Source organism: Sulfurospirillum sp. hDNRA2, from assembly GCF_024206095.2.
Lineage (GTDB): Bacteria > Campylobacterota > Campylobacteria > Campylobacterales > Sulfurospirillaceae > Sulfurospirillum.
In genome coordinates this window covers 1-57671 of the sequence record NZ_CP159800.1, presented here as the reverse complement: position 1 = coordinate 57671, position 57671 = coordinate 1, and the positions used below count along the sequence as shown (strand labels likewise).

Sequence of the window (57671 nt, the reverse complement as noted above, 5' to 3'; positions counted from 1 at the left end):
CATCAAGTGCCTGTCGGGTCTCGAATAAAAGATGACGGATTTGCCTATCATCTAATCTACACCCTTCGAACAACTATTCCATCAGTTGCCTCGTTTAGCCCTAAGCGTCCTTCCATCGCGCTCTATTATTGGTGTTGGAATATTAACCAACTTTCCATCGACTACCCCTTTCGGACTTGTCTTAGGTCCCGACTAACCCTACGATGACGAACATCGCGTAGGAAACCTTGGGTTTTCGGCGAACGGGATTCTCACCCGTTTTATCGCTACTCATGCCTGCATACTCACTTCTAGCCGCTCCAGCGCTCCTTACCGGTACACCTTCAATGCTGACTAGAACGCTCTCCTACCACTCTATTAAAAATAGAATCTACAGCTTCGGTGGATAACTTTAGCCCCGTTATATTTTCCGCGCAGAATCGCTAGACCAGTGAGCTGTTACGCTTTCTTTAAAGGATGGCTGCTTCTAAGCCAACCTCCTGGTTGTTTAAGCAACTCCACATCGTTTTCCACTGAGTTATCACTTTGGGACCTTAGCTGGTAGTCTGGGTTGTTCCCCTTTTGACGACGCATTTTATCACCCGCCGCCTGACTGCCATGATTACATATACGGTATTCGGAGTTTGACAGGGTTTGGTACCTTGGTATAGGCCCTAGCCCAATCAGTGCTCTACCCCCGTATACTACAACATGACGCTATACCTAAATATATTTCGGAGAGAACCAGCTATCACGAAGTTTGATTGGCCTTTCACCCCTATCCACAAGTCATCCCAAGACTTTTCAACGTCAGCGAGTTCGGTCCTCCACTAGCTCTTACACCAGCTTCAACCTGCTCATGGATAGATCACTTCGCTTCGGGTCTGCAGCATCTGACTAATTCGCCCTATTAAGACTCGCTTTCGCTACGGCTCCGAGTTTTCTTAACCTCGCCAGATACCACAACTCGCAGGCTCATTATGCAAAAGGCAGTCCATCACCCTGATAAATCATAGGGCTCTGAATGATTGTAAGCAAATGGTTTCAGGTTCTATTTCACTCCCCTCACTGGGGTTCTTTTCACCTTTCCCTCACGGTACTGGTTCACTATCGGTCTGTAAGTAGTATTTAGGGTTGGGAGGTGGTCCTCCCGGCTTCAGACAGAATACCACGTGTTCCGCCCTACTCAGGATACTGCTAAGATGAATCTAGATTTCGTATATGGGACTATCACCCGCTATGGTTAACCTTTCCAGGTTACTCTACTACCTATCATCATTCTACAACGCAGTCCTACAACCCCAGATGCAAGCATCTGGTTTGCCCTCTTCCAAGTTCGCTCGCCGCTACTATCGGAATCTCTATTTGATTTCTTCTCCTCTGGCTACTGAGATGTTTCACTTCGCCAGGTTCGCCCCCCGCAGGGTAACTGATATCACTATCAGCTGGGTTGCCCCATTCGGATACTTACGGATCAAAGCCTCTTGACGGCTCCCCGTAACTTTTCGCAGTCTAGTACGTCCTTCATCGCCTCTTACAGCCTAGGCATCCACCATTCGCTCTTAATAGCTTACCTATTTGTATTCTAATGCACATTTCACTCCCTTATTAAATGTAATTCATTCTTCCGTCTCATAAAGCCTGAACAAAGTCCAGTCTTTATTCAATCACTAAAGCTTTCGCCTTGCGAAGAACACATCCAACAAGTTGTAAATTGTTTTTTTTGCGTTTTGTTGACTTTGACAATATTAAATTAAATAACATTAGACTAAAAAAGTCTAATATCAACCCTTACATGTAAGAACTGATATTAAACTTCTTCTTTCTTAAACAATGTCTTTTACACGTGACCGAGAAAGTAAAAATTCTAACGCCGTTATGATGAAAAAGCACCATTTAAAAAATGGTGGAGAATAGCGGGATCGAACCGCTGACCTCCTGCGTGCAAAGCAGGCGCTCTCCCAGCTGAGCTAATTCCCCATGGTGGGCTTAAGAGGACTCGAACCTCTGACCTTACCCTTATCAGGGGTACGCTCTAACCACCTGAGCTATAAGCCCCTTTTTCATTCTTCTCTTCAATCTCTCAAAACTAAATAAGCAACCAAGCTATTCTCGCCGAGACACCATTGTGAGATAGTGTCTCTTATACTCTAGAAAGGAGGTGATCCAACCGCAGGTTCTCCTACGGTTACCTTGTTACGACTTCACCCCAGTCGCTGAACCCACCGTGGTCGGTAACTAGTTTAGTATTCCGGCTTCGGGTGAATTCAACTCCCATGGTGTGACGGGCGGTGAGTACAAGACCCGGGAACGTATTCACCGTAGCATATCTGATCTACGATTACTAGCGATTCCAGCTTCATGGAGTCGAGTTGCAGACTCCAATCCGAACTGAGACGCGTTTTTAAGATTTGCTCCACCTCGCGGTATCGCCTCTCTTTGTACGCGCCATTGTAGCACGTGTGTAGCCCTGGGCATAAGGGCCATGATGACTTGACGTCGTCCTCACCTTCCTCCTCCTTGCGAAGGCAGTCTGATTAGAGTGCTCAGCCAAACTGTTAGCAACTAATCACGAGGGTTGCGCTCGTTGCGGGACTTAACCCAACATCTCACGACACGAGCTGACGACAGCCGTGCAGCACCTGTCTCTTGGTTCTAGTAAACTAGCACTCTCGTATCTCTACAAGATTCCAAGGATATCAAGCCCAGGTAAGGTTCTTCGTGTATCTTCGAATTAAACCACATGCTCCACCGCTTGTGCGGGTCCCCGTCTATTCCTTTGAGTTTTAATCTTGCGACCGTACTCCCCAGGCGGCACACTTAATCTGTTAAGTGCATTACTGCAATGACTAGCATCGCAACAACTAGTGTGCATCGTTTAGGGCGTGGACTACCAGGGTATCTAATCCTGTTTGCTCCCCACGCTTTCATGCCTCAGCGTCAATAATGTTCCAGTAGATCGCCTTCGCAATCGGTATTCCTGGTGATATCTACGGATTTTACCCCTACACCACCAATTCCATCTACCTCTCCCATATTCTAGTAAAACAGTTTCAAAAGCAGTTCAACGGTTAAGCCGTTGGATTTCACTTCTGACTTATATTACAGCCTACGCATCCTTTACGCCCAGTGATTCCGAGTAACGCTTGCACCCTCCGTATTACCGCGGCTGCTGGCACGGAGTTAGCCGGTGCTTATTCATAAGGTACCGTCATTATCTTCCCTTATAAAAGGAGTTTACACACCGAAATGCGTCATCCTCCACGCGGCGTTGCTGCATCAGGGTTTCCCCCATTGTGCAATATTCCCCACTGCTGCCTCCCGTAGGAGTCTGGACCGTGTCTCAGTTCCAGTGTGCCTGATCATCCTCTCAGACCAGGTAGGCGTCATTGCCTTGGTAGGCCGTTACCCCACCAACTAGCTGATACCATAAAGCCCCATCCTTTAGCAATAAATCTTTCCCAACGTATCTTATGATACGCAGGAGTATGGGGTATTAGCAGACGTTTCCATCTGTTGTCCCCCACTAAAGGGCAGGTTAGCTATACATTACTCACCCGTGCGCCACTAACGAAATAAGCAAGCTTATTTCATCCGTTCGACTTGCATGTGTTAAGCACGCCGCCAGCGTTCACTCTGAGCCAGGATCAAACTCTCCATTATAATGTTTCTTCAAAGCGAAGTAATTCGCTTTGAATTCATTACACTAAAGCTAGACCTTACGGTCAGAATCGACGAATCGAAATCTTTAGTTTTATGAAGTTTGATTTATCTCTTTTATTCCGAAGAGTTGATAATCTCTTACATGTTTGCGTCCTAGCTCGGTCGCTTATTTAGATTTCAAAGATTGAATTTGACATTGTTAAAATGGTAATGAACGTGAAGCTAATCCCCTACTTTGGGTACTTCTCTTTAACCCCGTTCTCTCAAACGAGGACGAAATTATATACTCGAACTCCTTAAAATTAGGTTAAAAAGTTCATAAGATAAAAAATAAATTAAAAATGCGTTATTTCAGCCTAACATATAGAAAGGTATCAACTATTTTAGTAGCAATTTACTGTAAAATCACTTCAAAGTTACATAAAGAACATTGAAGTAAATAATCAATTGCTAACTAAAACTTATTCTCATCAAATATACGCTTCAATAAATGTAAAATTATCACTCACATAAATAAAAAAGAATGGATAAAAATATATTTTGAATAGACAAAGAAACGCTAGACGCATAAAAGAGTAATTGGGTTGCATTCAAATAGTAAAGAGAAAGTTTAAAGGCACTTGCTACTGTTGACCAAAGAAAGACAGATAAGAAAGCGAATAAATAAGCTTTTAATTGATTTTTTTCCAAGAAAGACCGCCTTTGTAGAAGACGAAATAGTGGATAATCGAGTGAGGGAATCACGGAACTGGCGGCGACCTACGTTTCCATCCCAGTAAGGGAAAGTATTATCGGCGATGAAGAGCTTAGCTTCCTGGTTCGAAATGGGACAGGGCGTTTCCTCTTCTCAATAGCCACCAGAATCGTGAAGTAAATCTATGTCGTATTATAGCGAAATAGGCTTAATTCACCATTCTTTAGGTGATTTTAGTATTGTCTAGTCAACAAAGCGCTTTACACTTAATAAGGAAGTGAAATAGCATTATCATACGTTAATATAGAATAAGCCAAACGACCTATTAGTACTGGTCAGCTAAAGGGCTCTCACCCATTACACACCCAGCCTATCAAACATGTAGTCTTCATGAGGTCTTCAGGGAAAGTTCATCTTGGAGTTGGCTTCCCGCTTAGATGCTTTCAGCGGTTATCACATCCGAACATAGCTACCGGGCGATGCTCTTGGCAGAACAACCCGTACACCAGTGGTTCGTTCGACCCGGTCCTCTCGTACTAGGGTCAACTCTCCTCAACTTTCCTACGCCCACGGCAGATAGGGACCGAACTGTCTCACGACGTTCTGAACCCAGCTCGCGTACCGCTTTAAATGGCGAACAGCCATACCCTTGGGACCTGCTCCAGCCCCAGGATGCGATGAGCCGACATCGAGGTGCCAAACCTCCCCGTCGATGTGAGCTCTTGGGGGAGATCAGCCTGTTATCCCCGGGGTACCTTTTATCCTTTGAGCGATGGCCCTTCCACACAGAACCACCGGATCACTATGACCGACTTTCGTCTCTGCTCGAGGTGTATCTCTCACAGTCAAGCTGGCTTGTACCATTATACTCTACGAACGATTTCCAACCGTTCTGAGCCAACCTTTGTAAGCCTCCGTTACTTTTTAGGAGGCGACCGCCCCAGTCAAACTACCCACCAGACATTGTCCTGAACATAGATAATATGTCCCAGTTAGCTATCAGAATAAAGAAGAGTGGTATCTCAACAATGGCTCAGGTGCAACTGGCGTCACACCCTCAAAGCCTCCCACCTATCCTGCACATCTTTATCCCAACAGCAGTGTCAAGCTATAGTAAAGGTCCACGGGGTCTTTCCGTCTTGCCGCGGGTAGGAGGAATTTTCACCTCCACTACAATTTCACTGGATTCCTGGTCGAGACAGCTCCCATCTCGTTACGCCATTCATGCAGGTCGATATTTAATCGACAAGGAATTTCGCTACCTTAGGACCGTTATAGTTACGGCCGCCGTTTACTGGGGCTTCGATCAATGGCTTCGCTTGCGCTAACCACATCAATTAACCTTCCAGCACCGGGCAGGCGTCACACCCTATACATCCTCTTACGAGTTAGCAGAGTGCTGTGTTTTTGGTAAACAGTCGGGAGGGACTCTTTGTTGCAACCTTTTCCGCTTTCAGAAGCAAGTTCTTATACAGAAGGAGGCACACCTTATACCGAAGATACGGTGCTATTTTGCAGAGTTCCTTAACCAGATTTCTTCCACGCGCCTTAGAATACTCATCTCACCCACCTGTGTCGGTTTACGGTACGAGCAATAACAGATATACTTAGAAACTTTTCTTGGCTCGACGGCATCAACGATTCACCATCCACTCCGAAGAGCATCAAGTGCCTGTCGGGTCTCGAATAAAAGATGACGGATTTGCCTATCATCTAATCTACACCCTTCGAACAACTATTCCATCAGTTGCCTCGTTTAGCCCTAAGCGTCCTTCCATCGCGCTCTATTATTGGTGTTGGAATATTAACCAACTTTCCATCGACTACCCCTTTCGGACTTGTCTTAGGTCCCGACTAACCCTACGATGACGAACATCGCGTAGGAAACCTTGGGTTTTCGGCGAACGGGATTCTCACCCGTTTTATCGCTACTCATGCCTGCATACTCACTTCTAGCCGCTCCAGCGCTCCTTACCGGTACACCTTCAATGCTGACTAGAACGCTCTCCTACCACTCTATTAAAAATAGAATCTACAGCTTCGGTGGATAACTTTAGCCCCGTTATATTTTCCGCGCAGAATCGCTAGACCAGTGAGCTGTTACGCTTTCTTTAAAGGATGGCTGCTTCTAAGCCAACCTCCTGGTTGTTTAAGCAACTCCACATCGTTTTCCACTGAGTTATCACTTTGGGACCTTAGCTGGTAGTCTGGGTTGTTCCCCTTTTGACGACGCATTTTATCACCCGCCGCCTGACTGCCATGATTACATATACGGTATTCGGAGTTTGACAGGGTTTGGTACCTTGGTATAGGCCCTAGCCCAATCAGTGCTCTACCCCCGTATACTACAACATGACGCTATACCTAAATATATTTCGGAGAGAACCAGCTATCACGAAGTTTGATTGGCCTTTCACCCCTATCCACAAGTCATCCCAAGACTTTTCAACGTCAGCGAGTTCGGTCCTCCACTAGCTCTTACACCAGCTTCAACCTGCTCATGGATAGATCACTTCGCTTCGGGTCTGCAGCATCTGACTAATTCGCCCTATTAAGACTCGCTTTCGCTACGGCTCCGAGTTTTCTTAACCTCGCCAGATACCACAACTCGCAGGCTCATTATGCAAAAGGCAGTCCATCACCCTGATAAATCATAGGGCTCTGAATGATTGTAAGCAAATGGTTTCAGGTTCTATTTCACTCCCCTCACTGGGGTTCTTTTCACCTTTCCCTCACGGTACTGGTTCACTATCGGTCTGTAAGTAGTATTTAGGGTTGGGAGGTGGTCCTCCCGGCTTCAGACAGAATACCACGTGTTCCGCCCTACTCAGGATACTGCTAAGATGAATCTAGATTTCGTATATGGGACTATCACCCGCTATGGTTAACCTTTCCAGGTTACTCTACTACCTATCATCATTCTACAACGCAGTCCTACAACCCCAGATGCAAGCATCTGGTTTGCCCTCTTCCAAGTTCGCTCGCCGCTACTATCGGAATCTCTATTTGATTTCTTCTCCTCTGGCTACTGAGATGTTTCACTTCGCCAGGTTCGCCCCCCGCAGGGTAACTGATATCACTATCAGCTGGGTTGCCCCATTCGGATACTTACGGATCAAAGCCTCTTGACGGCTCCCCGTAACTTTTCGCAGTCTAGTACGTCCTTCATCGCCTCTTACAGCCTAGGCATCCACCATTCGCTCTTAATAGCTTACCTATTTGTATTCTAATGCACATTTCACTCCCTTATTAAATGTAATTCATTCTTCCGTCTCATAAAGCCTGAACAAAGTCCAGTCTTTATTCAATCACTAAAGCTTTCGCCTTGCGAAGAACACATCCAACAAGTTGTAAATTGTTTTTTTTGCGTTTTGTTGACTTTGACAATATTAAATTAAATAACATTAGACTAAAAAAGTCTAATATCAACCCTTACATGTAAGAACTGATATTAAACTTCTTCTTTCTTAAACAATGTCTTTTACACGTGACCGAGAAAGTAAAAATTCTAACGCCGTTATGATGAAAAAGCACCATTTAAAAAATGGTGGAGAATAGCGGGATCGAACCGCTGACCTCCTGCGTGCAAAGCAGGCGCTCTCCCAGCTGAGCTAATTCCCCATGGTGGGCTTAAGAGGACTCGAACCTCTGACCTTACCCTTATCAGGGGTACGCTCTAACCACCTGAGCTATAAGCCCCTTTTTCATTCTTCTCTTCAATCTCTCAAAACTAAATAAGCAACCAAGCTATTCTCGCCGAGACACCATTGTGAGATAGTGTCTCTTATACTCTAGAAAGGAGGTGATCCAACCGCAGGTTCTCCTACGGTTACCTTGTTACGACTTCACCCCAGTCGCTGAACCCACCGTGGTCGGTAACTAGTTTAGTATTCCGGCTTCGGGTGAATTCAACTCCCATGGTGTGACGGGCGGTGAGTACAAGACCCGGGAACGTATTCACCGTAGCATATCTGATCTACGATTACTAGCGATTCCAGCTTCATGGAGTCGAGTTGCAGACTCCAATCCGAACTGAGACGCGTTTTTAAGATTTGCTCCACCTCGCGGTATCGCCTCTCTTTGTACGCGCCATTGTAGCACGTGTGTAGCCCTGGGCATAAGGGCCATGATGACTTGACGTCGTCCTCACCTTCCTCCTCCTTGCGAAGGCAGTCTGATTAGAGTGCTCAGCCAAACTGTTAGCAACTAATCACGAGGGTTGCGCTCGTTGCGGGACTTAACCCAACATCTCACGACACGAGCTGACGACAGCCGTGCAGCACCTGTCTCTTGGTTCTAGTAAACTAGCACTCTCGTATCTCTACAAGATTCCAAGGATATCAAGCCCAGGTAAGGTTCTTCGTGTATCTTCGAATTAAACCACATGCTCCACCGCTTGTGCGGGTCCCCGTCTATTCCTTTGAGTTTTAATCTTGCGACCGTACTCCCCAGGCGGCACACTTAATCTGTTAAGTGCATTACTGCAATGACTAGCATCGCAACAACTAGTGTGCATCGTTTAGGGCGTGGACTACCAGGGTATCTAATCCTGTTTGCTCCCCACGCTTTCATGCCTCAGCGTCAATAATGTTCCAGTAGATCGCCTTCGCAATCGGTATTCCTGGTGATATCTACGGATTTTACCCCTACACCACCAATTCCATCTACCTCTCCCATATTCTAGTAAAACAGTTTCAAAAGCAGTTCAACGGTTAAGCCGTTGGATTTCACTTCTGACTTATATTACAGCCTACGCATCCTTTACGCCCAGTGATTCCGAGTAACGCTTGCACCCTCCGTATTACCGCGGCTGCTGGCACGGAGTTAGCCGGTGCTTATTCATAAGGTACCGTCATTATCTTCCCTTATAAAAGGAGTTTACACACCGAAATGCGTCATCCTCCACGCGGCGTTGCTGCATCAGGGTTTCCCCCATTGTGCAATATTCCCCACTGCTGCCTCCCGTAGGAGTCTGGACCGTGTCTCAGTTCCAGTGTGCCTGATCATCCTCTCAGACCAGGTAGGCGTCATTGCCTTGGTAGGCCGTTACCCCACCAACTAGCTGATACCATAAAGCCCCATCCTTTAGCAATAAATCTTTCCCAACGTATCTTATGATACGCAGGAGTATGGGGTATTAGCAGACGTTTCCATCTGTTGTCCCCCACTAAAGGGCAGGTTAGCTATACATTACTCACCCGTGCGCCACTAACGAAATAAGCAAGCTTATTTCATCCGTTCGACTTGCATGTGTTAAGCACGCCGCCAGCGTTCACTCTGAGCCAGGATCAAACTCTCCATTATAATGTTTCTTCAAAGCGAAGTAATTCGCTTTGAATTCATTACACTAAAGCTAGACCTTACGGTCAGAATCGACGAATCGAAATCTTTAGTTTTATGAAGTTTGATTTATCTCTTTTATTCCGAAGAGTTGATAATCTCTTACATGTTTGCGTCCTAGCTCGGTCGCTTATTTAGATTTCAAAGATTGAATTTGACATTGTTAAAATGGTAATGAACGTGAAGCTAATCCCCTACTTTGGGAGCTTCTCTTTAACCCCGTTCTCTCAAACGAGGACGAAATTATATACCCATACTCCTTAAAAGAAGGTTAAAGAAAAGAGGCTTTCGGCATCTTTTTTATTCTTGTTCAGAATGATTAATTTTTTGTTTAACCTCTTTCCATATAATAGTAAATCGAAAAATTGCATTTTCTGATTTGATTGAGGTAAAATGCGCTTTTGATTTTATGTTTAATTGACAAGGAGAACACTATGGGACTGTATGACAGAGACTACATACAACAACACTCTCAAGAGGGTATTTATGAGCATACAAGGATCAATGAAAGCTCCTTAGGAGTTTTTATTAAGCAAACCTACCAGCTTTTTGCTGCTTCGTTATTAGCCGCAAGTGCCGGTGCATATGTCGGAATCGGTATGGCAAGTGCCATCGCTTCTTGGTATTGGGGACTCGTTATTTTAGAGTTTATCGTTTTATTCGGACTTTATGCGGCAAAACGAAAAGCCGGTTTAAATATGATCTTGCTTTTTGCATTCACCTTTTTAACCGGTCTTACGTTAACACCGCTTCTTTCCTCTATTTTGGGCTTAAAAGGCGGCTCAAGTATCGTGGCCAACGCTTTTATCTTGACGACGGTCGCTTTCGGCGGACTTTCCGTATTTGCGATGAATACTAAACGTGACTTTTCCACAATGGGGAAAATGCTTTTCATTACCTTGATCGTCATTGTGGTTGCGGGTATTATTAACATCTTCTTTCATAGCCCTATTTTACAGTTGGCAATTGCGAGCGTTAGCTCTATTTTGTTTAGTGCGTTTATTCTTTACGATACGCAAAATATTATCAGAGGCGCTTACGAAACGCCGATTGAAGGTGCGATAGCATTGTATTTAGATTTTTTAAATCTCTTTATCTCACTTTTACAAATTCTTGGAATTTTCGGTTCACGCGACGAATAAGCTTTGTAGTGCTTGAGAGGAAAAGGGGCGGGAAGCATTCTGTGCTTCTCGCCCCTTTTTAGTTTCTTTTCCTTGACATGCCATCTTACATGTAAAGCCGAGATTTACCCTAAAGGTTCATTGACCTTGATATCGCATTGGTTTGATTTATCGCATTTAATATTGGCATCAAAATAGAATATCTTACTCACGTCTATTTTTGCGCCTTGCAATTTCAAAAAGGCTTCCATCGATCTTCCGCCTGCGGAGCAATTCAGAATCACGACTTTTCCTTTAGGTAGTTTTGCTACAAATTCTTGTGCGCTTAATTTTCCCGCTTCGATATTGATCGCGCCTTTAATATGTCCGTTGGCGTATTCTGAGGGGCTTCTCACGTCAATAATGGCGACATTACTCGGTACGGTTCCCGCCATGATATGGGCTTTATACCATTCACCGTCCACGGTTCCTTCATCGGTGCCTAATTTTATACCTTCAACGAAGGCATCTTTTTTAGGTGTTTCTGCTTTAACTTCTACTTTTTTAGCACCGCCTGCGGTTGTTTGGTTACCCGCTTCTTTCCATTCCGGGTATCCTCCGGCGTAGACGCTTATTTTTTTGTAACCTAAGGTTTCAAGTTTTTTTGCCAAGTTATGTGATTTTGCGCAATCGTATCCTTCACAGAAGGTGATAATCGAGGTTGTTTTATCGCTTGGCAAGCGTCCGATAAATTGATCGACATCGGCATCATGGATATGCATCGCTCCGGGAATACTTCCGGCAAGGTATTTAGCGTAGGGGCGTGCATCGATCAAGAGTGCGCTTTCGTTTTTAAATGCCGCTTGGGCTACGGGCGTTCCTACTTCTAAGTAACTTTTCATTTTCCATTCAGGTTCACCGGCTTGGTAAAGTTTTACGTTGGTATAGCCTTTACCTTTAAGGTATCCTGCAACGATCGGGCTTTTTTCACATTCCCAGCCGCCGCAATAGACGATAATCTCTTTATCTTTTGCTACTTTCTCTAATTGTCCGATATATTTCTCTATTTCGGTATCCGGAATATTAAGGCTAGAAGGAATCGTCCCTGCTAGGTATTTTGGGTGCGGTCTCGCATCAATCAAGAGTGCTTTTGCCCCGCCTCGCGTACCGTTCCCGATCGCTGCTGCTACGTAATCGTATGTTACGTTCTCCAAGCGGTATTGTTCGATCAAGCCTTTGACTTTTGCGTTAGGTTCCGTGAGCACTTTCTCTGCTGCTGCTTGGCTCGCTTCGGGTTGGCTACTCGCGCACCCTCCGAACAAAAGCCCCGCTACGATCAGGCTACTCGCTATACTTCTTAGTCTCATGTTTTCTCCTTATAATATGGTTATATTTTTCGTCTCTTTAATGATGTTCTCGCAACTCGCCGACCGATAAAAAAACATCGAAAAGTTTATAGATTGCAACAGCAACACCGATAGAGCCTACTACGATCAAAATTTCTCCGAGATGAGGAGCCACATAGTTAAAAGGCTTTGAAAGCGCATAAAAATCATATTTTTCATACCCTACGCCAAAGCGATTGGACATAGGATTGGCATTACCTCCGTAAACGAAAAGGTAACGTCCAACATAACCGCCGATAACGACCGAAATCGAGGCTATTAAGGTAAATATAGGTTTTCTAGGCTTAACAATACATAAAAACGGTAAGGTCAACGTTAGAAAGATGTAACCGATAAAATAGACGTAACGAAACGGCCCAAAAAGGATTAAAAATGCCCAATCTTTATCAACGGTCATATAGGCAAATATTTCGTATACTCCTAAAATCGATACAAAAAATAACATCGCTTTTCGATTAAGTTCCATTAACGCACCGTATTCATGTTTTTGACGATGAGCCAAAAAGCTGATGATTCCCATAACGCCTAAAGATGAAACAAAAGCAGAGATGATGAAATAAAACGTCAAGAATGGAAATTCCGTCCATAAATGGCGTGCCGTATTCATCGAAAAAAGTTTCGCTTGAATGTAATATTCGATCAAATCGACGATAATGCTTAAAACCAAGATCGGTAACGCCAGACGTTTTGCCCATGCCCTTTTATGCGTGAGTACCAAATAGATTTCAAACAAAACAAAGGGAATATACGTACAATAAAGCGGTAACATCAACCACATACCCGCACCTACGTTGGGCGTTAGAACCATCCACACCATATTTAACATGTTAAGATCCGTCGCGATCGTAAACAGACCCGCAAAGACCATGGCGATACCGGCAACCATAAAACCTGCCGCCGCTTTTTCGACCAAATGAAAGTTCATCAGTTCCGCTAAAGCGACCAAGAAGATGATGCCGCTTCCCGTGTAAATCATGTACATGTAATTAACAATAAAGAGCGTCCACGGAATGTTGCGGTTGACCTCTCCGACGTCTCCGAAAACCGCAAGTCGCATTGCCTCTTTAAGCTCTAAACTCGTCGGATTGAGTCCGGAAGCATGTGCATTGGCCGCCGCACTGAAATAACGCACGTCGAAAATTTCGTAAATTCCAAACGCCGCCAATGCTAAAAGCGCGTAAGCAAATAGCATTGTTTTATTCAGTAATAACCCTCCGATCGTCGTCTTGTTGATGTCAAGACCGATAAAGTTTATTTTCTCCATTCTTTACTCCTTCGTTCGCGAGCTTGCGCATACAGGGGTTGGATTTCGTCCCACGTATGAATTTTCGTCTGATGCGAAACGCTCTGTTTGGCATACGTTTCGTCATCGGGTAAAATATAAAACAGTTTCGGAAGCGTTCCGGTATGCTCTTTTTGGAAGAAAAAGCGTTTGGTTTTTAACAACTTCACGATATCGCTGTTTTCATCGTCCAAATCGCCGAATACGCGAACTTTCGTAGGACAAGTCGCTTGACATGCCGTCGTTCCGCCTTCGACTAAAGAGCGGTGATCGCAAAACGTACATTTATCGACCGCGACCATCGTATCGTCCACAAACCTTGCATCGTACGGACATGCTTCCATACAACCTTTACACAAAATACATTTGTGAGCGTCGACTTTGACGATTCCTCCCCCTGCAAAATGGCTGGCATTGGTCGGACAAACGTTGACGCACGGCGCGTCGATACAATGGTTGCATTGAGAGGGGTAAAGATTGATAAACGGTTTCCCGAAAATCGTACCCTCAACCACACCGATCCAAATACGTTGTTTGTCCGCACCGAGCTGAACACCGTTTTCCTCTTTACATGCAACTTCGCACGCTTTACAGTTGATACAGTTTTGATAATCTAATGCCATTGCGTAATTCATAGCTTACACCTTTTTAATCGAGACGATCGTGTCGTGCATATTTGCACAACCGTGAACCGGTTCGATCGTATCTTCTATAATCTCGTTATCGCTTGCACCGTTTCGATAGGCAAACGTTAACCCTTCGGATTTCGCACCGAAGCCGTGAATGTAAAAAACGGTTTGCGGAACGATTTTGGGCGTCGGATACGCTTTAATGCGCACGCGTCCTACACGACTGCTCACTTCTACCGTATCGCCGAATGCGATACCGAGTGCTTTAGCCTCTTGGTCGTTGATCCAAATATAATTTTCGCGCATCAACTCCAAAAGCATAATGTTGTTTTGAGAAGAATTCTGCGTAAATTGCGCGTGACGACCGGAAATAAATTTGAACTGACCGGAGGGAACTTTCACGAACTCCTCGTCTTTCCATGTCGGCATCGGGTCTACGCCGCGACTTTCCATACTTCCCAAATAACATTCGACCTTTTTATTCGGCGTATTAAACGAACGTTTCAAATCGGCGATATCGACGGGATTGACGCATAAATCATGTAAAAACGTCTCGGCATCGTACTCTTCTTCCAATTTTAATACCGAATAAAACTTCCTGTCTTTGGGATAACATTGATAGGTGTTGTTATCGATTTTCTTAAAATAAGAGAGCATATTCGGATAAAAAACGCCCTTTTCGCGTAAAATACCCCATGCTTCCTCACCGTATTTTTCCACGAACAGATGCTTATTCGTCTCTTCTTGTGAATGCATAAACGGCTCGGAAAGATCAAAACCGTTTTCTTCGTAAAACTCTTCTTCATCGGTATCTTCGAGTTCTTCTTGAACGTCTTCGTCATACTTTTTCGTAATTTCCCACAGCGGTTTGGAAAGTTTTTGAGCCAATCCTCGCATAATTTCGATGACCGGTTTGGTCTCATACATCGGATCGATCGCCTTCTCGCGTACCGCGATAGCCGGTTCGATTCCCGCAAACGATTGAACGGGGTCTTCGCGCTCCAAATAGGTACATTCCGGCAAAATAACATCCGCCATCATTGCCGTATCACTCGGCATCGTATCGATGACGACGACCAAGTCCATTTTTTCAAACATCTGACGCGTTTTTGCCGTATTGGGAACGGAGAGCATCGGATTTTGTTTGTAAACAAACATGCCGCGAATCGGATACGGAGATTTTCCTTCCGCAACCATATTACGCCAGCCGACCCACGTTCCGGTTGCGCCGACGACGGCTGCCAAGTTTTTATCGATACGCGGTTTGGCTTGTGCATACATCGGAGCGGTCGTCGTATGCTCACCCAAAGGAAGCTTTTTACCGAACACGATACCGCCTTTAACGTCGATACCGCCGCCAAGCGCACTAAAGAGTGCCATAGCGCGACGAAGTTGGAAGTCGTTTTTCGACCATGTCGTACGTCTGCCTTGATAATAAACCGCTTGCGGTGCATTCGCCATAAAATCATGAGCGATTTTACAGATGGTCGCAGCAGGAATGCCCGTAATTTTTTCCGCCCATTCGGGAGTGTATTCGTTCTCGATAATGTGTTTTTTGTATTTATCGAAATCGACGAAGTTTTTGGCGACATAACTACGATTGTAAATTTGGTCGCTGATCGCAACGTAGGTTAACGCCAAAACAAACGCCAAATCGGTTCCCGGTTTAATGGGCACGTAAGTATCCGCATGCATGGCGGAATTGGTAAAGCGAGGATCGACGACGACGAGTTTCATACCGCGTCCGCGCGTTCGTTTGAACATATCCATCGTATCGGGCGTTAAAATCGCTTCGGCACGGTTTGCACCCGCCATAATAACATATTTGGCGTTTTCTAAATCTGCCTGTCCGTAGCCGCCGATAGTTAACGTATAACCCGATACCGCCGTTTGAAGGCAAATCGTCGAGTGGTTCAAGAAATTCGATGAACCGAATTTATCCGCCATAAACGTTTTAAACGTATGTTCCGCCAAACCCTCGCCCGCGCAATATCCGATACACGAGCGATTGTCTTTTTCTTCGTCTAAAATTTTCACGAGTTTTTCTTGGATAAACGCATAAGCTTCGTCCCAACTCGCACGACGGTACTTTCCATCACCCCTTTGTCCCGTGCGGATTAAAGGGTACTTCAAACGATCGGGATCGTAAAGCGCATGAATGCCGGCAACCCCTCTAGCGCATAGCATATTGCGCGATTTAGGGAAATACGGATTAGGATCGAGTTTCGTAACAATGCCGTTTTTAACCGTTGCGATCGCGGCGCATTTATTGACGCACATTTCGCAAATCGTCGGAACTTGTTTCAACAAAGGAAGTTCTTTGGACTTTTTTGCATTTTCAGCAAGAATAGACGTCTGACTTAACGCCGTTCCCCCGACAATACTTAAAGCCACGCTCCCTTGAAGAAATCTCCTTCGTGAGATCTCTACTTTCATCTTATGGTTCTCCGCTATGATTTGAGATAAAAGGGCTTAAATGCCCTAGAAATAACTATTTCACGGCACATTGTAGAGGCTGTTTCTTTAGATTATTATTAAGAAGAATTACTTTTATAAGTTTTTTAAATTAAAGTAGAATCTGAGGCTCGATTTTAAGGGCTTATCATAAAAATAAAAAAAATTTATCTCTTTTATAATATTAGGTAAACTTTTTAGTATTTTTTACCATTTTAGTAAAATTTTAATGACATTTTTGCATTTTTTTAATGTATTGAATTCAGAAAAAGGAAAAAACAAGAAGAGGCATAATGCCTCTTTTGATGGATGAGAGATTATTTTTGCGCGGCTTCTTTGGTGCAATTACTACCGTCGCCTTTGAGTTCGACTTTGATCTTTTTGGCTTTTTTGGGTTGAGCATCGTTTTCGTACAAGATCGCTTTAATGTCGTTGGAGAAATTTTCAATGCAATCGCTCTTCCCTTTCGTGGTATCTAAAATCAATACGCGCGTTTCGGCTTTCGTTTGAGCGGCTTCGCTGGCATTGAGATCGCACTCTTTTTCGAGCAATCGATTGATTTTTTCGTTGAGCACTTCCAACGAGCCGTTTTGATCGTGTTGATTGGCGTAAATGATGTCTGAGACTTCTTTTTGAAAAGTCTCCACGCAATCATTGATGCGGGTTTGGTCGGCGGCGAGCATCCATGAAACGATAATTGGTAAAGTTAATATAACTTTTTTCATCTTTTCCTCCTATAATTTTTACCATTATATAATAAAATTATAAAAATATTTACTTTTATTAATTATCTTGGAAGAAACACCATAGCGTTCCGTAGAAAAAAGACGCAAACGCGAAAAAGCCGTTTCGTGTAAGAGCAAAAATCTTGCCCTTACGCGACTTAAAAAGAGGGTTGAATGCTTTTGTGGGTAAGAAAATCGGTCGTACTATCGATCAGTGCGTCTTGGACGCGATCTTTAAGGCAGCAGAGGTAAAACTGGCGTAAGAGTCTAATGTCTTTAATTTGCGCTACATGTAAGAGTCCTTGCTTGACTTCATCCTCGATAATATACTTAGACAATATCGAAACCGTAGGCACTCCGTTGAGCGGAGATTTTAAGAGCGTCTGTTTGATCGTCGTCGAACTGGTAGCAATTCCTTTGACGTTAAAGTTTTTACAATCCACGTCTATTTGACGGAACATTTCGTAAATTACGCGGCGCGTATTGGACTCTTCTTCACGGCAAATCCAATCAAACGTAAACAAATCTTCTTTCTTTAAAAGCATCGGAAGCTTGCTTCGACTCACGACGACAAGCTCGTCTTCCATCCATTCTCTATACGTTATATTGGGATTGAAGATAGGCGATTCGATCAGCGCAAGATCGACTTTTTGTTGCAGTAAAAGTTCCGTCAATTCCGAAGAGGTCGCGACTTTTGTCAGTACACGATTGGAAATAACCTCTTGAATATCGTTTAAAAAGTCGGGCAAAATATAATTGCCGATGACCGGAGATGCGCCTAAAATAAAAAGCATCTCTTTATTGATCAGGCGTAAAACCTCTTTTTCCGTCTCTAAAATTTGCTTCTCAAGCTTGAGCAAGGATTGGTAAAGTGCCTCTCCCGCCTTCGTCAAATTGATCCCGTTTTTTTTACGATCGACAATTTGAATACTCAAATAATCTTCAAGGTATTTGATTTGCTGCGTTACGGCAGGCTGACTAATCCCCAACTTTTTAGAAGCTTTGGAGAAACTGCGTTCTCTTACGACGGTTAAAAACGTCTCAACTTTGCCAAAATCTTTAAACATAGATTGACCTATCACTCTAGAGAGTTCTTAGAAAACTCTTTTCACACTTCTAAGGCATCGCCTAAAAAGCTATGCTAACGCCAAGTTTCCTTCGGCAGGAAGCCCGCGCACCTTGGCCTCTTTGACAAGAAGCCTACATGTTAATAACATAATGCCGTATTACCGCTATCGCTAGCGTAATGATACAAAAATTCGTAAAGATGTGCGACGTCATTTTCTTTCAACGGCTTTGCCGAAGGACATAAGGTTTGCAATTCATTCGCAAGCTCCTTCGCGTCAAATAAAGCCTGCCATTCACTGTACGTATGTTTTTTCGCCATCACGTTTCCGCTAAAACCGCAAGCCGTGCGAAAATAACTCTTATAAATCGTAGAACCTTGATTGATGTCCGCAAAAAGGGAAACGGCGCCGATAAGACAGAGGGCAAAAAAAGCGGTAGTGTATCGTTTCATGATTTCTTCTTTACTGTTCAATCTTAACATGTGAGGGCAAGTCATCGACTTGCCCTCACCTCTTTTTCCTTGACATGTCACCTTACATGTAAAGCCGAGATCTACCCCAAAGGTTCATTGACCTTGATGTCGCATTGGTTTGATTTATCGCATTTAATATTGGCATCAAAATAGAATATCTTACTCACGTCTATTTTTGCGCCTTGCAATTTCAAAAAGGCTTCCATCGATCTTCCGCCTGCGGAGCAATTCAGAATCACGACTTTTCCTTTAGGTAGTTTTGCTACAAATTCTTGTGCGCTTAATTTTCCCGCTTCGATATTGATCGCGCCTTTAATATGTCCGTTGGCGTATTCTGAGGGGCTTCTCACGTCAATAATGGCGACATTACTCGGTACGGTTCCCGCCATGATATGGGCTTTATACCATTCACCGTCCACGGTTCCTTCATCGGTGCCTAATTTTATACCTTCAACGAAGGCATCTTTTTTAGGTGTTTCTGCTTTAACTTCTACTTTTTTAGCACCGCCTGCGGTTGTTTGGTTACCCGCTTCTTTCCATTCCGGGTATCCTCCGGCGTAGACGCTTATTTTTTTGTAACCTAAGGTTTCAAGTTTTTTTGCCAAGTTATGTGATTTTGCGCAATCGTATCCTTCACAGAAGGTGATAATCGAGGTTGTTTTATCGCTTGGCAAGCGTCCGATAAATTGATCGACATCGGCATCATGGATATGCATCGCTCCGGGAATACTTCCGGCAAGGTATTTAGCGTAGGGGCGTGCATCGATCAAGAGTGCGCTTTCGTTTTTAAATGCCGCTTGGGCTACGGGCGTTCCTACTTCTAAGTAACTTTTCATTTTCCATTCAGGTTCACCGGCTTGGTAAAGTTTTACGTTGGTATAGCCTTTACCTTTAAGGTATCCTGCAACGATCGGGCTTTTTTCACATTCCCAGCCGCCGCAATAGACGATAATCTCTTTATCTTTTGCTACTTTCTCTAATTGTCCGATATATTTCTCTATTTCGGTATCCGGAATATTAAGGCTAGAAGGAATCGTCCCTGCTAGGTATTTTGGGTGCGGTCTCGCATCAATCAAGAGTGCTTTTGCCCCGCCTCGCGTACCGTTCCCGATCGCTGCTGCTACGTAATCGTATGTTACGTTCTCCAAGCGGTATTGTTCGATCAAGCCTTTGACTTTTGCGTTAGGTTCCGTGAGCACTTTCTCTGCTGCTGCTTGGCTCGCTTCGGGTTGGCTACTCGCGCACCCTCCGAACAAAAGCCCCGCTACGATCAGGCTACTCGCTATACTTCTTAGTCTCATATGTATCGCTCCTTTATTATTGGGATTTAGTGATGCGTCTCTTCACTTTCGTCTAAATTAAAAATTTTATCGGCGAAATAGTACATAATCAATGAAAGCCCTATGCCCCCAAAACCGATCATAAACTCCGTCGCGGAAGGAAAGTAGTCGACAAAGCTGGGAGCCAATTGGTATTCGGCACGTTTAAGCGTCGTCATCGGATATAAAAGCGTATCGTGTACCAAACCGTAACGCATAAAGAAGATACCGACCATACCCGTAATCGAAGCGTAAACGGTTGCTTTGATCGCTTGCGCGTTACTGACCAAAATAACGACGAAAGGAATGAGCATACCGAGGGTTAATTCTCCAAACCAAAAGTTAGGATGCTTGATCGCGTGCATAATCGTTGCGGCACGTTCAGGCATATCACCGTACAATGCGGTTAAAATTTTCCATACTTCAAAAAAGATTAAGACGGCTAAGAGCATTCCCAAAATTTTAGAGAGCTTCACCAACATCACGCGCACTTTTTCGGGGAAGTTCATTTTGTATTTGAATCCGTACATCAAAAAGATCAAATAACATCCCGTAATCATCGCGGAAAGAATAAAATAAACGGGGTAAAATACGCCGTTGGCGGAAGGTCTTGAAATCAAAAATCCAAAAACCGCACCCAAGTTCGAGTGCGCCGCAAGTCCCACCAAAAGACCGCAAATACCGAAAATTTTTGAAAACGTATGGTTCTCTTTAATCGCTAAAAAGAAAAATTCCAAACAAATAAACGTCAAATACAGACCGTAAAGCGTTCCCATCCACCAAATAGCGGACGTCAAACCGGGCGTTAGGACGTTGTAAATGAGCATCGTCACCGGATGCCCGATCTCCAAACCGATGACCGCAAAACCGGAACTAATCGTAATAATCGCACCCGCAATCGCGCGTTTGCCGATTTGTTGAAACTCTTTAATTCCGAATACGTGTCCGATAGAAGAGATAATACAAAGCCCCGTACTGGAGACGACAAAAAAGACGTACATCGAAATCAAAAGTCCCCAAGGATGCTGACGCGTCACATTATACGCATGGTGTCCGTGCAAAATATAGATGACCGCTCCCGAAAAAAAAGCGGCGACGAGTGCTACGGTTACAAACGCCATGAGTAAATTCAAAGGCGTCTTTTCAAACGAAAAGAGGTTTTTTAAAGAAATCGCATTCATGGCGCGCTCCTACAAAATATAAAATAGTTTTGGTTTCGTACCCAAGTGCTCTTTGACTTGGCGGTACTCGTGTTTGGCCAATAGTTGTGAAATTTCGCTATTGGGGTCGTCCAAATCGCCGAATACGCGAACTTTCGTCGGGCAGGTCGCTTGACATGCCGTCGTCGTTTCGCCGTTGGCGAGTCTGGTATCGGAACAAAACGTACATTTATCGACGGTCATCGTTCGTTGATCGACATAGCGCGCATCGTACGGGCATGCATTGATACAATACGTACACAAAATACATCGCGTCGGATCGACCATTACCATTCCGTCAGGACTGTAATGCGTCGCATTGGTCGGACATACCAGTTGGCACGGTGCGTTTTCGCAATGCTGGCATTGGCTTGGATGGTACGTTTGCGAAGCAATCGAAATATTCGGATATTCGCCCTCCGCCTCTTTGACGCCGACCCAAATTCGATAGTGATCGGGCAACAACAATACGCCGTTTTCTTCTTTACATGCGCTTTCGCATGCTCTACAGTTAATACAATTTTTGTAATTAAGTGCCATTCCGTAACGTGCCATAATTAAACCTTTCTAATTGCTACGATGGTGTCGTGAAGACAGGATGATCCGTGCATCGGCTCAATTCCGTCTTCGAGTATTTTTGCGTCGTTACCGCCGTTATTGTGCGCGAGATGAAGCGCGCTGGAGCTGACGCCGAATCCGTGAACGAAAAAGAGCGTATCGGGTCCGATTTTTTCGGTCGGATACGCTTTAATCGTCGTTTTCCCTACCGAACTCGATACTTCGAGCTTATCGCCGAACTTGATGCCCATTTTCGATGCGACCCTTTTATTGATCCATGCGTAATTTTCGGGAACTAAATTGAGCAGTAAACGATTATTGGCCGTACCCGATTGCGTAAATTGCGCGTGACGTCCGGTAATAAACCGGAATTTTCCTTCCGGAATCGCCATCTCGTACTCTTTTTTCCACGCGGGCATCGCGTCGATACCTTTTTTCGTAAGCGAATCGAGCACGCATTCGATTTTACCGGATGGCGTATTGAACTTCAAATTACGAACTGAATACGCGCGCTTATGTTCCGGATAGTACTCGTAATCGTTGACGCCCGTTTTTTTGAAGTATTCATTCATATTCGGATAGAAAACACCTTTTTCTTTGAGGATTTCCGCCGCACCTTCGTATTTTTCGACGGCATGTGCGTTGAGCTCTTCTTGATCGTGGGCAAACGCTTTCGTGAGATCGAATTCCTCATATACCGTCTCTTCGCCATCATCTTCAATGGCACTTTGAACGTCTTCGTCGTATTTTTTCGTAATTTCAAAAAGCGGTTTTGAGATTTTTGCGCTCAAACCTCGCATGATCTCCATTACAGGTTTGCTCTCAAACATCGGTTCGACAACTTTGTTACGTTGGGCTATAGAAGGCTCTATGCCGCCGTAAGAGACGACCGGATCGGTACGTTCCAAGTAATTACATTCCGGTAAAACGACGTCGCTTAGCATGACCGTATCGCTCGGCATCGTATCGATCGTAACCACAAGGTCTAGTTTTTTCAAAAACTCTTCGGTTTTTTTCGCGTTAGGCATGTTGTGCATCGGGTTGTGCTTGTAGTTAAAGAGTGCTCGAATCGGATAAGGATTTCGACCCTCTAACACCATATTTCTAAAAGCGACCCACGAGCCAGAACCGCCCACAACCGCCGCTTCTTTAGACTCGATACGCGGTTTGGCTTGCGCATACATCGGTGCAGGTACATCATGCTCGACAAGCGGTAAGCTTTTACCGAAGCAAATGCCGCCTTTGACGTCTACGCCGCCGCCGAGCGCGGAGAAAAGTGCCATGGCACGTCGAAGTTGAAAGTCGTTTTTCGACCACGTCGTACGTCTGCCTTGATAATAAACCGCTTGCGGAGCCGCCGCCATGAACTCGCGTGCGACTTCGTAAATGTCTTTGGCTTTGATACCCGTAATTTTTTCTGCCCACTCCGGCGTATAATTGTTACTTAAAATATGCTCTTTGTACGTTTCAAATCCGTTGAAGTAATTCTCAACGAAGGCTTTATTGTAGCGCTCTTCTTTAATCGCAACGTACGTCAATGCCAAAACAAACGCCAAATCGGTTCCGACGTTGATCGCCAACCATTTATCGCTTTTGGCTGCCGTATTCGTAAAGCGAGGATCGACGCATACCAGTTTCGCTCCGCGACCGTTTGTACGTTTGAAAAAGTCCATCGTATCGGGCGTTACGATCGCTTCGGCACGGTTGGCGCCTGCCATAATGACGTATTTGGCGTTATCCAAATCCGCTTGACCGTAACCGCCGATCGTAAGCGAATATCCCGAAACCGTCGTTGCCAAACATAAACTAGCGTGATTTAAAAAGTGAGAAGAACCGAAAAGCGTGAAAAACGTTTTAAACGTATGTTCCGCCATACCCTCACCCGCACAAAACGCGACGGTCGAACGGTTGTCTTTTTCTTCGTCCAAAATCTTCGTGAGTTTCTCGTTAATGTAGGCATACGCTTCGTCCCACGTAACGCGTTTGAACTTACCGCTACCTTTTTCGCCGTCGCGAATCAGAGGATACTTTAAACGATCGGGATCGTAGAGGGATTGAATACCCGAATTACCGCGTGCGCAAAGCATATTTCTGGATTTCGGAAATAACGGGTTCGGATCGAGTTTTTCGACGACGCCGTTTCTTACATGTGCAATTGCCGCGCATTTATTGACGCACATTTCACAGAGCGTCGCTACCTTTTTAGTGTCATTGCCGATTTTCTTAGCAGGGGCACTAGCACTTGCAATCATCGAAGAAGTGCTTAAGCTAACTCCTCCTACGACCGACATTGCTACGCTCCCTTGAAGAAATCTCCTTCGTGAGATCTCTACTTTCATCGCTTCTCCTTGTTGTCTTTGGACTTTAAGGTTAGAGCAAAACCGCTCCCCCGAAAAGTACCTCTTTGTCCCTCCATTGTAAAGGTTAAATCTTAGAAGAAACTTACAATTTCGAGAGATTAAAAGCCCTAAAATAGGAGTTTAGAGCGGAATGCCCTATTTATCGAGATTGGAAATACAAAAAAAATTTTACGTTTTTCGCTTTTTTCGCTCAAAAAAGTAAATTTTTATAAACTTTTTGTAGAAAAATATTTTAATTTTTACCAAAAATGACGTAATAAATCAAAATAATTTGTTTAAGCTTTTTTAATAATAAGCCCTAGTTATGGGGATTTTTCTAAATTTTACTTATGTTAATTATAAATAAATTGATATAAAAACTCTTGAATAAAAAAGTTAATAATTTTTAACTATTATAATTATATTAATTAATTGTAATAATTAAGCTTTGAAAGGAGTGCCCCACACAAAAAGTACCTCAAACTCCAAATGGCGTTGCGGATAATTTTGAATGAGCTGTTTGGTCTGTGCGACGCTAAGGCGTTTTTGACCGCCGCTAACGCCGCTTTTTTTAATGTAGCGAAATAAAGAGAGTGAGTCTTCAAAGAAGAGCTCAAAGGTTTTGATTTCAAATCGACATGTAAAACGTTGCTCGATCATTTTCCTAAGCTCTTTTGCATTGGGAAGAAACGAAGGCAAACCGCTAAGATCGTAAAGCGTTTGAAACGTTCGATCGGTAAAAACGGCAAAAGCGATTTCGTGCGTCCGCGTTGCAACGTACGACAAAAGGGCTTCGAGGTCATTCGCCCATTGCAATGCGGACGACGAAATCAAAAGATCGCAAGGCAGAAACGCCTGTAATACTTCTTGCGATTCAAAATCGTCGCATACGACTTCGATCGTATCGCTTTGGGGATGCAACGCGCACATGGCGGGTGCACTGTCGATGCCGACGAAACGCTCGTAGTTCCACGTCAGACGTTTGCACACCGCACCGCTACCGCATCCTAAATCGACTACGCGAGCGGCTCGAGCGGTAATTCCGGCAATCAAATAATCGGCAATAGATTGTTGAAGGGCATTATGCGCATCGTAACGGTACGCGTTTTTGGAAAATTCGTGTGCATGCTTGGCTATCATGACGTGAATTTTACCATGAGAGGGCTAAAACTTAAGACACTTAACGCACAAAAAATTCGAGAGAACGTGAGCGCTACTTCGACATGTAAGCTTCAAAACACGCAAACTATGTGATCTTCTTTTCATCGCTTAACGCATCGCGCGTCTATAGAATTAAGAATTTTTCGATAAAATAAGCTCTTATTTAAACACCCTTATTATCGTAGACCGTGCAAAGCTACGATCGCGACACGAACCGAGCGTATCGGTTTTTATCGCGTTAACGTCAAAACACAACTACAAGGAAAAGCCGATGGAGCGCAAAAAAATTTATAACCCAAACTCGGATGAAAGTTTGCAAGATCGCAAAATTTTCGGCGGTAATCCGCACGGTATTTTAAATTTTACCAAAGCCAAATACACGTGGGCTCTCAAACTTTGGGATATGATGGAAGCCAACACGTGGTTTCCGCGCGAAGTCGATACCACGAAAGACGTCATCGACTACAGCCGCAATTTGACCGACGCGGAAAAGCGCATGTACGATTTGGTATGGTCGCAACTCATCAGTATGGACAGTTTCCAAACCAACAATCTTGCCGACAATATCAATCCCTACATCAGTGCGCCCGAAATTAACGCATGCTTGGCACGACAAGCTTACGAAGAGGCAAACCATTCCAAGTCGTATGCCGTCATGGTCGAAGCGATTTGCGACAATACCGATCTTATCTACGAAATGGAAAAACACGACGACGTACTGCGCCGTAAAAACGACTATATCTCCAGCGTTTATGAGGAGCTAGCAGGCGACGTGACCGAAGAAAAGCTGGTCTTAGCAATGTTTGCCAATCAAATCTTGGAAGGGCTCTATTTTTACTCCGGATTTACGGCGATTTATGCTTTGGCGCGTGCGGGAAGAATGCTCGGAAGCGCTCAGATGATTCGCTTTATTCAACGCGACGAAATTACACATCTTTTGTTATTCCAAAACATGATTAATGCCGTCCGAAAAGAGCGACCCGATCTCTTTACGGACACACTTAAAGCCAAAGTGTACGAGATGTTCGAAAAAGCCGGAGAGTTGGAAATCGAATGGGGTAAATACATCACTCAGAACCAAATTATGGGCTTTACCGACGACATTATCGAAACCTATATTCACTACCTAATCGACGATCGTTTAAGCGCCGTCGGATTTGAGAAACGCTACAACGTCAAGCATCCGATCAAATGGGTCGATGACTTCTCAAAATTTAACGACCAAAAGACCAACTTCTTTGAAGGTAACGTCTCCAACTACAGTAAAGGAAGCCTCTCTTTCGATGATTTCTAATCCCACGCTTTGCGCCCTTCAGTTTGCATACGAAGGGCACTCTTTTGAAGAAAATTTTGCAACGCTCTCATCATTGGTATCGCAAACGCCCGATCACGGTATCGTTTTAGCACCGGAACTCTGTTTAAGCGGCTACAGTTACGATCGTATGCACGAAGCGGCGGCATTTAGTCATAATATGCTTCCCAAACTTGCCAAGCTCTCGCATTTGAAAACCTTAGGTCTCACGCTCATCGAAAGAAAAGAGAACTGTTTTTTCAATACCTTTCATCTCTTTTGCGACGGACATCTTGTCTACACGCAAGCAAAAGCCAAGCTCTTCGCATTGGGCGATGAAATGCGCTATTTTCACGCGGGCAAGCTCGAAGATATTCGTATCGTCCAAATCGAAGGAATAAAAATTGCTGTATTGATTTGCTTTGAATTACGATTTCCCGCTTTATGGGAACGCATCAAGGGAGCAGACGTGATTTTAGTTCCCGCATATTGGGGCAAACAACGCAAAGACCATTTCGAAACGCTCGGCTCGGCATTAGCGATCGCCGACCAGTCTTACGTCATATGTGCAAATAGTTCGGACGATTCGATGGCGGCTTCTAGCGGGATTATTACGCCTTTCGGCGAAGCGTACCGTGACGATCAAAAAAGTGTTCTTACGCACGCTTTTGATCGTCACGAAATTCAAACAATGCGACGATATATTAATATAGGATTGGCGTGAGTATGTCTCAAACGGCTCATTTTAAAGACAAAATTCGCTTTCAAAAAAACAAAAAAATGGCGGATGAAATCGCCAAAATTTTTCCCTTAAGCCCTTGCGTTTACGAGGCATTTTGCCAAAGTGAACGCGAATTGTTCGTGCCCCAAGGCATGGCATTGCACGCTTACCGGCTCGATGCACTTCCTTTAGCATCCAATCAATGGATCAGTTCGCCTCTAACGGTTGCCAAAATGACCGAAGCACTTACATGTCAAGGAGCCGATAGCGTTTTGGAAATCGGTTGCGGAAGCGGATACCAAGCATTGATTCTAAGCAAAGTTATTCGTCGCGTCTTTACGATAGAGCGCATCGAACGACTTTTGAAAGAAGCCAGAGAGCGTTTTAAACTTTTGGGTATCTCGTCGATTCACACGCGCTTTGACGACGGACAAAACGGCTGGAGGGAGTTTGCCCCGTTTGATCGTATTTTGTTTTCGGCCTCAATCGCCCAAGTGCCTCAAAAAATTTTCGATCAGCTCAAAATCGGCGGTATTTTAGTCGCTCCTATCGAAAAAGGCGACCGACAAGTCATCATGCGTTACACCAAAACACCCAACGGCTTAAACAAAGAGACACTTGAAGAGTGCCTCTTTGTTCCCGTCAAAGACGGTAGAGAGTTTTAATACTTTCGTACGATCTGTTTGATCAACAGTTGCGGCGTTACAAGCCCACGGTAATCGTTACGCGAAACCGTAAATAAAATATCCACGCGATCGCCTTGTTTGACGCGTAGATCGTAGTTGAAAAAGATCGCCTCCAAGGCATTGCTTCCCTCTTGCAAAATCAGCTTTAAATGTTGCGAATCTCTTCCGATCAAACGATCGACCTTCACCAAAATATTACGCAATAAAAAGCTCGGTTTCGGGTTTTTTTGCCCGAAAGGCTCTTGATTCTCCAAAATTTCCAATAACTCGAAATCGATCTGATCGGCACTGATTTCGCCTAAAAGATCGCTATCGGATTCTAACATCTCTTGGGTAAAATGCGCGCATGCTTGCTCTAAATTGTATTTAAACCGTTCCAAATTCGCAATTTCGATCGACACGCCCGCCGCACCCTTATGTCCACCGTAACCGAGCAACATCGACTCTTGCGAGCGAATCAACTCTAAAATATCGACGTCTCCGACACCTCTAGCACTTCCTTTGGCCTTGTCGTCTTTGATTGAAAAAACGATAGCGGGTTTTTTAAACCGTTTGGAAAGCCGTGAAGCAACGATGCCCACGATACCCTCATGCCACTCTTCACCCCACGCCACGATAATGTTCGCCTCTTCGTTGACATGTAAAAGCGTCGACTCGAATAAAAGCCGTTCTTCTTCTTTGCGTGCTTCGTTTAAGGAGACGATATAATCGAGTTTTTGTAAAGCTTCGTCCACATTGCGCGTTTTTAAAAACGTATAGGAAAACTTTGCGTCTTCCATACGTCCGGAGCTGTTAATAAGCGGAGCGATGAGAAACGAAATATCGTCTGCTTCTAAGGTCGCTTTGCCGAAATAACGTTTAATCGCCTCAAATGCGGCACGCTTAGAGTGGTTGAGTTCGACAATGCCTTTTTTGACCATCACGCGGTTCATTCCGACCAGTTCCATCATGTCGGCAAGAATGGCGATGCACAAAAGGTCCAAGAACCCCGACAAATCGTACTCGATGCCCATCTCTTCTTTTAAGGAAGCGACCAAATACCATGCGACCTGTGCGCCGCAAATCTCGCAATGCGGAAAATCGCAATCTGCTTGCTTGGGGTTGACGATCGCAAAAGCGTCGGGCAAAACCGAAGGAACGCTGTGGTGGTCGGTAATAATCAAATCGATACCGCGTTCTTTGCAAATCTGCGCCGCTTCCACCGCCGAAATGCCGTTATCGACCGTAATAATCACCGAAACGTCGAGTTTTGAGACGATATCGGGATTGAGCCCGTATCCGTCCGTAAAACGATTGGGGATAACAAGCGTATACGCCACGCCGACATCGTCCAAAAATTGACTCAAAATCACCGAAGAGATGACCCCGTCAACGTCGTAATCGCCCACAATCGCAATACGCTCTTTATCGCGTATCGCTTGCGCGATGCGCTTGGAAGCACGTCCGATATCTTTTAAGGAGGAGGGTTTAGGGATTTCTCCTAAACGGGTACACCCGTCATTTTCAAACCGGCTTTGTAAAATCTTCCTAATCTCCTCTTTCGTGAGCAGGCTAGCCATTCGTTTGGCGTTGCGCCAAAGCGGCTTTTGCAAACGCACGTACGGTTTTATTGGGGTTGGTTAAACGCGACGTAAATTCCGGATGAAATTGCACGCCTAAAAACCACGGATGCCCTTTGAGCTCGACCGCTTCGATTAAGCCGTCGCTCTCGCCGCTAACAAGCAGTCCCGCTTTTTCAAACGCTTCGCGATAGACGGGATTGGCTTCGTAGCGATGACGATGACGTTCGCGAATCACGGAAGCGCCTTCGTACACGTTGCGTAAGAGCGATCCCTCTTTGGTTTGGCATTCGTATCCGCCCAAACGCATCGTACCGCCCAAAGGACTTTGTACGGTGCGAAGCTGCTTTTGACCGCTGGCATCGATAAACGAGTCGATCAAATAGATAATCGGATTTTGACATGTAGGATTGAATTCCGCCGAATTGGCATCTTCAAGATGCAACACGTTACGCGCAAATTCAATCATCGCAAGTTGCATTCCCAAACAAATGCCAAGATACGGGATTTGATGTTCCCTTGCGTAACGAATCGCCGCCATTTTACCGACCACGCCGCGTTCTCCAAATCCGCCTGCGACCAAGATGCCGTCGACGTCGGAGAGAATATCATCGCACCCTTTCTCTTCAATCACTTCCGAATCGACCCAGCGAATTTTGACTTTCGCGTTGAGATGCGCTCCGGCGTGAATCAACGATTCGGTTAAGGATTTGTAAGACTCTTTGAGATCAAGGTATTTGCCGACAAAAGCGATCATCAGCTCGTCGCGAGGCGCAATGACGCGTTTGACCAATACGTCCCATTCGTCCATATGCGGCGTCAATTCGCCAAGCCCCAAAGTTTCCGAAATCGGCGTTAAGATGTTTTCTTTTAAAAAATTGAGCGGTACTTGGTAAATCGTCGTCGCATCCAAACATTCGATGACCGAATTACGTTCGACGCCGCACGAAAAGGCAAGTTTGTTTTTCAACTCTTTGGGAAGCGGATATTCGGAGCGGCAGATTAACATGTCAGGCGTAATACCGATACGGCGAAGCTCTTGAACGGAGTGCTGCGTCGGCTTGGTTTTAAGTTCGCCTGCGGCTTTAATGAACGGAACCAACGTTAGATGAATGTTCATCGCGCGTCCGCGTCCCAGCTCGCTTCGTAACGAGCGAATCGCCTCTAAAAATGGCAAACCCTCGATGTCGCCGACCGTACCGCCGATCTCGACGATGAGAATGTCTTTGCCTTTACCCGCCTCTTTGATACGGTTGGCGATTTCATCGACGATATGGGGAATAACCTGAATCGTCTTTCCCAAATAATCGCCTCTACGCTCTTTTTCGATGACCGCTGAATAAACGCGACCCGTCGTAAAATTGTTGGCTTGCGTAAGGTTTTCATCCAAGAAACGCTCGTAATGCCCCAAATCCAAATCCGTCTCCGCCCCGTCGTCCGTAACGAAAACTTCACCGTGCTCGAGCGGACTCATCGTACCGGGATCGACGTTGATGTAAGGATCGGCTTTTAAAATGCTGACTTTAAAACCGACGTTTTTAAGGAGTGTAGAAATACTCGCCGCCGCAATACCTTTGCCTAAGGAGCTTAAAACGCCTCCCGTAATGAAAATATACTTCGTCTCATGGTTGGACATCATCGTTCCGCCTCATTATTTTTTAATGCTCTGATTATAACTTACGGAAGCTAATAAAGGGTTTATCTTCTGTGAAACGAGGAAAGAGGAAAAGAGGGTGACGCCTTATGCAAAGCCCTGTATAAGGCGTCAAATCGAGTTATTTGAGTTTATCGTGAAAGTAATTGGTCGCTTCGACAAAGCCTTCGATCGAACCGCAGTCAAAGCGTCTGCCTTGAAATTTATAAGCGATAACTTTGCCTTGTTTTGCCAACTCCAACAACGCGTCGGTAATCTGAATCTCGCCGCCTTTGCCGGGTTTAGTGTTTTCGATGACTTCAAAAATTTCGGGAATTAAAATATAGCGTCCGATAATCGCCAAATTGGTCGGAGCATCTTTGGGATCGGGTTTTTCGACCATATTGGAGACGCGCAAAACCGAAGGGTTGCCGTCCACGATGCGACCGTCGATAACGCCGTATTTGTTGGTCTCTTCTTTGGGCACTTCTTCGATGGCGACGACGCAACAACGGTATTTTTCGTACACTTCGACCATCTGTTTCAAAACCGGATCGTCTTCGTTATTGTCGCACAAGTCGTCGGCCAAAATGACGGCAAACGGTTCGTCGCCGATCAGGGTTTTTCCCGTTAAAATCGCGTGTCCCAACCCTTTCATCTCGACTTGTCGCGTGTAGCTGAACGTACAATTGTCAATCAGGTTTCGGATCTCGGTCAAATAGCTCTCTTTGGACGTTCCTTTGATCTGATGTTCCAATTCGTAACTGACATCAAAGTGGTCTTCGATCGCTCGCTTACCGCGTCCCGTAACGATTGCCATCGTGTCGATTCCCGCACTCACCGCCTCTTCGACGCCGTATTGAATCAAAGGTTTGGTTAAAACGGGCAACATCTCTTTGGGCATTGCTTTGGTTGCGGGTAAGAAGCGCGTACCGTAGCCTGCGGCGGGGAAAAGACATTTTTTAACGGATTTAAGGTTATTGATTTTACTAAATTTCGAGATACCGGACACCGTATCCTCCTAAAAAATTAAATGTGAAATTTTAGCTTAATTTTGCTCTTTTTTTGTTGAGAGTGTAAAAATTAAACACGAAACGCTTCAACCTTTGGCATACGATCGGCTATCATATCTTTATCATACAAAGTACGTTATGCTCCTTAGAGCTCTTACAAAACGCTGAGACGTTTTGGAAGCAAAGTTCTCAAGACCCTTAAGCACCGGATTTTGTAAAAAATCTATGCCATATACGCCTTCTTTACCATAACACTTTTAAACCGCAAAGGCTTTGACATGTTAGAACGTTCGTATCGGTTGCTCGGCTCTTTTTTCATCATCGCATCGGTATGCATCGCCTTAAGCGTTGCGTTGGGAGTGCCCGTTTTTCTCGCACTTGGCTTGGAAGTCGGACTTTTACTCTCTTTCATTCTTGCGGCATACGTCAAAATGATCCGCCCTCTTTCTCAAGCAATTCGGTTGTTTAGCGACCTCAAAGCACGCGCGAAAAGCGCACGAGAGAAGACGAAACACTCTTTTAACGCACTCGAAAAAGACGAACCTCTTATTCGAGAACTTCTGGGCGAGCCTTATGAGCTCATCGCCTTGCTGATCGAGTTGAGCGAGCATTATTCCAACAGTGCCGCCCGCAATTCGATTTCGACGGCGCGCTTGATGTTTTCCATCGACGCTATGTCTAAGAAATTGGAAGAAAAAGCTCATTCTATCGGTAAGATTTCCGAATCGGCTCAAAATATTTTTGAACATGTCAATCGCGTCAGCACCAACTCCCAAGACGCCTCTTCGTTTGCCAAACTCTCTATGAGCGAAAGTAAAAAAAGCGTTCAAGAATTAAGCGAGATTATCGCCAATATGGCGAATATCAATGCGCAAACCGCCGATGCTTCGCGCAAAGTTAACGAACTCAAAGAAAAATCGCTGAACATTCAAAATGTCACGACCGTCATCGACGACATTGCCGATCAAACCAATCTTTTAGCACTCAATGCCGCTATCGAAGCCGCAAGGGCGGGCGAACACGGTAGAGGATTTGCCGTCGTAGCGGACGAAGTACGCAACCTTGCCGAGCGCACGTCCAAATCGACCAACGAGGTGACGATGATCGTTAAGGAGATTCAACAAGACACGATCGACGTTTTTAACAGCATCGAAGCCTTGCGTCATGAAGTCGATCGTGCGTCGCAAACGGTTCAAAGCGTGGGAGAGGAGATCAAAAACTTTATTCAAAACGCCGAAAAAATCGAAGAGCAAATCGATCATATCGCGACAAGTTCGCATTATAATAGCGACCAATTGCTCACGATTCGCGATGCGATCGATAAAATCAGCGACCAGCTTGAATCGGGTACGAAAGAGATGAAGTCCATCTCGGGACAAACGCAAGCCATTATCGGCAGTGCCGAAAGTGCACACGAAAATCTTAGCGCGTTTGCGATGGACGAGTACCACGAGCAGATGTACCAAAAATGCCTCGGTGCAAAACAAGCGATCGAAGCGATTTTTGAAGAGGCGATTCAACGCGGACAACTCAGTATCGACGATATTTTCGACACGAATTTCAAGCCGATTGCGGGTACCGACCCGCAAAAATTTACCAATCGCTACGATGCTTTTACCGATCAGGCATTTCCGATCGTTGTCGATACGTTAATGAAAGAAAATCAGCAAACGCTTTTTTATGCCGTCGCCATGCACAAATCAGGATACATCTCGACGCATAATGCACGCGCACCGCTGAGCGGCGATTACCAAAAAGACCTTTTCCAAAATCGCTCAAAACGTATCTTTACCGATAGCGGCGTTCGCGGAGCCAATCACGAAAAACGCGTTTTACTGCAAACCTATATCCGTGAGAACGGCGATATTATGCACGATATTTCCATTCCGATCTACGTACGCGCTCGCCATTGGGGCGGATTTAGAATCGGGTATAAACCCAAAAGCTAGTCGGTTTGGTTTTCAGGTTTGATTAACGCGAGGAACGCTAGAATAATATCGAAATAGAATTGGTATTATTTATGGGGTCTAAAAATGTTCAACGCCTCCGCCAACCGCTCCTTATGGGATCAAAAAGCCAAACAGTATCCGCGCTTTTCTTTCAACCTCACGGAGTTTCAACAGCGCATCTTTCGATCGCTCGCTCAAAACGGTATCGATTTTGAAGGAAAAACGCTTTTAGACGTAGGATGCGGCACGGGTGTTTACACGCTTCACCTCGCGAACAAAGCCTTACATGTAAGCGCACTTGATCTCTCGCAAGAGATGCTAAACGTCCTCAAAGAAGACGCCGATCAAGCAAACCTTGGGGATAAATTCGACTTTTTTTGCGGGACGTGGGATGATTTTCAAAGCGATCGAACTTTCGATATTTGCTTCTCTTCGATGTCCCCAGCACTCCAAACACCCGAACATATCGAGCGTTTTCACGCCCTTTCGTCGTATGCGTGTGTTTATTTGGGATGGGCGGGAAAGCGCATCTCCGGTTTATTAGGTCCCGTGTTTGAAGCGCACGGACTCACGCTCAAGGCTCCTTTAGGCTCCGAATTGATCCTTCGGTGGCTAGAGCAAAATCGTATCGCATATGATGAATGTTATTTGGAAGATACGCGTTTACATGTAATGCCTTACGCTAAAGCGTTGGAGTCGGTTTTATGGCATCTTCGCATCAACCGCGCCCAGCCGAACATGCAAGCCCTAAAGTCGAGCATAACGTCGATGCAAAACGCAAACGGCGATGTCGCCTTTGAAACCACCTCAGGAGTGAAACTCATCTCATGGAAAAAATAATCCTTGCGTGCCTGCTTTTCGCCGGTACGCTTTTCGCTCAATCGTATACGGATATGCTCGGTCGAAACGTTGAAATTAGCACAACGTCCCGATTGGTTTTTTTAGGTCCTGGCGCATTGCGTTTGGGAACGTATTTGGGACTTAACAGCCGTCTGGTCGGCATTGAAAAAATCGAAAAAGAGGCTTCTTTTTTATCGCCGTACCGTACGTTTATGGGTGCGGAAACTATCGACAAACTTCCGTTAATCGGTCCGGGAGGTCCGGGTAAAATGCCCGACATGGAAGCGTTGCTGACACTTCAACCCGACCTCATCGTCACTTCGTTCGTCGATCAAAACCAAATCGAGACGATCGCTTCTAAAACGCATATACCGATTATTGCCCTCAGCTACGGCGCGTCTTACGGCGGTACGGAAGAAAAAAATCTTGAAGAGGTCAAAAAGTCGCTTCTGCTCTTAGGGGAAATCACGCAAACGCTACCGCGCGCGCAAAACCTCGTCGCGTTTATCGAAAATCAAGAAAAAACCTTGCGTTCGCTTTCGTTGGAGAAAAAACGCGTTTACGTCGGCGGTGTAGGCTATAAGGGCGTCCAAGGGCTCACGAGTACCGAAGTGGATTATCCTCCGTTTGCACTTCTCGGGCTCAAAAACTGCGTTTTTGAACAGACAAAACTCAAAGGACACCGGTTTATCGAGCTAGAGGCTCTTTTAAAAAGCGATCCGGAAATCATTTTCGTCGATCTTTTCGGTCAAGCCAAAATTCAAGAGGAGTACCAAGAACACAAAGCCTTGTACGATTCGCTCAGCGCGTACAAAACGGCACAGCTCAAAACCGTTTTAGGCTATAACTACTACAGCACCAATATCGAAAACCTCTTCGTCATCGCATGGCAAATCGCAAGCGGCTTAGGTGCCAAAGTCGAGGTCAAAGCCGAAGCGGAAAAAATCTACGAGGCGTTTTACCCGCAACACGGTGCGAAGCTTTTATCTCAATTGCAGTATCCGCCTTTATGAGTTTGCATCTTCTGTATCGCAAGCGCACGCTCAAGCGATTCGGACTTTTTGCGTTCTTATCGCTGACGATTATCCTTCTTTTATGGCTCAATATGATTAGCGGAACGGGAGGTGTCGTCGTACGCGATACGCTCAAACTCATAGGACTGGAGCCTTCCTCCGGAAGCTTTTCGATGATCCTTTTTTCCATACGCTTACCGCGCGCACTCGCAGGATTGCTCGTCGGCATGCTTTTGGGACTCTCGGGAGCGGCGATGCAAGGCGTCTTACGCAACCCGCTCGCTTCGCCCTTTACCTTGGGCATTTCGCAAGCGGCTGGATTTGGAGCGGCATTTGCGATTATCGCACTTAGTGCATCCGATATTTCGACGCATCCTCTGTGGCTCAAACTCAATATCGCGCTTTTTGCCTTCGGTGCAAGCATCGTGTGCGCGCTACTCATCGTATGGATTTCGCATTTTGTGGGCATGATCCCGCACACTTTGATCTTGGCGGGCGTGGGGTTAGGTTCTTTGTTTCATGCGGGAACGATGTTTTTACAGTACTTTACCAGCGATATCAATGCCGCCGCAACGCTCTTTTGGACGTTTGGGGATTTGAGCAAAGCCAACGCTATGACGCTTGGAGCGATGGTACTTTTTTTGATTCCATCGCTTCTTTATCTCTGGGCGGCACATTGGAAATTTGACGCATTGGCATTTGGAGACGAAAACGCGTTTAACAAAGGCGTGGAAGTCAAGCGTTTTCGCATCGGCGTCATTCTCTTTTCGACGCTTTGTACCGCTATCGCCGTTGCCTTTTTCGGGATTATCGGCTTTATCGGGCTCATCGCACCGCATGCGGTACGTCTTGTCTTAGGAAGTGCGCACGGAGCGTTAATACCGCTTTCGGCTTTATGCGGAGGAGCATTGCTTTTGGGCGCCGATCTCACCGCACGTATGCTTTTGCATCCCGTAACGCTTCCGGTAGGCATTTTAACGTCGTTTATCGGCGCACCGCTTTTATTATACCTTCTCGTATCGCAAGGACGCCGCCGATGAGCCTTTACCTTCACGATCTTACCTACCGCTTGAAACGTAAAGAGCTTCTTAAAGCCGTTTCGTGTACGGCACGCGAAGGCGAAGTCGTAGGGCTCATCGGTCCCAACGGAGCGGGCAAAAGTACGCTTTTAAAACATCTGGTGGGGCTCATTCCCTCCCCTTTGGGTACCGTGATGCTAGACGACGTGGATCTGAGTCGTTTAAAAGCGGCGGAATTGGCACGCTATATCGCCTACGTCTCTCAATTCAATACGCCCTCGCAAGCGACGACGTTGGAAGTTTTGGAACTCGGCCGTCGTGCCCACAGCGGAATCAAACTTTCGCGAACCGATAAACACCTCATCGCACAAAGCGTCGAGCAATTTGACCTTCTTGCGCTTCTTGAGATGAGCGTCACGGAACTCAGCGGCGGCGAACGTCAAAAAGTGATGATCGCATCGGCGTTATTGCAAGAACCGAAAATTTTACTGCTAGATGAGCCGATTTCACACTTAGACCCTAAAAACCAACTTGAAATGCTTCTAGCCATCCATCGACTGACGCGTGAAAAAGGGCTTATAACCTTCATCGTTCTGCACGACATTCAACACGCCATTCATTACACCGATCGCCTTTTAATGCTCAAACAAGGCACGTTACTGCACGATATTGAGACCTCGCATATTGAAGCTTCGATGCTCGAAGAGCTCTTTGAGGTCGCCGCATCCTTACATGTCAGCGAAGGGCATACCTTCGTTTATTACGGACATCACCATGAATCTATCGCTCAAGGGCACCGCCACTAAGACTTTTACGCCTCAATAATATTTGAATTTATCAAAAATATTATTTATAATTTATTTGTATTACAGCTTAATTAACCTATAGTAATACGAATTATTTTAAAAAAATACGTGTTATTAAAGGGGGAAAGTTTTGAAACACAAGCATTGGATAAAGGTATCGTTTGCCGCTTTGAGCCTTTCGACGCTTTACGGTGTCGATCTCGAAACGGTGGAAGTGGAAGCGGAACGTCTGATTAATCCGACGAAACAAACGGGAGAAAGCGTCTACACGGGCAGTGAAGTGACGCAAAAAGGCATGGAAATTCAAGGCGTCAAGGCAACGACGAGCGTTTACGAAGCCTTATCGATTTTACCGGGCGTTAGCGTCGAAAATGTCGATAGTAGCGGTCTTGCGATCGAGCAAAGTACCGTACGGATGCGCGGCGTTAGAAGTTCTATGGGGGCACTGACGGTAGAGGGCGTTCCCAATTACGGCGGAAATCCCATCGGACCTAGAGATTATCTCTACGATATGGAAAATATGGAATCGCTTTCGATCTATAAAGGCGGCGTTCCTTCGGATATCGGCACGGGTGTGGGTTCCAGAGGCGGTGCGATTACGTTGCATCCCAGATGGGCACAAGAAGCGTTCGGCTTTGACCTCTCGCAAACGATCGGGAGCGATCACTATACGCGAAGTTATTTTAGGCTCGATAGCGGTATTCTTAATGAAAGCGGTACGCGTGTCTCGGGAGCTATCTCCTACGCGCAAGCCGACAAATGGCGAGGAGACGGCGACTTAGGACCTAGAGTCAACGCCAACTTTTCTCTCGTCCAACCGATCGGCGAAGCGACGACGCTTAAATTGTGGTACAACCATAACGACCAAGACCAAAATTTATACCGACCGCTTTCGTATGCGCAAACCCAAAATCTTAAAGCCAACTACAACGTCGATTATAACAAAGCCTTGACGGGAAGCGCGGCGCAAGATATTTACTACTACGACTACAACAAAGGCGAATATCAAAACGATGACCTGATAGCGATTTTAACGCATTCGTTTAACGATACCTACGCCTTAAATCTGAAGCCCTACTACTCCAAAGAAGACACCGAAATCTACCAAGGCGTCACCAGCAACGGAGGAAGGGTTCAAAAACGCGTTCGCGACATCGAGCGTTACGGTATGATGAGCGAACTTGAAGCCCGTTACGACCTGTTTAAGGCGGTGGTAGGCTATCATTTCGAAAAATCGCTGATGGAAATCTCAACCGAAAATTATGCCATCACCTCTTCGGGGCTCTCGTATCGAGGGATGGGCGTCGTCGGTACTTCGGGCGACACCTATCTTAATAGTCCTTACCTCAAACTCTCCGGAAACGTCGGCGACTTTAGTTGGCAAGGCGGATTAAAATATTTTCGTTTCGAAGATGCCGACAGTTTAGGCTATACGACAAGCACTTCCGCACCTTACGGATTGGTTAGGGCAAGCGATTTGGATCGAGACGGCGAAACCTATTCGATCGTTTTACCGACGTTTGGCGTCTCATATAATTTCGATGCCGCATGGCAAACGTATGCCAATTACGGTAAAAGCTTTATCCGTCCCTATTCCTACTTACCGATTATGAACACGTACAATACTTATCGCACGCAGTTTCAAGCCGCAGGAGTAAGCGTTCAAGACCTTTTCGACGGATACGATCTTGAGAAATCGGATAATTTCGACGTAGGCGTACGTTACAAAAACGATAGCTTCGAAATTGCGCCGACCTTGTTTTACGGAAAACACAAAAACCTTCTGACCAATGTTTCCGATAGCAGGGTACTCTCGGGCGGTTTACCGATTAGCTATCAGCAAAATATCGGAAAAGCCACCAGCTACGGAATTGAGACGGAAATCAACGCTTTTATTAACGACGAATTAACGTTTTTCGTCAATCCGACCTACGTACACTTTACCTACGACGAGGATATTAGTTATCAAGGCACGACGCTTAATGCCAAAGACAACCAAATCGTCGATACGCCCAAATGGATGGCGAAAACGGGTATAATATATAAAATCGGTCGTTTCGAATTTATTCCTATGGCACGGTATTTAGGCGAGCGCTACGGCGATGCGGGCAATCACGATAAAATCGACGATTGTTGGCTATTCGACGCTCAGTTTGCTTATACGCAAAAGAATTTTTACGATAAAGCGACACTTAGGGTTGCACTGGAAGTGGATAATATTTTCGATAAAGAATATGTATCGGCTATCAGTGCTTCGGACGATACGCGAGCAGGTGCGGCAAGTTATTACCAAGGCGCGCCTAGAAGCGTGATGTTAACGGTAGGAGTACATTTCTAATGCAACAATTATGGGAAAAATGTATCGCATTCCACGGACACGCATGTCCGGGACTTGCCATCGGATTTCGTGCATCGCAAGCCGCTCATGAGTGGTTAGGGATGGTAGGATTTAGCAAAGACGAAGAGTTAGTATGCGTAACCGAAAACGACGCCTGCGGAGTCGACGCGATTCAAGTGCTTTTAGGATGCAGTTTCGGCAAAGGCAATCTCATCTATAAAGATACGGGAAAGCAAGCGTTTAGTTTTTTTGATCGCAAAAACGGCAAAAAAGGGCGTATCGTTTTTAAACGCCCATTCGGTCATACGATCGATCGTGCGAGCATGCAAGAGTTGATCTTAAACGCACCGCTGGAAGAGCTTTTTACGCTCAAAGAGCCGACGTTTGAGCTTCCCGAATCGGCACGTTTGTTTGCTTCGGAAGTATGCGAAGTATGCGGCGAGAGCGCGCCGGAGCATAAAATGCGCTTGCAAGAGGGAAAAAAAGTTTGTTTGGATTGTTTTAAAGCCTATTCGCGCGGATGGAATTGATGGACGCGTTAAAATTCTGGATCGATTATGCGATTTTCGGTATTTTAGGGGTGATGAGTCTTCTGGCTCTCACCTATGCGTTGGAACGTTTTTTCTTTTACCGCAACATCGATGTAACGCCTTACCGCGACATCGACACGCTTGAAACCGATCTGACGCGCAACCTGACCGCCTTATCGATTATCAGCTCCAACGCACCTTATATCGGGCTTTTAGGCACTGTTTTAGGCATTATGGTTACCTTTTACGATATGGGAAAATCCGGCAATATCCAAACCGATACGGTCTTAACCGGCCTCTCGCTTGCACTCAAAGCCACGGCACTCGGCTTAACGGTCGCCATTCCGACGCTTATGGCCTATAGCGCATGCTTGCGCAAATGCGACGTTTTGAGCGCCAAGTGGAAGGCATCGCGTGCGGCTTAAACGACCCGAAGGGCTCAACATTATCCCTTTTATTGACATTATGCTGGTTCTTTTAACGATTGTATTAACCCTTTCAACGTTCATCGCCCAACGCACCTTAGAGCTCAATTTGCCTAAAGCGACGCAAAGCAGCACCCCGTCTCAAAAACAAGCCTACACGATTACGCTCTTAGACGACCAAACGATTTTATGGCAAAACGAGCCGCTTCCTTTAGAAAATCTCGACCAAAAGCTTGACATGTTAAACCCGCAAGACACGTTAATGCTTCAAGCTGACGAGCAGAGCCGTTTCGGACTGTTCGTGACGCTCTTGGATCACCTTAAAGCACGCCGTTTGGAACACCTCGACATTGCGGTACTCCCTCGATAACATGTACCTCAAACGCGCTTTTTTACTTTCATTGTTCTTACATGTAAGCGTCGCAATGCTTTTAATATCGTTTTTTACGCTCCGTGGCAAACCGAGCGAACCCGTGAGACAAGAGCGTTTTCACATCTGCCTAACGCCGCAACAACCGACGCCTATACCCGCCGTACCCCAAAACGTACCAAACGTCGTCGAAGAACCTAAAGCCGAAACTCACCCGTCGCAACCGTCTTCTAAACCGACGCCGCCCAAACCCAAGCCTAAGCCGATCGCAACCGTTGCTCCGACACCTGCCCTAAGTGCGCCTCACGAGACGCTGCACGAAGAAGCGCACCCTCTATCCGCAGAAACTACTACGGAAGCTTTGATGCCTAAACCTCTCCAGCATACGACCGATGCGCAGGAAAACCTGATTGCGCACAAGATTCAAGCGGCACTTTTAGCGGCAAAAACGTATCCGAAAAGAGCCCAACGTGCGGGAATGGAAGGTGCCGTCGCTTTATGCTTTATATGGACAAGTGCGGGGGTAAAAGAGGCTCACGTCTGCCAAAAGTCAAAGTATGCGCTTTTAGACGAACACAGCCTTGAGACGTTAAAACAGGCTTCAAAAACATTCCCGAGCGTCGAATCGCCCGTGGAAATTCGTATCGTTTTGAGTTATACGCTTAAATAATTACGCCTCAGGATCGTACGCTTCGCCGAGCATTTCACGCATTTTACGCTCCATACGCTTTTCAAACGCCTCGTTGGAAGGAGACGCTTCATTGGAAAATTTGGCTTTTCCGTAAAGCACGCATCCGCGATCTCCGGGATCACACTCTTTGCGAATAATGTCGCAAATACCATCGACGTCGTGAGGGCACGTCCAACCGCCTCGGTTCATGAAACCATCCTTACATGTAATGTTTCGCAAGCACGCTGATGCCGCCTACGATAAATTGCACCGCTATCGCTCCGACGATCAAACCCATCAAACGACTCACGATCTTTTGTCCCGTAATGCCCAAATAATGACGGATATAAATACTGTTTTTAAACGCAAGATAGACGCTAAACGCCACGATAAGATATGCCATAATCAATGCCGCAAGGGAAGCGACGCTTTCGCTATGCCCGCGTAAAATGATGATCGTTGCAAAAATTCCAGGGCCAAACGTAATCGGAATGCCCAAAGGAATAACCGAAAATTCATCGTTTTTGATGGCTTCTTCGCGCTCTTCTTCGGTTTGATTTTTCGACTCCATAGAGCCTTGAACCATCTTAATTGCCGTCAGCAACAAAATAATACCGCCCATGACTTTCAGCGAATCGATCTCAATACCGAAAAGGTTGAGTAAAAAATTACCGCTCAAAAGTACGACGAAAAAAGCGACGATAATCGTCATCGTCGCTTTAGCCGCAATTTTATCGATATGCGCTTTGGTCGTATTTTGGGGCAAAAGCGAAAGCATAATCGCACTGACGCCCAAAGGATCAACGATTGCCATCATCGTAATGGTATGTTGTAACAAGAGGTTGAAAAAATCCGCCATTACGCCTCTTCGGTACGAAGAACCGCGCCGCTACTGGCGTTGGTCACCAATTGGCGGTATTGTTTCAACCAGCTTCCTTGAATCGTTTTGACTTTGGGTTTAAATGCCGCTTTACGGCGCGCCAATTCCGCCTCGTCGATCAAGGCTTCGATACTGTACGCATCGACGTCGATTTGAATCGTATCGCCGTCTTGAAGAAGGCCGATTAGCCCGCCCTCGGCAGCTTCGGGACTGACGTGCCCGATGCTAAATCCTCTGGTCGCACCCGAAAAACGCCCGTCGGTGATGAGCGCTACGTCGGCACCTAATCCCATTCCCATGATCAAACTGGTCGGAGAAAGCATCTCTTGCATTCCAGGTCCCCCGCGCGGTCCTTCGTAGCGAATCACGACCACGTCGCCTTTTTTGACTTTACCGCCCACGATTCCCGAGAGTGCCTCTTGTTGCGAATCAAAACAAACCGCTTTACCGATAAATTGACGACCGCCCACGATACCCGCCGTTTTAATGACGCATCCCGCTTGTGCCAAATTGCCGAATAAAATCGCCAATCCGCCCACTTTGGAGTAAGGATTTTCTAGGGTATGAATGACGGTCGTATCTTTAATTTCCGCAGTAGCGATACGTTCGCCGATCGTTTCGCCCGTCACGGTTAAATTATCTAGATGCAAAATGCCGTTATCGCGTCGGCTGACCTCTTTCATAACGGCGTTCATGCCGCCCGCTTTGTTGATGTCTTCCATGTGAACGGTCGAAAGCGAAGGCGAAATTTTCGCGATATGCGAAACGTTTTTACTAATTTCGTTAATATCTTTAATCGCGAAATTAACGCCCGCTTCTTTGGCGATGGCTAACATGTGAAGAACCGTATTGGAACTTCCTCCCATGGCCATATCGATCGCAAATGCGTTACGAACGGCTTTTTCATTCAAGATATTTTTCAATTTAAAACGATCGTCGAGGGCAATTTCACAGATACGTTTGGCCGCCTTGCGTATTAACGCTTCGCGTTCCGGTGTGAGTGCCGGAATCGTACCGTTACCGGGAAGGGCGATGCCCATGGCTTCCATCAACGTATTCATACTATTAGCGGTAAACATCCCCGAACACGAACCGCCGCTTGGACAGGCATTACACTCGATATCTACCAATTCTGCTTCGCTAATATCGCCTTTTTCGAACTTTCCGACGGCTTCGAAAGCAGAGTTTAAATCAAGCGGTGCGCCCTCTTTCGTATAACCTTTTTTCATCGGTCCGCCGCTGACGAAAACCGTCGGAACGTTAACCCTTAACGCGCCCATAATCATACCCGGTACTATCTTGTCGCAATTGGGAATACAAATCATCGCATCCAACATATGTGCATTCATCATGGTTTCAATCGAATTGGCGATCAACTCGCGGCTCGGAAGCGAATACAGCATCCCGTCATGCCCCATTGCAATCCCGTCGTCGACGCCGATCGTGTTAAACTCAAACGGAACGCATCCGTTTTTACGAATCTCGTCCTTAATGATCACGGCGTACTCATGCAAAAAGAAATGCCCCGGAATAATATCGATATACGAATTGGCTACGCCGATAAACGGTTTGTTAAAATCTTCGTCTTTAAGACCCGTTGCCCGAAACAAACTCCGATGAGGTGCTCTGTTATACCCTTTTTTGACTTGATCGCTACGCATCAATCTTCCTTAAAAAATTTTTTAAATTATAGCAAAACCACCCTAAAAAAATTTGCCTTTCACAAATTTAACGAAGATGACTTTACATTTTTCAAAAAAACTGCTATACTCTCATCTCTTTTTTAAATGCGGGAATAGCTCAGTGGTAGAGCACGACCTTGCCAAGGTCGGGGTCGCGAGTTCGAACCTCGTTTCCCGCTCCATTTAGTTTTTTTAAAAAAGAAATGCGTTGCCCGGATGGCGAAATTGGTAGACGCAAGGGACTTAAAATCCCTCGGGAGTTTTTCCTGTGCCGGTTCAAATCCGGCTCCGGGCACCACCTGATTTAAGAATTCGGTGGCGATATAGCCAAGCGGTAAGGCATGGGCCTGCAAAGCCTTGATCCCCGGTTCAAATCCGGGTGTCGCCTCCAAAATTTGCAAATATGTTTCTTCGTCTCGGGAGATGGCAGAGCGGTTTAATGCGGCGGTCTTGAAAACCGTTGAGGGTAATACCTCCGGGGGTTCGAATCCCTCTCTCCCGGCCACTCCTTTAAAAACCCCTAAAATACGCCTTATTAAAACGCTAATTCAATTCTTAAGTGCAAAATAACACTTATAATTTTTCTATCACTCTTTGAGCAATAGAGCGTTTTTGCATCCGAGATCAAAACCCATCGTGCATGCTTGAGAGAACAACTCGATTGCTTTTTGCCTGTTTTGAACCACGCCTTGTCCGTCACGGTACATCACGCCTAGATTAAAGCAACTTTTTTCATAACCTTCATTGCATGTTTGTTGAAAAAGTTTTGCGGCTTCAACAAAGTTTTTTCGCACGCCTTCACCTTTATAGTACATGAGTGCGGTCGAATAGCACCCTCTCGTATGTCCTTTTTCGCAGGCTTGATAATAAAGCGTGAATGCCTTTATCGTATCTTGCGTAACGCCTTCGCCTTTTTCGTACATTATGCCAAGATTATAGCAACTATCGACAAATCCTCCCTCACATGCTTTTGTCAATAACATCCTTGCTTTTTGATCGTCTTTATAAACGCCCACACCTTCGTCGTACATCAGCGCAAGGTTATAGCATGCCTCCATTACGTTATTATCGCAGGCTTCTTCAAAAAAGAGGCTTGCCGCCATATAGTTTCCTTTTTCATAGGCACCGAGTCCTTCGCTTAAAGCATCGGCGTGAAGCATACCGATACTGAAATAAAACCCTATCGCGATTTTAAAGATAAGAGCTTTCATCGTATCTCCTTAATAATATTTGCCCTTGTACGTTATTTCGTCAAACAACAGCTCTTCCAAGAGTTCGGGGAAAAGGCGCATAACAATGAACAACGCCGTATTATTAGCAATCGACATCGGCGTATTTGCCGTGGAAATCGCTTGATCGAGGTAACTTTGATCTTCTTTGGCAAACCGCTTGATCGAATAAATAAAATCTTTGATCGTCTCTTTAGCCGAAGCATCGTTTGCACTTGTTGGAAATAATTCGTGCAACCGCTTCAAATCCCAAATCGAAGGTGCAAAAATCTCTTGAATACTCGGTGTCGCCAAAAATGCGCTAAATGCCGTTTTAACGTCAAAATCGATAATCTTGCTCGGCTTATCGTTTCCGATAAAGAAGATCGCCTCGCGCGTTACTTCTCCGCCGTAAATCTGTTTTTCTTGAAATCGATGTGCAATAAAAACTGCCCGTTTTCCGATTCTTTGACTAATTGCATCGCTGCATTTGAGTTTTTTCCATACAAGTTCGCGGTACTCTTTGGGAGGGTTTTTCCCGTTCAAAATAACCGATTTAATAGCATTTTGCTCGTTTGCGTCCACACCCTCGACCGTAACATTCGCATGGTTCGCCGCTTTATCATTGCAACCGAGCAAAAGCCACGCCGTGATCAAAAGGGTTAACCATTTTCGCAACATAGACGCTCCTTTACACCTTTGACTTTATTGTATAACGCAACGACTTAAATCATTCAAAAGGATTTTATTAACATTCAATTTAACCTAATCGCCTATAATCTTTTAAAAAATTACGGAAAAAAAGAATGCACCACTCTTTAAGCGAACGTCAGTTGATCCTTATTCTCGCCTCTTTATCGGCAATTTCTCCTTTGTCGATCGACATGTATTTACCGGCATTTCCCTCCATCGCAAGCGACCTTCATACTTCCATACCCAATGTCGAATTTAGCCTCAGTCTTTTTTTCTTCGGTATTGCGATGGGTCAGCTTTTCGGCGGGCCTATTTCGGACGCCTACGGAAGAAAGCCGCTGATTAGCATCGGATTGATTCTTTTCGGACTCAGTAGCTTTGCGCTTATTTTTACGCATGATATTACGCTTTTTTGGATTTTACGCGCGATTCAATCTTTCGGCGGCGGCATCGCTACGGTCAACGTCTCTGCAACTGTGCGCGATCGATACGAGGGTAAAGAGAGTGCGCGCGTCTTTTCACTGATTGCTATGATTATGCTAACCGCGCCGTTAATCGCACCTACGCTCGGTGCTTTATTTTTAAAACTTTTTTCATGGCGAAGTATTTTTGTTTTCTTGTGCATTTATGCCTTTATGATTCTTACGATCTACTTTTTTTTCTTTCCCAAAGGCATGCAAACCAACACGAAAGTAACTCCTTTTCAAAATTACAAACGCGTTTTAAGCCATAAAACGGCGATGGTTTTGATCGTATCGCAAATATTGTGCTCATCCGGGATGTACACGTTCATTACCTCTTCGTCGTTTATTTATATGGAACATTTTCACATCGGAGCGACGCTTTTTTCGTTTTTCTTCGCAAGTAACGTCATCTTACTGATGCTGACAGGTAGGCTCAACGCCCATCTTGTCAAACGTATCGAGCCTTTTTACCTCTTGCGTTTCGGTATGGTTTTGCAAGCATTTTTGGGTTTTTTACTTTTTATACTTCGCGATCAAAGCATTGCTTTTATTTTCCCGTTGATTATGCTTTACATCGGCTCTTTAGGTTTTATTTTTTCCAACTCGGTTTCACTGACGTTGGAATTTTTCCCGAACATCAGTGCGTCCGCGAACGCGATTATCGGCGTTTTACAGTACAGTATGGGTGCTTTGATGGGCTTTGTCGCAAGCTTTTTGCATGATGGAACGCTTTTACCCGTTATGGGCGTGATGATGGGAGTAAGTCTTTGCAGCGTGACGCTCTTTTTAGTCGGTGTTCGAAATGATGCTTTTCATCATCATACTACGCCAGCATCGTAGTATTTTTTTATCGACCGTCGAGAGGGCTAACGAGGCTATTGCCTCTTCATCAAACCAACCGTCGAGTGCTTTGCCGCAATATCGCGGTTGAAACACTTCGAGTTCGAGTTTGAAATGACTATAGGTGTGACGGACAATACCTAAAAAACGACCTTCGGGTTTTTTATCCGTTTGCACAAAACCCCAAAGTCCGTGTAAAAGCCTCTCTTTACGTTGAATCAATCCTAATTTTCCCTCCTGAATCACAACCGAAGCAAACCGTTTTTTAATCGGAATTTTCGGTTTTTTAACGCTTTGCGGATAACTTTCGGGATTCGTTTTGCCTTGACATGTCAGTTTCATCGGACACGCATTACATGTAGGATTTTTAGACGTACAAACCATCGAGCCTAAATCCATCATCGCTTGATTATACTCAAAGGGGCGTTTCGTATCCAAAAGCTCCCATGCTTTTTGCCACAATACATTTTCATTCTTGACATGTAAGGCAAAATAGCGGCATAAAACACGCTTAACGTTGGCATCTAAAATCGGTAATGCTTGGCGATAGGCAAACGCACAGATCGCATGTGCCGTACTTTTCCCGATTCCTTTAAGTCCACCGAGTTCTTCGGGAGTTTTCGGCAAAACCCCCTGACATGTCAGCGCCGTATGATGAAGGTTTTTAGCCCGCGTGTAATATCCAAGACCTTCCCATGCTTTTAAAACATCGTCCAAAGGAGCTTCGGCTACACTTTGAAGGGTTTCAAATCGCTTTAAAAACGGAAAATAAAACCGCTCCAAAACGGTTTTAACTTGCGTTTGCTGAAGCATAATCTCGCTGAGATAAATGCGATACGCATCATCGGTCTGTCGCCACGGCAAATCGTGACGACCGTTAGTTTGATACCACGCGTAAAGGCGATCGTGAACGACGCTTAAGAAAGACACCATTGAATCGGTTGTTGTCGGGTTTGAATCAAATAGTCGTTACTTTTGGAAAACGGTTTTGAACCAAAAAATCCGCGATAACTTGATAAAGGTGAAGGGTGAACGGAACGCAAAATGAGATGTTTTTTTGCATCGATCAGCGAAGCTTTCGCACCGGCGGGACTTCCCCAAAGAATAAAAACAAGATGCTCTTTTTGCGCACTTAGACGTTTGATAACCTCGTCCGTAAAGATTTCCCATCCTTGTCCGCGATGCGAATTAGCTTCGCCCGCACGTACGGTTAAAACGGTGTTGAGCAAAAAAACACCCTGATTTGCCCATGCGCTCAAGGTTCCGTTTTGAGGGATAGGGCATCCTAAGTCATCGTGAAGCTCTTTGAAAATATTTTGCAAAGAGGGAGGATGCGGCACGCCTTCTTGCACCGAAAAAGAGAGTCCATGTGCTTGACCTTTTCCATGATAAGGATCTTGCCCTAAAATAACCACTTTAACTTTGTCAAATGGCGTATGATCAAACGCCGCAAAAATATTAGCACCGCTTGGATAAATCGTAAAACGTTTTTTTTCTTCGAGCAAAAAAGCTTTTAAGGTCTCAAAATAGGGTTTTTGAAACTCGTCCAATAAAACCTTCTTCCAACTTGCTTCAATTTTAGGATCGACCATACGCTTCCTCTATGTTTTTTAAGAATTTTTGGGTAAAATACGCTTCGCCTTCTTCTAGACCTGTGCAACGTCTTCTAAGAGCATCGCTTCAGGGTGGGAACACAGCAGAGCACTTTTTTAAGGTGTGTGCCGCAGCCATCTGGAAGAGGGTTTTTTATTTTATACTTCTTTTACGCTCCAAAATAGTTTTCAATTTCCAAGGCTAACTCGTAAAAATCGGCATTGCCCATTTTCCCTTTTTCTTTGAGCTTTTGACGAATATGTTCTTTACCTTGGATCAACTCTTTGGATTTGACGCCGTGCGAAATCGAAAGCGTGGCTTCGATAAATGCGGCTAAATTATCGCAATTTTTAAGCGCTTTACCGTCGATGGTATGGAATTGCTCTTCGTTGTATTCGCAAGGATCGTCGATCGCCGTTATTTCATGCTCAAAAATGCGATTCATAAATTCATCTTTATGATTGTCGCCGTACAAACCGAGCAAATACTTAAACTCTTTGAGTAGACCCTCAGGTAAATTCGGTAAAATCTCTTCTTCGATCATCTTAATTTCAAATTCGCTGATAATGTCGTCCAAACCGCTCACGGAATATTTGACCGGAGAGATAATATCGCGCGTTAAAGCTTCGGGAAGATCGTGAAAAAGAGCACAAAAAAAGTTATTAACCAAACGGGTGTCGCACGCTTTGGCCGAGAGCGAATAAAAATAACCCAAAATTGCAACGATCAGCATGTGTCCCAAAACGGACGTTTCGGGAATGCGCGGCGTTTGCGCCCAACGTTTTTGAAAACGAAGACGTCCGCTTAGATCGATTACTTTCGAAATTTTCTTATTCATCGCCATTTTTCGAATGCTAATCAGCTCGTAATAATCTTCAATTTCCTCTTCGACCGCTTCTTTAACACGGTCGATATTGTTTAAAAATTGGCTCGTTTGATACACGATCGAAAATTCCCAACGCGTTGACATGTAAGAAGCTGCTTTCAAAATAAAACGCTCTTTTTTATACATGGAACTATCGCTGATATACGTCTCAAACCGTCGGTAAAACGCTCCGTTTTCAATTTCATTGAGCGAATCGTACAGTTGGGAAAGCACCCACGTATTAATCTCTTTTTCTTTTTTTTGAAGCGCTCTTCGAAAGACGTCCGGACGAATATCGGTCACGACCACACGGCGTAAAAATTCAAAAATACCCGCTTCAATCAATGAACGCATATCGATACTTTCGTCGCCTTCCATTTTCGCCACGAAATAAGCGATAATAAACTTGTGTGCTTGTTTGTCGAGTTCTACCAGCTCCACCATACGCGGATAGTCGTTCCAACGTTGAATAGACGCCGCGCCGAAGAATTGTTCGATGAGTTTCGGATTTAACATGTGCTCTCGTTTCGTACGACTTTAGAATCGATCTCGATAACGGTATGAACGTTTCCGCGTGGATTAAAATCGGCAACGACTTTGAGCCACTTGGGTTTGAGTTTAGTGTCTAAAAGATCGTAAATTTCATTCGCCGAATTTTCATGGCTAATATTACGATTCATAAAACTGTTGATGTAAAGTTTGATCGCTTTTAACTCTACCACCCATTCGTTTGGAATATAATCGATGTAAATCGTTGCAAAATCGGGGTAACCGCTTCGTGGACACAAACAACAAAACTCCGGCAAGGTCAATTTAATGACGTAATTTTTTTTGTGTTGATTCGGCCAAATTTCCAAATCTTTTTCAACATCGAACTCTTTAATAATTTTTTCACCGTATTTCATCTATTTCTCCTATGGTTTTGGGCTTTGAAATATAAAACCCCTGTATAAAATCAGGCTCGTACGCTTTTGCTTTATCAAAAAGAGCCTTTTTATCGACAAATTTTATCATAGTCCGAATGTGAAGCGACCTTGCCAACTCAATATAATGCTTGAGCAAAATACGGTACGTATCCGCTTCAATATTTTTAGTAAATTCAATATCAAATTTTATCCAATCAATCGTAAGATATTTTAAATACTCGATACTCGCGTTATTCCCGCCGAAATTTCCAAGTGCAATTTTAAAACCGAGTTCTCGGTAACTTTTAACAATTTCATTAAAACGCCCCATCTCTTCGTAGCTTTTTTTTTCAATAATTTCAAGAATAAAACGATTCGGATCGATTTTGAGACGTTTAAAAAGCATTTGAAGGTAACGCTTAAAAGCAGTATTTCGCAGCGAAACCGGCGAAATTTCAATGCAAAACAACGCATCGGTTTGTTCTAAAAGCGGTTTTAACTCTTCTAAAAGCAACCCAAAAACTTTTTCGTCGAACTCTTTTTCGTATCCCGCATGGTTGACAATACGTTGAATTTGTTGCTTACTAAGAATACCTTGTTCTTGTAAATCGATACGCGTTAAAATTTCATACAGTTTTTGGGAACGGTCGTCGTATTTTACGCAGGGTTGATATTTAAAAAAAAGACGGTTTTCCTGAATAGCATGAACAATCATTTTATTCATAGCATCGGGTTTTAATACTATTGTTTTTTCTTCTTTTTTATCCGTTTCTTCGCTCAATAAAATCAATTTTTCAACGATGTTTTCCGTCGATTCGTCGTAATGTGCTCCAATCATCGCAAAATCGATTTTAACTTCGATATTATCGATACCGACATTTTGAATGCTTTTTGTAAAAAGCATCATAAAGTGTTTTAGCTCTAAAGAAGGATAACGCGTATAAAAAAGAAACATACTGTTACTGTAACGACCGATCGGTACGTTTTTTAAATGATGTTCAGTCAAAAACGCTTGTAATTTTTCAATCAATTTTTTCAAAACGCTATCACCGTTATTAAAGCCGTAGCGATCGTTAATATCACTCAAATTTTTGACATGTAATAAAACAATCAGTGTTTGATCTTTTTGTTTGATCTTTTCAATTTTTGAGAGAATTTTTGTTCGATTAAATGTTTTAGTAATCGGATCGATCAGCGTCGTTTGAAAACCGTAATAGATCAAATAAACCGTGTAATACACGTAAACGGGAATTAATAAAATGAGAAGAATAAAATTGAGCGTATCGTGCTTAAAAAGCTGTGATGCATGAAAAAATATGCCCAAGAGAAGAAGAAAAGGAAAGGCGATTTTTAAGGCGGTAATAAATCGATTTTCTCTTTCCTTAATCTCTGAATAGAGCATTAAACGTCCAAGTGTTTAACGTCTTTGGCGTGATCTTGAATGTATTGTCGGCGCGGCTCGACTTCATCGCCCATGAAAAGCGTAAAGGTTTCGCTTGCAAGTTCGGCGTCTTCGACTTTAACTTGCAATAAACGCCTGTTTTCGGGATTCATCGTTGTTTCCCAAAGCTGTTCTGGATTCATTTCACCCAGACCTTTATAACGTTGAATATAAGCGCCTTTTTTAGCATTTTTTTCAATTTCGTCTAAAATTTCAATCGGATCGCGTCCTTCAAAAACGTCAAAATCGCGCTCTTGAATTTTGCCGTAAATATAACGTGCCTCTTCGTATAAAGCATTGCCGTAAAAAGTATCGTCTAAGAGTAACTCTTCCAAGCCGTCATTGGTTTGAATAAACAGATGAAGACTCTCAGGCGTAATATAATGGTTTAATAAATTGTATCCGACTTTTTGAATATACGCTTTAATCGCTTCGAAAAGCTCGTGTGAAGGAAGAGAGATTAAATCCGGATTTTCAATTAAATAACGAACCACTTCGATCATCGAAAAGCGTTTTTCAAGCTCTTTTAAAATACCGCGATACGCTGCGATAATTTTAAAATAATCGATTAAATCCGGCGTTCCAACGCCTTCAATTTCCATCGTTTCCAAACCAGACTCGATTAAGAAAGCATTCATTTCGGTATCGTCTTTGAGATAAATCTCTTTTTTACCCTTTTTATAGCGATACAACGGCGGTTGTGCTAAATAGACGTAACCGTTATCGACGATCGGTCGCAAGAAACGGAATAAAAACGTTAAAAGAAGCGTTTGAATATGACTACCGTCGACATCGGCATCGGTCATAATAATGAGTTTGTGGTAACGTAATTTTTCTTCGTTAAACTCATCGCCGATACCGCATCCAAGAGCAGTAATCATATTTTTGATTTCGTCCGATTTTAAAATTTTATCCAAGCGGCTTTTTTCAACATTTAAGATTTTACCTTTAAGCGGCAAAATGGCTTGAAAAACCCTATCACGTCCCTGTTTTGCCGAACCGCCCGCACTATCGCCCTCGACGAGGTAAAGTTCACAAATGGAAGGGTCTTTACTTTGGCAATCCGCCAATTTTCCCGGAAGCGTACCGATGCTCATGGCATCTTTTCGACGCGTTAAATCACGCGCGTTTTTAGCCGCTTCACGACCGCGTGCCGCCATAAGGGCTTTATTCATAATGGCTTTGGCTTCGATCGGATTTTCTTCAAAATATTTAACTAATTGCTCATAAACCAATTTTTGAACAATCGGTTTAACGTACGAACTTCCGAGCTTTCCTTTGGTTTGACCTTCAAATTGCGGTTCGGGAACTTTAACGCTCACAATAGCGATCAAACCTTCACGCACGTCATCACCCGTAATTTTGGCATCTTTTTCGCGGATACCTGCGTTTAAAGAGATGTAATTGGTAATAGCTCGCGTCAAACCGGCGCGAAAACCGCTTTCATGCGTTCCGCCGTCGATGGTTTTAATGTTGTTGACAAACGAATACACGATCTCGCTGTAGGTCGAATTGTACATCATCGCGATATCGACTTCTACGTCTTCCACGCTTGCCGTATAGTGAACCGCTTCGGCAACTTTTTCTTTTTTGTTAAGATCAAGAACAAACTGTCTGATACCGCCCTCAAAATGGTACGTTTCGGCGCGTCCGTCACGTCCGTCTTTAAGTTCGATTTTAATTTTAGGATTTAAATAAGCAAGTTCGCGAAAACGTTGCGCCAAAATTTCAAATTGAAACTCTGTCGTTTCAAAAATCGTACCATCAGGCCAAAATTCAATCGTTGTTCCCGTTCGATTCGTGGTTTTAACAATATCTAAAGGCGTTTGAGGAATACCGCACGCAAATTCTTGGCGATGTTCGTTTCCCTCGCGCTTGATCGTTGCAACAAGTTTAGACGAAAGTGCATTTACGACCGAAACACCTACACCGTGCAAACCGCCGCTCACTTTATAGGTATCTTTGTCAAACTTTCCGCCGGCATGTAAGACGGTTAGAACAACCGTTGCGGCAGACATATTTTCGCCTTCATGCCAACCGACGGGAATTCCCCGTCCGTTATCGGTAATAATCGCCGATCCTTCGCGTGTCAATTCCACTTTAATATGATCGCAATAGCCTGCCATTGCCTCATCGATAGAGTTATCGACGACTTCGTAAATTAAATGGTGTAAGCCGTTGATATTCGTGTCGCCGATATACATACCAGGGCGTTTACGAACCGCTTCAAGGCCTTTTAAAACTTTAATATTGTCTGCACCGTAAGTACTCATAATTTCTCCGCTTCTTTAATAATTCTTATATCATAATCGGCATAACGATCGTCATAAAATTTTCACTTTCTAAGGTAAAAGGAAGACCGCTATCGTTAAAACCTAAGGTAAAACTGTTGTTTTCGATGTGAGATAGAAAATCTAAAACGTAACGGCTGTTTACTGCAAGGTAAATTTCGTTTTCAAGTCCCGTATGAAAATCTATTTCCGTTTTTGCTTCAATGTTATCGTCGTTTAAACTCTCAAAAATAATCTTTTCGGATTGAAACGTGAGTTTAATTTCCGCCGAAATAATTGCAATTTGTTTGATTGCATCGATCATTAATTCTCGACTGAGCGAGAGTGAATAATTTTTTGTTTTAGGAATAATGCGTGCGTAATCGGGAAATTTACCGTTAATGAGCTTTGTGTAGAAGGTAAAATAGCTCGATTGTGCAATCAACGTATTTTCATCGTAGAAAATTTCAATTTCGTCGAAAAAGAGTTTTTGAATTTCCGAAATGGCTTTTTTAGGAATAATTAACGAAAAATTGTGTTCGGTTTGTTGCTCAATACTCATAACCGCCAAACGTTTCGTATCGGTAGCAACCAGATGAATCGTATTGTCTTTAATATCGATCAATGCACCGTTAAGTTCAAATTTTGGATTGTTCGTATCGATGGAAGGGGCAATTTTTTTAATTGCGCGTACCAAAGTTGCACTGTCGATGTTAAATTTCGGTTTGTTGTCGATTGCCGGAAAGATCGGGAAATCGGAAGGATTGAGCATCGGAAGTTTAAATTTGGAATGGCTTTGTTGAATATGAAGATAATCGTTAATCGTTTCAAGTACGATATCATCGTCTTTCAAACTTTTAATAATATCCAAGAGTTTTTTTCCGTTCGCACTAGCTTGACCGAATGCACTAATCAAAACTTCGGGAGTATGGTAACTCAAACCGATCTCATAGTCGGTTGCTTTGATAACGAGTTGATTTTCTTCCGTCGATAAAAGTACATGTGAAGTAATTTGACTCAAATCTTTTTTCTCAAGGTAAGGTTGAGTATTGAGAAGGATGTTTTCTAAAATGCTTTTTTTAATCGAAACTTTCATTGAGTCTCCTTTTTTAATTATTTATTAAAATAGTTGAAGTAGTAGTTTGGGTTGAATGAGTGAAAACAAGATACATTATACCTAAAAATAGGGCTTTTTGTAGTGAAAGTTTTGGTTCTTGTTTTTCACATGTCATCACGTTTTTCTCTAAAACTTTTTATTTTTCTTTGGTCAAAATTTTATTTTTAAGATCTTCAACTTTGAGTTTAAAGGCTTCGTTTGTTTCGATTAGTTCGTTAATTTTTTTAATATTGTGTGAAACTGCCGTATGATCTTTCATGCCGAAATACGATGCCAAAGAAGGCATGGAATTAGGGGTTAGGGTTCTGGCTAAATAAATGCCGATACGTCTGGCTTCGACGATGTTTTTACTGCGCTTGGTCGATTTGATTTCGCTCGGTTTGATATTCAGGTCTTTTGCGATAATTTGAATAATATCTTCAAGGCTGATATTTTCGCGGCGTTCTTTAATTTGTTCGCGCATAACGTTTTTGGCAAAATCAAGCGTAATTTCTTGGCGCATCAATAAGGCATAGGCATTGAGGTTAATAATAGCGCTTTCGATTTCACGGATATTGTCGCCCATATTGGAAGCGATATAATTAACGATATCGCTGTTTAAATTAATGCCGTCAAGTTCACACTTTTTCTTAATAATCGCAATCTTTGTTTCAAGTTCCGGCAGTCCGATATCGGCGATTAAACCCCATTCAAAACGGCTTTTCAGACGATCTTCCAAACCGTTGATCATTTTAGGCGGTTTATCGGACGTTAAAACGATCTGTTTACCGGCAGAGTGCAATTCGTTGAACGTATGAAAAAACTCTTCTTGCGTTTGAATTTTGTTGGATAAAAATTGGGTATCGTCTATAAGTAAAACATCGCAATTGCGGTATTTTTCACGAAATCGATCCATAGACTGGTTACGAAGGTTATAAGTAAAATCGTTCATAAATTGCTCGATCGTTGCGTAAATAACGATTTTTCCTTTGGTTTGACAATAATTGCCTATCGCATGAATCAGGTGGGTTTTACCAAGACCGGTCGGTCCGTAGATAAAAACGGGATTGTACATAATACCCGGTTTTTCGGCGATGGATTTTGCGGCGGTATAAGCGTATTGGTTTGAACTTCCGACGACGAAGCTATCAAACGTGTAGGAAGGATTTAAAATCGTATTTTTAACGTTTTTGATCGCTTCGATCATCTCCACGGAGCTTGATTTAACTTTGGATGTTTTGAGGTGTTCTTTGAGTACTATTTTAATTTCGGGTTTTTTACCCGTTTTGAGTTCAAAAAGATGGGCTATTTTTTCGGCGTATTTCGTTTTAACCCAATTGGAAATCAAAATATTGGGAGCGACAAAAACCATTTGGTCTGAATTGGATGCTTTTTCGTTAAATTTAAGTTGTTTGATGTAGCGTTCAAATTCTAAAGAAGAGATTTCTTCTTTTAAGAGTTCAATAACGGTGTCGGCTAACAA

The 57671-nt window shown here is 44.3% G+C and carries 43 protein-coding genes, 8 tRNA genes, 5 rRNA genes and 1 other RNA gene (1 of these 57 running past the window's edge); 20 read left to right on the top strand and 37 right to left on the bottom strand.

Features of this window, described 5'->3' with window-relative positions; translation table 11 throughout:
- The 9 genes from NL930_RS00285 to NL930_RS00245 all read right to left on the bottom strand — a co-directional run.
- Nucleotides 1–1555 (bottom strand): 23S ribosomal RNA (locus NL930_RS00285); it reaches 1358 nt to the left of the window's first position.
- A 328-nt stretch (nt 1556–1883) separates the two neighbouring features.
- Nucleotides 1884–1959: transfer RNA gene (locus NL930_RS00280), tRNA-Ala, on the bottom strand.
- Between the two features lies 1 nt (nt 1960).
- A tRNA-Ile gene (locus tag NL930_RS00275) sits at nt 1961–2037 on the bottom strand.
- Between the two features lie 96 nt (nt 2038–2133).
- Nucleotides 2134–3642 (bottom strand): 16S ribosomal RNA (locus NL930_RS00270).
- Between the two features lie 746 nt (nt 3643–4388).
- A 5S ribosomal RNA gene (rrf, locus tag NL930_RS00265) occupies nt 4389–4504 on the bottom strand.
- Between the two features lie 136 nt (nt 4505–4640).
- Nucleotides 4641–7553, bottom strand: a 23S ribosomal RNA gene (locus NL930_RS00260).
- A gap of 328 nt (nt 7554–7881) precedes the next feature.
- Nucleotides 7882–7957 (bottom strand) — tRNA-Ala (locus NL930_RS00255).
- Nucleotide 7958: 1 nt separating this feature from the next.
- Nucleotides 7959–8035: transfer RNA gene (locus NL930_RS00250), tRNA-Ile, on the bottom strand.
- A gap of 96 nt (nt 8036–8131) precedes the next feature.
- A 16S ribosomal RNA gene (locus tag NL930_RS00245) occupies nt 8132–9640 on the bottom strand.
- Together the 16S, 23S and 5S rRNA genes with 4 tRNA genes alongside form the textbook arrangement of a ribosomal RNA operon.
- A gap of 470 nt (nt 9641–10110) precedes the next feature.
- Here NL930_RS00245 and NL930_RS00240 point away from each other — a divergent pair.
- Nucleotides 10111–10818 (top strand): Bax inhibitor-1/YccA family protein, encoded by a 708-nt coding sequence (locus NL930_RS00240; protein WP_254376968.1) that lies wholly within the window; start codon nt 10111–10113, stop codon nt 10816–10818.
- Nucleotides 10819–10922: 104 nt separating this feature from the next.
- Here NL930_RS00240 and NL930_RS00235 read toward each other — a convergent pair whose 3' ends face one another.
- The 12 genes from NL930_RS00235 to NL930_RS00180 form a co-directional block, all read right to left on the bottom strand.
- The gene (locus NL930_RS00235) at nt 10923–12143 is read right to left on the bottom strand and encodes a rhodanese-like domain-containing protein (protein WP_254376963.1); all 1221 of its coding nucleotides are present in this window, start codon (nt 12141–12143) and stop codon (nt 10923–10925) included.
- Between the two features lie 37 nt (nt 12144–12180).
- The gene (gene nrfD / locus NL930_RS00230) at nt 12181–13446 is read right to left on the bottom strand and encodes an NrfD/PsrC family molybdoenzyme membrane anchor subunit (RefSeq protein WP_254376967.1); all 1266 of its coding nucleotides are present in this window, start codon (nt 13444–13446) and stop codon (nt 12181–12183) included.
- Nucleotides 13434–14099, bottom strand: coding sequence for a 4Fe-4S dicluster domain-containing protein (locus NL930_RS00225; protein WP_254376966.1), 666 nt, complete (start codon nt 14097–14099; stop codon nt 13434–13436). Before NL930_RS00225 ends, nrfD (NL930_RS00230) begins: the two co-directional genes overlap by 13 nt.
- Before the next feature lie 3 nt (nt 14100–14102).
- A complete protein-coding gene (locus tag NL930_RS00220) occupies nt 14103–16529 on the bottom strand; it encodes a molybdopterin-dependent oxidoreductase (protein WP_256497265.1) in 2427 nt (808 codons plus the stop codon).
- A 335-nt stretch (nt 16530–16864) separates the two neighbouring features.
- Complete coding sequence (locus tag NL930_RS00215; RefSeq protein ID WP_254376964.1) at nt 16865–17272, bottom strand: hypothetical protein; 408 nt, start codon at nt 17270–17272, stop codon at nt 16865–16867.
- A gap of 158 nt (nt 17273–17430) precedes the next feature.
- The gene (locus NL930_RS00210; protein WP_039676056.1) at nt 17431–18339 is read right to left on the bottom strand and encodes a LysR family transcriptional regulator; all 909 of its coding nucleotides are present in this window, start codon (nt 18337–18339) and stop codon (nt 17431–17433) included.
- Nucleotides 18340–18479: 140 nt separating this feature from the next.
- Nucleotides 18480–18791: a hypothetical protein gene (locus NL930_RS00205; protein ID WP_039676058.1), complete on the bottom strand. Its 312-nt coding sequence runs from the start codon at nt 18789–18791 to the stop codon at nt 18480–18482.
- Nucleotides 18792–18892: 101 nt separating this feature from the next.
- Nucleotides 18893–20113, bottom strand: coding sequence for a rhodanese-like domain-containing protein (locus NL930_RS00200; RefSeq protein WP_254376963.1), 1221 nt, complete (start codon nt 20111–20113; stop codon nt 18893–18895).
- A gap of 26 nt (nt 20114–20139) precedes the next feature.
- Nucleotides 20140–21312 carry an NrfD/PsrC family molybdoenzyme membrane anchor subunit gene (gene nrfD / locus NL930_RS00195; RefSeq protein ID WP_254376962.1) on the bottom strand — a complete coding sequence of 391 codons (1173 nt, stop codon included), beginning with the start codon at nt 21310–21312 and terminating at the stop codon, nt 20140–20142.
- Nucleotides 21313–21321: 9 nt separating this feature from the next.
- The gene (locus tag NL930_RS00190) at nt 21322–21885 is read right to left on the bottom strand and encodes a 4Fe-4S dicluster domain-containing protein (RefSeq protein WP_039675392.1); all 564 of its coding nucleotides are present in this window, start codon (nt 21883–21885) and stop codon (nt 21322–21324) included.
- A 2-nt stretch (nt 21886–21887) separates the two neighbouring features.
- A complete protein-coding gene (locus NL930_RS00185; RefSeq protein ID WP_039675393.1) occupies nt 21888–24227 on the bottom strand; it encodes a molybdopterin-dependent oxidoreductase in 2340 nt (779 codons plus the stop codon).
- A 441-nt stretch (nt 24228–24668) separates the two neighbouring features.
- Complete coding sequence (locus tag NL930_RS00180) at nt 24669–25367, bottom strand: methyltransferase domain-containing protein (RefSeq protein WP_254376961.1); 699 nt, start codon at nt 25365–25367, stop codon at nt 24669–24671.
- A gap of 292 nt (nt 25368–25659) precedes the next feature.
- Here NL930_RS00180 and NL930_RS00175 point away from each other — a divergent pair, with 292 nt between their 5' ends.
- Genes NL930_RS00175 through NL930_RS00165 form a run of 3 tightly spaced genes read left to right on the top strand, consistent with a single transcriptional unit; the run spans nt 25660 to nt 28065 of the window.
- Nucleotides 25660–26682, top strand: a complete 1023-nt coding sequence (locus NL930_RS00175) for a ribonucleotide-diphosphate reductase subunit beta (RefSeq protein WP_254376960.1) — start codon at nt 25660–25662, stop codon at nt 26680–26682.
- On the top strand, nt 26672–27403 hold the full coding sequence (locus NL930_RS00170) for a nitrilase-related carbon-nitrogen hydrolase (protein ID WP_060824944.1): 732 nt from the start codon (nt 26672–26674) through the stop codon (nt 27401–27403). The genes NL930_RS00175 and NL930_RS00170 overlap by 11 nt, the downstream gene beginning before the upstream one ends.
- A 2-nt stretch (nt 27404–27405) precedes the next feature.
- Entirely contained in the window at nt 27406–28065 is a 660-nt protein-coding gene (locus tag NL930_RS00165; protein WP_041962799.1) for a protein-L-isoaspartate(D-aspartate) O-methyltransferase, read from the top strand.
- Here NL930_RS00165 and recJ read toward each other — a convergent pair.
- From recJ to galU, 3 genes are all read right to left on the bottom strand, one after another.
- On the bottom strand, nt 28062–29645 hold the full coding sequence (recJ, locus tag NL930_RS00160) for a single-stranded-DNA-specific exonuclease RecJ (protein ID WP_254376959.1): 1584 nt from the start codon (nt 29643–29645) through the stop codon (nt 28062–28064). The two genes, NL930_RS00165 and recJ, sit on opposite strands and share 4 nt — an antisense overlap.
- Nucleotides 29638–31281, bottom strand: coding sequence for a CTP synthase (locus NL930_RS00155; RefSeq protein WP_039675463.1), 1644 nt, complete (start codon nt 31279–31281; stop codon nt 29638–29640). Before NL930_RS00155 ends, recJ begins: the two co-directional genes overlap by 8 nt.
- 139 nt (nt 31282–31420) lie before the next feature.
- Nucleotides 31421–32290, bottom strand: coding sequence for a UTP--glucose-1-phosphate uridylyltransferase GalU (gene galU, locus NL930_RS00150; protein ID WP_173636943.1), 870 nt, complete (start codon nt 32288–32290; stop codon nt 31421–31423).
- A 279-nt stretch (nt 32291–32569) separates the two neighbouring features.
- Between galU and NL930_RS00145 the strand changes: the two genes are divergently transcribed.
- The 10 genes from NL930_RS00145 (at nt 32570) to NL930_RS00100 (ending at nt 42251) form a co-directional block, all read left to right on the top strand.
- Complete coding sequence (locus NL930_RS00145; RefSeq protein ID WP_254376958.1) at nt 32570–34240, top strand: methyl-accepting chemotaxis protein; 1671 nt, start codon at nt 32570–32572, stop codon at nt 34238–34240.
- 84 nt (nt 34241–34324) lie between these two features.
- Nucleotides 34325–35080 carry a class I SAM-dependent methyltransferase gene (locus NL930_RS00140; RefSeq protein ID WP_039675404.1) on the top strand — a complete coding sequence of 252 codons (756 nt, stop codon included), beginning with the start codon at nt 34325–34327 and terminating at the stop codon, nt 35078–35080.
- Complete coding sequence (locus tag NL930_RS00135) at nt 35068–36093, top strand: ABC transporter substrate-binding protein (protein ID WP_039675406.1); 1026 nt, start codon at nt 35068–35070, stop codon at nt 36091–36093. Before NL930_RS00140 ends, NL930_RS00135 begins: the two co-directional genes overlap by 13 nt.
- Entirely contained in the window at nt 36090–37133 is a 1044-nt protein-coding gene (locus NL930_RS00130) for an iron ABC transporter permease (RefSeq protein ID WP_039675408.1), read from the top strand. The genes NL930_RS00135 and NL930_RS00130 overlap by 4 nt, the downstream gene beginning before the upstream one ends.
- Nucleotides 37130–37918 (top strand): ABC transporter ATP-binding protein, encoded by a 789-nt coding sequence (locus NL930_RS00125; protein ID WP_039675410.1) that lies wholly within the window; start codon nt 37130–37132, stop codon nt 37916–37918. The genes NL930_RS00130 and NL930_RS00125 overlap by 4 nt, the downstream gene beginning before the upstream one ends.
- A 130-nt stretch (nt 37919–38048) precedes the next feature.
- On the top strand, nt 38049–40256 hold the full coding sequence (locus tag NL930_RS00120; protein WP_254376957.1) for a TonB-dependent receptor: 2208 nt from the start codon (nt 38049–38051) through the stop codon (nt 40254–40256).
- Entirely contained in the window at nt 40256–40786 is a 531-nt protein-coding gene (locus tag NL930_RS00115) for an FmdE family protein (protein ID WP_254376956.1), read from the top strand. The genes NL930_RS00120 and NL930_RS00115 overlap by 1 nt, the downstream gene beginning before the upstream one ends.
- Entirely contained in the window at nt 40786–41211 is a 426-nt protein-coding gene (exbB, locus tag NL930_RS00110) for a TonB-system energizer ExbB (RefSeq protein ID WP_039675416.1), read from the top strand. Before NL930_RS00115 ends, exbB begins: the two co-directional genes overlap by 1 nt.
- The gene (locus tag NL930_RS00105) at nt 41201–41581 is read left to right on the top strand and encodes a biopolymer transporter ExbD (protein ID WP_039675418.1); all 381 of its coding nucleotides are present in this window, start codon (nt 41201–41203) and stop codon (nt 41579–41581) included. The genes exbB and NL930_RS00105 overlap by 11 nt, the downstream gene beginning before the upstream one ends.
- The gene (locus NL930_RS00100) at nt 41562–42251 is read left to right on the top strand and encodes a TonB family protein (protein ID WP_254376955.1); all 690 of its coding nucleotides are present in this window, start codon (nt 41562–41564) and stop codon (nt 42249–42251) included. The genes NL930_RS00105 and NL930_RS00100 overlap by 20 nt, the downstream gene beginning before the upstream one ends.
- Here the strand turns inward: NL930_RS00100 and NL930_RS00095 are convergent, their stop codons facing one another.
- From NL930_RS00095 to ilvD, 3 genes are read right to left on the bottom strand one after another with little or no spacing between them, the layout of a single operon-like run.
- Nucleotides 42252–42461, bottom strand: coding sequence for a hypothetical protein (locus NL930_RS00095; protein ID WP_254376954.1), 210 nt, complete (start codon nt 42459–42461; stop codon nt 42252–42254).
- A 10-nt stretch (nt 42462–42471) separates the two neighbouring features.
- Nucleotides 42472–43110, bottom strand: coding sequence for a MarC family protein (locus NL930_RS00090; RefSeq protein WP_060824933.1), 639 nt, complete (start codon nt 43108–43110; stop codon nt 42472–42474).
- On the bottom strand, nt 43110–44792 hold the full coding sequence (gene ilvD / locus NL930_RS00085; RefSeq protein WP_039675424.1) for a dihydroxy-acid dehydratase: 1683 nt from the start codon (nt 44790–44792) through the stop codon (nt 43110–43112). Before ilvD ends, NL930_RS00090 begins: the two co-directional genes overlap by 1 nt.
- A gap of 128 nt (nt 44793–44920) precedes the next feature.
- Between ilvD and NL930_RS00080 the strand changes: the two genes are divergently transcribed.
- The 4 genes from NL930_RS00080 to NL930_RS00065 all read left to right on the top strand — a co-directional run bounded on the left by NL930_RS00080 (nt 44921) and on the right by NL930_RS00065 (nt 45318).
- Nucleotides 44921–44995, top strand: a tRNA-Gly gene (locus NL930_RS00080).
- 28 nt (nt 44996–45023) lie between these two features.
- Nucleotides 45024–45111 (top strand) — tRNA-Leu (locus NL930_RS00075).
- 19 nt (nt 45112–45130) lie between these two features.
- Nucleotides 45131–45204 (top strand) — tRNA-Cys (locus tag NL930_RS00070).
- 26 nt (nt 45205–45230) lie between these two features.
- Nucleotides 45231–45318 (top strand) — tRNA-Ser (locus NL930_RS00065).
- 82 nt (nt 45319–45400) lie between these two features.
- Here the strand turns inward: NL930_RS00065 and NL930_RS00060 are convergent.
- Both NL930_RS00060 and NL930_RS00055 read right to left on the bottom strand, forming a co-directional pair.
- A complete protein-coding gene (locus NL930_RS00060) occupies nt 45401–46024 on the bottom strand; it encodes a tetratricopeptide repeat protein (RefSeq protein WP_254376953.1) in 624 nt (207 codons plus the stop codon).
- Between the two features lie 9 nt (nt 46025–46033).
- Nucleotides 46034–46702 (bottom strand): hypothetical protein, encoded by a 669-nt coding sequence (locus NL930_RS00055; protein ID WP_254376952.1) that lies wholly within the window; start codon nt 46700–46702, stop codon nt 46034–46036.
- Nucleotides 46703–46827: 125 nt separating this feature from the next.
- Here NL930_RS00055 and NL930_RS00050 point away from each other — a divergent pair, with 125 nt between their 5' ends.
- On the top strand, nt 46828–48018 hold the full coding sequence (locus NL930_RS00050) for a multidrug effflux MFS transporter (RefSeq protein ID WP_039671794.1): 1191 nt from the start codon (nt 46828–46830) through the stop codon (nt 48016–48018).
- Here the strand turns inward: NL930_RS00050 and mutY are convergent.
- Together mutY and NL930_RS00040 are read right to left on the bottom strand one after the other, a co-directional pair.
- Entirely contained in the window at nt 47965–48951 is a 987-nt protein-coding gene (gene mutY, locus NL930_RS00045; protein ID WP_256497264.1) for an A/G-specific adenine glycosylase, read from the bottom strand. The two genes, NL930_RS00050 and mutY, sit on opposite strands and share 54 nt — an antisense overlap.
- Nucleotides 48936–49610 (bottom strand): uracil-DNA glycosylase, encoded by a 675-nt coding sequence (locus NL930_RS00040; protein WP_254376950.1) that lies wholly within the window; start codon nt 49608–49610, stop codon nt 48936–48938. Before NL930_RS00040 ends, mutY begins: the two co-directional genes overlap by 16 nt.
- A gap of 51 nt (nt 49611–49661) precedes the next feature.
- Here NL930_RS00040 and ffs point away from each other — a divergent pair.
- An RNA gene (gene ffs, locus NL930_RS00035) (signal recognition particle sRNA small type) lies at nt 49662–49759 on the top strand.
- Nucleotides 49760–49780: 21 nt separating this feature from the next.
- On the opposite strand, the gene NL930_RS00030 is transcribed toward ffs, so the two are convergent.
- From NL930_RS00030 to dnaA, 6 genes are all read right to left on the bottom strand, one after another.
- Nucleotides 49781–50992 carry an HD domain-containing protein gene (locus NL930_RS00030; protein ID WP_254376949.1) on the bottom strand — a complete coding sequence of 404 codons (1212 nt, stop codon included), beginning with the start codon at nt 50990–50992 and terminating at the stop codon, nt 49781–49783.
- The gene (gene queF, locus NL930_RS00025; RefSeq protein WP_039671798.1) at nt 50986–51381 is read right to left on the bottom strand and encodes a preQ(1) synthase; all 396 of its coding nucleotides are present in this window, start codon (nt 51379–51381) and stop codon (nt 50986–50988) included. Before queF ends, NL930_RS00030 begins: the two co-directional genes overlap by 7 nt.
- A complete protein-coding gene (locus tag NL930_RS00020) occupies nt 51368–52783 on the bottom strand; it encodes a GGDEF domain-containing protein (RefSeq protein ID WP_254376948.1) in 1416 nt (471 codons plus the stop codon). Before NL930_RS00020 ends, queF begins: the two co-directional genes overlap by 14 nt.
- A complete protein-coding gene (gene gyrB, locus NL930_RS00015; RefSeq protein WP_254376947.1) occupies nt 52783–55095 on the bottom strand; it encodes a DNA topoisomerase (ATP-hydrolyzing) subunit B in 2313 nt (770 codons plus the stop codon). The genes NL930_RS00020 and gyrB overlap by 1 nt, the downstream gene beginning before the upstream one ends.
- A 25-nt stretch (nt 55096–55120) precedes the next feature.
- On the bottom strand, nt 55121–56188 hold the full coding sequence (dnaN, locus tag NL930_RS00010; RefSeq protein ID WP_254376946.1) for a DNA polymerase III subunit beta: 1068 nt from the start codon (nt 56186–56188) through the stop codon (nt 55121–55123).
- A 157-nt stretch (nt 56189–56345) separates the two neighbouring features.
- Nucleotides 56346–57671, bottom strand: a complete 1326-nt coding sequence (dnaA, locus tag NL930_RS00005; protein ID WP_041962779.1) for a chromosomal replication initiator protein DnaA — start codon at nt 57669–57671, stop codon at nt 56346–56348.

Coding starts and splice junctions, on each gene's coding strand:
- NL930_RS00170 (WP_060824944.1), top strand. CDS start 26,672: ATGATTTCTAATCCCACGCTTTGCGCCCTTCAGTTTGCATACGAAGGG.
- mutY (WP_256497264.1), bottom strand. CDS start 48,951: ATGGTGTCTTTCTTAAGCGTCGTTCACGATCGCCTTTACGCGTGGTAT.
- NL930_RS00145 (WP_254376958.1), top strand. CDS start 32,570: ATGTTAGAACGTTCGTATCGGTTGCTCGGCTCTTTTTTCATCATCGCA.
- NL930_RS00165 (WP_041962799.1), top strand. CDS start 27,406: ATGTCTCAAACGGCTCATTTTAAAGACAAAATTCGCTTTCAAAAAAAC.
- NL930_RS00220 (WP_256497265.1), bottom strand. CDS start 16,529: ATGAAAGTAGAGATCTCACGAAGGAGATTTCTTCAAGGGAGCGTGGCT.
- NL930_RS00200 (WP_254376963.1), bottom strand. CDS start 20,113: ATGAGACTAAGAAGTATAGCGAGTAGCCTGATCGTAGCGGGGCTTTTG.
- dnaN (WP_254376946.1), bottom strand. CDS start 56,188: ATGAAAGTTTCGATTAAAAAAAGCATTTTAGAAAACATCCTTCTCAAT.
- NL930_RS00020 (WP_254376948.1), bottom strand. CDS start 52,783: ATGCTCTATTCAGAGATTAAGGAAAGAGAAAATCGATTTATTACCGCC.
- nrfD (WP_254376967.1), bottom strand. CDS start 13,446: ATGGAGAAAATAAACTTTATCGGTCTTGACATCAACAAGACGACGATC.
- NL930_RS00060 (WP_254376953.1), bottom strand. CDS start 46,024: ATGAAAGCTCTTATCTTTAAAATCGCGATAGGGTTTTATTTCAGTATC.
- ilvD (WP_039675424.1), bottom strand. CDS start 44,792: ATGCGTAGCGATCAAGTCAAAAAAGGGTATAACAGAGCACCTCATCGG.
- NL930_RS00175 (WP_254376960.1), top strand. CDS start 25,660: ATGGAGCGCAAAAAAATTTATAACCCAAACTCGGATGAAAGTTTGCAA.
- NL930_RS00125 (WP_039675410.1), top strand. CDS start 37,130: ATGAGCCTTTACCTTCACGATCTTACCTACCGCTTGAAACGTAAAGAG.
- NL930_RS00115 (WP_254376956.1), top strand. CDS start 40,256: ATGCAACAATTATGGGAAAAATGTATCGCATTCCACGGACACGCATGT.
- NL930_RS00155 (WP_039675463.1), bottom strand. CDS start 31,281: ATGTCCAACCATGAGACGAAGTATATTTTCATTACGGGAGGCGTTTTA.
- queF (WP_039671798.1), bottom strand. CDS start 51,381: ATGAAATACGGTGAAAAAATTATTAAAGAGTTCGATGTTGAAAAAGAT.
- nrfD (WP_254376962.1), bottom strand. CDS start 21,312: ATGAATGCGATTTCTTTAAAAAACCTCTTTTCGTTTGAAAAGACGCCT.
- NL930_RS00190 (WP_039675392.1), bottom strand. CDS start 21,885: ATGGCACGTTACGGAATGGCACTTAATTACAAAAATTGTATTAACTGT.
- NL930_RS00185 (WP_039675393.1), bottom strand. CDS start 24,227: ATGAAAGTAGAGATCTCACGAAGGAGATTTCTTCAAGGGAGCGTAGCA.
- NL930_RS00095 (WP_254376954.1), bottom strand. CDS start 42,461: ATGAACCGAGGCGGTTGGACGTGCCCTCACGACGTCGATGGTATTTGC.
- NL930_RS00210 (WP_039676056.1), bottom strand. CDS start 18,339: ATGTTTAAAGATTTTGGCAAAGTTGAGACGTTTTTAACCGTCGTAAGA.
- NL930_RS00140 (WP_039675404.1), top strand. CDS start 34,325: ATGTTCAACGCCTCCGCCAACCGCTCCTTATGGGATCAAAAAGCCAAA.
- NL930_RS00130 (WP_039675408.1), top strand. CDS start 36,090: ATGAGTTTGCATCTTCTGTATCGCAAGCGCACGCTCAAGCGATTCGGA.
- NL930_RS00055 (WP_254376952.1), bottom strand. CDS start 46,702: ATGTTGCGAAAATGGTTAACCCTTTTGATCACGGCGTGGCTTTTGCTC.
- exbB (WP_039675416.1), top strand. CDS start 40,786: ATGGACGCGTTAAAATTCTGGATCGATTATGCGATTTTCGGTATTTTA.
- NL930_RS00225 (WP_254376966.1), bottom strand. CDS start 14,099: ATGAATTACGCAATGGCATTAGATTATCAAAACTGTATCAACTGTAAA.
- NL930_RS00135 (WP_039675406.1), top strand. CDS start 35,068: ATGGAAAAAATAATCCTTGCGTGCCTGCTTTTCGCCGGTACGCTTTTC.
- NL930_RS00235 (WP_254376963.1), bottom strand. CDS start 12,143: ATGAGACTAAGAAGTATAGCGAGTAGCCTGATCGTAGCGGGGCTTTTG.
- NL930_RS00030 (WP_254376949.1), bottom strand. CDS start 50,992: ATGTTAAATCCGAAACTCATCGAACAATTCTTCGGCGCGGCGTCTATT.
- NL930_RS00050 (WP_039671794.1), top strand. CDS start 46,828: ATGCACCACTCTTTAAGCGAACGTCAGTTGATCCTTATTCTCGCCTCT.
- NL930_RS00180 (WP_254376961.1), bottom strand. CDS start 25,367: ATGATAGCCAAGCATGCACACGAATTTTCCAAAAACGCGTACCGTTAC.
- NL930_RS00215 (WP_254376964.1), bottom strand. CDS start 17,272: ATGAAAAAAGTTATATTAACTTTACCAATTATCGTTTCATGGATGCTC.
- NL930_RS00205 (WP_039676058.1), bottom strand. CDS start 18,791: ATGAAACGATACACTACCGCTTTTTTTGCCCTCTGTCTTATCGGCGCC.
- gyrB (WP_254376947.1), bottom strand. CDS start 55,095: ATGAGTACTTACGGTGCAGACAATATTAAAGTTTTAAAAGGCCTTGAA.
- recJ (WP_254376959.1), bottom strand. CDS start 29,645: ATGGCTAGCCTGCTCACGAAAGAGGAGATTAGGAAGATTTTACAAAGC.
- NL930_RS00090 (WP_060824933.1), bottom strand. CDS start 43,110: ATGGCGGATTTTTTCAACCTCTTGTTACAACATACCATTACGATGATG.
- NL930_RS00240 (WP_254376968.1), top strand. CDS start 10,111: ATGGGACTGTATGACAGAGACTACATACAACAACACTCTCAAGAGGGT.
- NL930_RS00040 (WP_254376950.1), bottom strand. CDS start 49,610: ATGGTCGATCCTAAAATTGAAGCAAGTTGGAAGAAGGTTTTATTGGAC.